The following is a 56,351-nucleotide window of genomic DNA, read 5'->3' as shown; positions in this document are numbered from 1 at the left end:
TCACCGGCTCGACCTTGATCGAGCCGTCGGCCTGCGGCACGCCGGTCGTCATCTTCTGCGCCATGTCGGTCAGCGCATTGCCAATATCGACCTGGCCGACGGCGATGTCGTATTTGCGCCCGTCGAGCGAGGCGGTCTTGGTCAGGCCCGAGATCGCATGCTTCGTCGCGGTATAAGCCGCCGAATTCGGCCGCGGCACCTGCGCCGAGATCGAGCCGTTATTGATGATGCGCCCGCCGCGCGGCTCCTGTGCCTTCATCGCCTTGAAGGCGGCCTGCGTGCACAGGAACGGACCGGTCAGATTGGTGTCGACCACCTTCTGCCAATCCTCCAGCGAAAGGTCCTCCAGCAGCACGCCGCCCGGCGCATTGACGCCGGCATTGTTGAACAGCACGTCGACCCGGCCGAAAGCCGCCTTTGTCCTGGCGAACAGGTTCTCGACCGAGGCCTTGTCGGTGACGTCAGTCGGCACGGCGAGGCCCCTGCCCTTGTCGACGCCGGAGAGCGCGATCGTCTCCTCCAGCGCATCCGCCCGGCGCCCGGCCAGAACGGTGCGGTAGCCATCCTTCAGGAAGGCGATGGCGACGGCCCGCCCCACGCCCGAGCCGGCACCGGTGATGATCGCGACCTTGTCGTGCTGAGCCATGCGTTTCCTCGCGCTTTTGGGAATTCAATCGTTTCGTTCCCAAAGCATAAGCGTAGGCGCGCGACAAGGAAGAACGGCCGGCGCAACCCTTGCCGGCGCCGGCCGAGGAGCGCGCGCCTCAGGCGACGCCGTAGCGCTTGAACCAGGCGAGCGCCCGCGCCCAGCCATCCTCGGCCTGCGCCTTGCGATAGCTCGGCCGGTAATCGGCGTGGAAACCATGCGGCGTGTCCGGGAAGATCACGATCTCCACGGTCTTGCCGGCGGCCTTCGCGGCATCGCGCTGCTTCTCGACATCCGCGACCGGAATGCCCGTATCCGCCCCGCCATACAGGCCGAGGACGGGCGCCTTGAGATCGCCGACGACATCGGCCGCCGTCTTCGGCTGGATGTCGGTGCGGCTGCCGCCGAGCGGCCCGTACCAGGCGACGGCCGCCTTCACCTGCGGGTTATGGGCGGCATAGAGCCAGACGGCCCGCCCGCCCCGGCAGAAGCCGGTGACGCCGAGCCTTGCCGCATCGCCTTTCGAAGCGGCCGCAGCCCATTTCGCCGTGGCGTCGAGGTCGGAGAGCACGGTCGCGTCCGGCGCCTTCGAGATCACGTCCCGCACGATCGCCTGCACATCGGTCATCTTGGAGAGATCGCCGAGCCGGGCATAGAGCTCGGGCGCCACGGCGCAGTAGCCCAGCTTGGCGAAGCGCCGGCAGATGTCCTTGATGTATTCGTGGACGCCGAAGATCTCCTCGATCACGAGGACGATCGGAAACGGCCCCGCCCCTTCCGGCATGGCGCGATAGCCCGGCAGATCGCCATCGGCCGTCGGGATCTTCACCTCTCCGGCGACGAGGCCCTTGCTGTCGGTCGAGATCGTCTGGCCGTGGACGACGGTGGTGGCGAGGGTGAAGCCGCTGATCAACCCGGTCATGACGAAGCCGCGACGGGAGAACGGCTCCCTGACCAGCCCGTCCAGTTGCTCGAGCGTGCTTTCTGCTGCGGTCTGCGCCGGCGCCGTCATGTGCATCTCCCGTTGTTGTGGCGGGAGCCTGCCGCGACGCGGGACGGCTTGCCAAGAGGCGTCAGCACGGCTGCGGTCACAGTGGCGTGAGGAAAGCCGCCCTCACATCCGGAACACGCCGAATCTCGTCTCGGGAATCTCGGCGTTGAGCGTCGCCGAGAAGGCCAGCGCCAGCACCCGGCGCGTCTCCGAGGGCAGGATGATGCCGTCATCCCATAGCCGCGCCGTGGCGAAGTAGGGCGAGCCTTCTTCCTCGTAATTGCTGCGGATCGGCGCCTTGAAAGCCTCTTCCTCGGCCGCCGACCAGATCTTGCCCTCGGCCTCGATATTGTCGCGGCGGACGGTGGCGAGCACGCTCGCGGCCTGCTCGCCGCCCATCACCGAAATCCGCGAATTCGGCCAGGTGAAGAGGAAGCGCGGCGAATAGGCCCGCCCGCACATGCCGTAATTGCCGGCGCCGAAGGAGCCGCCGACCAGCACGGTGACCTTCGGCACGCGCGCCGAGGCCACCGCCGTGACGAGCTTCGCTCCGTCCTTGGCGATGCCGCGCGTCTCAACATCGCGCCCGACCATGAAGCCGGTGATATTCTGCAGGAAGAGCAGCGGGATCCGCCGCTGGCAGCACAGTTCGATGAAATGCGCGCCCTTCAGCGCGCTTTCCGAGAACAGGATGCCGTTATTGGCGATGATTCCGACCGGGATGCCGTGGATACGGGCGAAGCCCGTCACCAGCGTCGTGCCATAGAGCTTCTTGAACTCGTCGAATTCCGAGCCGTCGACGAGGCGCGCGATCACCTCGCGGATGTCGTATTGCTTCTTGAGATCGGTCGGCACCACGGCTTCGAGCTCGGCCGGATCATAGAGGGGCTCGACCGGCTCGGCGATGTCGATGTCCGGCCGCTTCACGCTGTTGAGGTTGCCGGCGATCCGCCGGGCGATGGCGAGCGCATGGGTGTCGTCGCCGGCATAGTGATCGGCGACGCCCGAGAGTCTTGCATGGACATCGGCGCCGCCGAGATCCTCGGCCGAGACGACCTCGCCGGTCGCGGCCTTCACCAGCGGCGGACCGCCCAGGAAAATAGTGCCCTGCTTCCTGACGATGATCGTCTCGTCCGACATCGCCGGCACATAGGCGCCGCCGGCGGTGCAGGAACCCATCACCACCGCGACCTGGGGGATACCTTCGGCCGAAAGCGTCGCCTGATTGTAGAAGATGCGGCCGAAATGCTCGCGATCCGGAAAGACCTCGGTCTGGTGCGGCAGGTTCGCGCCGCCGGAGTCGACGAGATAGATGCAGGGCAAGCGATTCTCGCGCGCGATCTCCTGGGCGCGCAGATGCTTCTTGACCGTTAGCGGATAGTAGGTGCCGCCTTTGATCGTCGCATCGTTGCAGACGATCATGCATTCGCGGCCGGCGACACGCCCGATTCCCGCGATCATGCCGGCGGCATGGACATCGCCCTCATACATGCCGAAGGCGGCGAGCGAACCGATCTCGAGGAAGGGCGAACCCGGATCGGTCAGCCGCAGCACGCGCTCGCGAGGCAGCAGCTTGCCGCGCGCCGTGTGGCGCTCGCGGGACCGCGCATTGCCGCCGAGCGCGGCGGTAGCGCGGCGCTCCTGCAATTCGCCGCGCAGCCCGGCCCAGGCCTCCGCATTGGCCCGCGTCTCGGCGGCATTCAGGTCGACCTTGCTTTCGATGACCGGCACGGGCGCGCTCCCTCGAGACTTCAGCCTTATCGGGAGCGTTATGGCGCGGCGCCGGGCAAACGCCAACCGGCGCGGACGCACGGACGCGACCATGCAAATCCGCGCCGAAGGATGATCTTACTCGCTCGCCTGGTTGATCGACCCGGTCACGCTGGGCGCCGCGACCGCGCCGATGGCTCCGCCCGCCACGGCCCCGATCGGCCCGCCGACAAGCGCGCCCGCCCCCGCTCCCGCGGCCGCGCCGGCGATGCGCTGGTCGGTGGTGTTGCAGCCCGCGAGCAGCGTCGCAAGGCAGCTTGCGAGAAGAATGGCTCGCATAATTCGTCCCCTTTTGCTCGAGGCATCAGGCCGAAAAGCGAAATCCGCCTGTCTCAGCAGCCCGATGCATCACCGAAAGCCGGGCCGCCAACGCGCCCATGCAGGCGCATCGCGGCCAGGCTCTGACCGGGCCGAGCATGGGTTTGCATGGCTAACGAAAGGTAAATCAGGCCGAGACGGTTGGGCCGAAGACCCGCTCGAAGGCTTCGCGCAGCACCGAATCGACCTCAGGCATCGTCACCGGCAAGCCGAGATCGACCAGCGAGGTCACGCCGTGCCGGCTGACGCCGCAAGGCACGATGCCGTCGAAATGGGAGAGATCGGGATCGACATTGAACGAGATGCCGTGGAACGAGACCCAGCGGCGCACGCGGATGCCGATGGCGGCGATCTTGTCCTCGACGCCCTCGCCCCGTTCCGGCCGGCGCACCCAGACGCCGACACGATCCTCGCGCCGTTCGCCACGAATGTTGACATCGTCGAGCGCGCCGATCAGCCAGCCCTCCAGCGCAGCGACGAAGCGACGCAGATCCGGCTGGCGACGCTTCAGGTCGAGCATGACATAGGCCACGCGCTGGCCGGGGCCGTGATAGGTGAACTGCCCGCCCCGCCCCGAGCGGAACACCGGGAATCGCTCCGGCGCGATCAGGTCCTCGTCGCGCGCCGAGGTGCCGGCGGTGTAAAGCGGTGGATGCTCGACCAGCCAGACGCGCTCGCGCGCCTGCCCGTCGGCGATCAGCGCCGCGCGCGCCTCCATCTCGGCGACCGCCTCGTCATAGCCCGTCAGCCCTTCGGCCACGACCCATTCCACCGGCTCGGCGCCCGCTTCCGGCAGGAAGGAAACCGCCAGCGCATCCCGCATATTCACCATGGCTTAACCATGTTTCGTCCAAAGTTTACGGGCCGGTTTCTGCCGGCCGACCATGACCGAGCCTCTTGCGCCCAAAAGCCGCCGGCAGGCAAGTTTCGCTGGTCCAATTCTGAAGTAGGGTTCCGGAGGCAGGACTTGAAGACCGATCTCGATCTCGTTCCTGTCGAGCTTACCGTCGTGCTGGGGCAGACCCAGATGCCGATCTACAAGCTGCTGCGACTCGGCCGCGGCGCGATCATCGAGCTCAACGCCAGCGAGATGGACGAGGTCCAGATTCTCGCCAACAACCACCCCTTCGCCAAGGGAATCGTCGTGGTCAGCGGCGCGCGCATCTCCGTCGAGATCACCCAGATGCTGAAGCGCCCCACCGTCTACACACTCCAGAGCGTCGCCGAGGCGGCCTGATCCCTCTTTTTTCAGGAAAATGCGGCGCGCGTCGCTTTTCCACAGTGATGCTCTTGTGGCGGCGGATTCGATTTGCTAGATCGGCGCCGCTCCCTGGTTGCACCGCCCGCAACTGGAACAGAGCTGCGGTCGTGGCGGAACTGGTAGACGCACTACCTTGAGGTGGTAGCGGGGAGACCCGTGGAGGTTCGAGTCCTCTCGACCGCACCAAATTCGGACGATAAGTCCAGCGAACGGCGACCCCCTCGGGTCGCCGTTCGCGTTTCCGGCCTCATGCTCGATTCGTCCCAGGCTGCACCGTTCCAGGCTGACAGGCGTCAGAACTTTGGTAACGTAAATCGGTCATCAACGTGTCTCGTCTGATCCCCGAGAATACCGCTCCCCGCATGTCACGCATCCGCATCCTGCCTCTTCTGGCTGCCGCCGCCGTTGCGGTCCTTGGCGGCTGCGTGGCGCTCGACACCGCCGGTGACCGGCGCCCGCATGCCGGCGTCGTCGAGGCTCACAGCTACCCGATCCACGGCATCGACGTGTCGCGCTGGCAGGGTGACATCGACTGGTCTGCGGTGCGCGCCTCCGGCATCCGCTTCGTCTACATGAAGGCGACAGAGGGCGGCGACCACATCGACCCGGCCTTCCAGCGCAACTGGGACGGCGCGCGCCGCGCCGGCATCGCCCGCGGCGCCTATCATTTCGTCTATTGGTGCCGCCCGGCCCATGAGCAGGCGCTCTGGTTCAAGCAGCAGATCCCGAACGATCCCGACGCCTTGCCGCCGGTGCTCGACGTCGAATGGAACGGCCATTCCAAGACCTGCCCGCAGAAGGTCAGCCGCGAGCTGGCGCTGGAGAAGATCCAGCTCATGCTCACCGAGCTCGAGCAGCTCACCGGCAAGAAGCCGGTGATCTACACCGACATCACCTTCCACAAGGAGGTGCTGGAAGGCCAGTTCAACGACTACCCCTACTGGATCCGCTCGACGGCGGCGAAACCCGAGACCCGTTACCAGAACCGTCCCTGGGCGATCTGGCAGTTCACCACCACGGCCAAGGTCCCGGGCATTCGCGGCGATGTCGACCGCAACGCCTTCTTTGGCAACGAAGGGCAGTTCATCGGCTGGCTGCAAGGCGAATACGACATCGCCACCCGCCGCTGGGAGAAGCGCAAGCCTGTGCCGCCGCAGCCGAGTCCCGGGCCGGATCATCCCGCGGCGCCAACCCCGATGCCCGTGGCACCCGGCCCGTTCTCTCCCGCTCCCGCCCCGCTTCCGAACGAGGACCCGGAGGACGTGCCGATGGCGCGCATTCCTGGCGGCGTACCGCCGATGGCCTCGGCCTTCCAGCCTCTGGGCGACCAGAGCATTTCGGACTGAGGCTGCTGGACGCCGTCAGAGGCGCACCGTCATTCCGGCTTGACCCGCGATGACGCGCCTTTTCCCCCAAAAACAGCACGCAGCAGCCCTGTCACGCCGCGCGAATCCCGCCGGTTAACCAAAGCTGAAAAACATCCTGCGATTGCCGGGCAATTCTAACCGCCGCTTAACCACGCTCTCCGCATCTGGACCTGTGATGCAGGAGAAACACATGCCGGCGCGCAAGCTGACCCACGGCAGGATCTATCTCGGAGCCTTCGCCTTTCTGACGGCCCTCACCTGTCTGGCCGAGCCCGTCTTCGCGCTCTATCCGAAGAAGGGCGACAGCGCACCGCATCACGGCGTGCGCGATGCCCGCCGCAAGGTCATCCAGGGCATCGACGTCTCGCGCTGGCAGGGCGAGATCGACTGGGAGAAGGTCAAGGGCGCCGGCACGCGCTTCGCCTTCATCAAGGCGACGGAAGGCGGCGACCATCTCGACCCCAATTTCCGCCGCAACTGGGCCGAGGCGAAGAAGCACGGTGTCCCGCGCAGCGCCTATCACTTCGTCTGGTGGTGTCGCCCGGCCGCCGAACAGGTGCGCTGGATCAAGAAGCACATTCCGCGCGACCCCGACGCATTGCCCCCGGTGCTCGACGTCGAATGGCAGAACGGCTCGCAATGCGCCCGCAGGGTCTCGCGCGAGGATGCGCTCGCGAAGATCGAGATCATGCTCAAGGGGCTGCGTGAGCACACCGGCAAGAAGCCGATCATCTACACCGACATCAATTTTCACGAGGACGTGCTCGAAGGCGCGTTCAACGACCATCCCTACTGGCTGCGCTCGACCGCCGCGCCGCTGGCGAAGCGCTATGCCCGCGACCGCTGGGAATTCTGGCAGTTCACCACCACCGGCCGCGTGCCCGGCATCGCCGGCGATGTCGACCGCAACGCCTTCTTCGGCAGCGAGCGCGAATTCGAGGCCTGGCGGCAGGGGCGCTTCGACATCGGCCTGCGCAAATGGCATGGCGGCGAGCCGAAGGTCGCGGCACGCACGCCGCCCCCGACGCCGGCAGGGCTGCGCGCACCCAGGGCGGCTGGCGGCGCCACGCTGAAATTCGCCCCGCCCGGCCGCATTCCCTCGCGCACGGCGGATAGTCGCGACGTCGGCACGACGGGTTCCGTCCGGCGCAACTGAAGCGGCGCCGGCCGTCACGTTCCTGTCATATCGGCGGAGCCCTGTGCCGCGCGCACAAGCGCCACCCGTGATCGAGACGAACGACGATGCCGACCGATCTGCAATCCCAAACCGGCGTCATCTGGGCCTATCGCTTCGATACCGAGGGCCGGCCCAGCCTGATCGCGCGCGACACCCTGCCCGACCTCGCCCCGGATGAAGGCTTCGTCTGGCTGCATCTCGACCTCGTGCATACCCGCGCACAGAGCTGGATCGGCGAGCAGGAGCTGCCGGACGCGGCGCGGGAAACCCTCCTCTCGCAGGAAACGCATCAGCGGCTCGACCATTCGGCCCAGCTTGCCTGGGGCGTCTCGCATGACCTCATCCGCAGCATCGCCGACAAGTCGGACAGCGTCGGCGCGCTGCGCTGGGTCATCGGCGACAGCTTCCTGCTCACCGGCCGGCGCGAGGCACTGCACTCGATCCGGATGACGGCGGAGGCGCTGAATCGCGGCGAGCCGGCGGAGAGCCCGAGCGCGCTTTTCGAGCAGATCATCGAATACATCATCGACGACATCACCGACAGCGTCGTGCGCCTCGTCGACGAAACCGACAGCGTCGAGGACCAGATCCTGCTGGACCGGCTGCATGACGGGCCGCAGCGCGTCGGCGCGATCCGCCGCACCGCCGTGCGGCTGCACCGGCAGCTCAGCGGCCTCCATGTCCTGTTCCGGCGCTTCGCCGAGACGCAATCCGGCCGCAGCGCCCCCGATGCCGTCAAGGCGACCGCAGCGCGCCTGCTGCAACGGGTCGACACGCTGCATCACGACGTCCAGTCGGTGCAAGATCGCGCCCGCCTGCTGCAGGACGAGATCGCCGCCCGCTCGGCAAACCGCACCAACCGGCAGCTCTACGTCTTGTCGATCCTGACCGCGCTCTTCCTGCCGGCGACCTTCATCACCGGCCTGTTCGGCATCAATGTGAAGGGGCTGCCCTGGGTCGAGTCCGAGGCCGGCGCGATCTATGTGTCGCTGGCCTGCATGCTCGCGGCGCTGCTGACGCTCATCCTGCTGCGGCGCCGCGGCGTGATCGGCGACTAAGCCGCGCTGCCGCGCAAAGGCTTCACATGGCGGCTGGTCGCGTATTCACCTCGACAGTGACATGCGACAACGTCGGCAGGTCGGCAAGCAGCGCCTTGTAGGCCGAGGGTGATTTCGGCTGGCCGGTCACGACCGAGACGATGGCGCTGCGATGCCCGGGCCCGACCTGCCAGAGATGTAGGTCGGCGACCTCCGCGCCCTCGGCGGCGAGCCGCTGGCCGATGCGCTTCGCCAGCGCCTCATCCGGCACCGTGTCGAGCAGCACGGCCCCGGAACGACGCAGCAGCCCGACGGACCAATGCGCGATCACGCCGGCGCCGACGATCCCGATCAGCGGATCGAGCCAGACCCAGCCATAATACCGCCCGCCGAGCAGCGCCGCGATCGCCAGGACAGAGGTGAAGGCATCCGCGATGACATGCATGTAGGCCGCGCGCAGATTGGTATCGGCGCCATGGCCGCCATGGGAATGATGGCCGTGGTGGTGATCGTCGTGATCATGGTGGTGGTGCCCGTGGCCGTGATGCCCGGTGTCGCCATGGTGATGGTCGTGCCCGTCCCTGAGCAGCCAGGCGCTTGCCAGATTGACCGCGAGCCCAAGCGCCGCGATCGCGGTCGCCTGGGTGAAATCGATCGCAACCGGCGCGTAGAGCCGCAGTGCCGATTCCCCGGCGACCGCGAGCGCGATGAACATCAGCAGCAGGGCGCTGGCGAAGGCGGCGAGATCGCCGAGCTTGCCCGTCCCGAAGCTGAAGCGGCGATCATGTGCATGCTGCCGCGCGAAGCGATAGGCGAAGGCCGCGATGCCGAGCGCCGCCGCATGGGTCGACATGTGCCAGCCATCGGCCACGAGCGCCATCGAGCCGAAGACCGTGCCGGCGACGATCTCCGCCACCATCATCACGGTCGTCAGGCCGACGACGAACCAGGTCCGCCGCTCGTGGCGCTCATGCTCGCTGCCAAGGAAGACGTGCTGGTGCTGGGCGGGAAAGCTGTTCGCAGCCGGCATCGGTTCGCTCCGGACGGTCAGAGATATTTGGTGAGGGCCTTGAGCTCGTCGAGCGACTTGCGCGCCTCAGGCGTCGCGACCTGAGCGTGGTCGAACAGGTGATGCTCGATATGATCGAAGATCAGCAGTGACTTGACCTTCTCCAGCGCCTTCTCGACGGCTTGGAGCTGCTGCACCACGTCAGGAACCGCCCTGCCCGCCTCGACCATCCCCACGACCGTGCCGAGATGGCCCTGCGCGCGGCGCAGGCGGTTGATGATGTCGGAATCCATGGCGTGGCTCATGTGCTCTATCCTATCCTCTTGGATAGGATATGCAATAGCTCTCGATTGCCTGCGGCAGCGCAACCGCAAAGCGCCACCTCAAGCGGGCAGCGACGATGTCGACAGATCGATGACCGAAGCCGCGAGGCGCTCGTTTCCCTGCAGGTCGCCCCGCTTCTCGGGTGACCGAAAGCGAAAGCCTCGGGCGGAGACAAAGGGCCAGGTCGCCGCCTTGCCTCCGTCAGAGCGCAGGCCGGTCTAGGCTTTGCCCTTGGCAGCCTGCCGCTGTGCCCGCTTTTCCTCGGCCTTCGCGCCCCAGCCGATCGCGAGGCGGATGACCAGGAACTCTAGCACCAAAATCCCAAAAAACGCCGCAGCAATGATCACTTGATCGCTGCTGCGGTATCCCCCGATGCTCGCGACGCCGCCGGGCATGAAGCCCGCGATGACGAGCACAAAAACACCCTGCACCACAAAGGTCGCAAGCGCGCACAGAAGCGCGACGGGCCAGGCCCGGCCAGACGGCGGACGGGCCTGCTCACGCTTGAACCAAATTTGCCCGATCCAGGAAGCCGCGCTCCAGACCATGATCAGGCCAAGGGCGCCCATGCTGCCCGGAGCCGCCTTGAAATAGTCCTCCAGGGCAATGACCACCACATTGAGGATGATCACCCCGGCAACGAGGAAGGCGATATACCGCAGGACGAGAGCCCCATTGGAAATAGGCGAGGCAGTCGATGGTTGGGGCATTGGGAAACTCCGGGCAGGCATGGTCCAGCGTGCCGGCTACGATGACCGGCAGTGCGGGTAAAGCCCGGGCGCTGCATAGGGGGCAGCCTTTTCGGGCGGTTTCGACCGGTGCGAATCCTCGCAGACCGCCCTCTGATCTGCTCAGCCTGACACCGGCATTTCCGATCTGTAAGCTCACCGCAAAGCGGCCCCGTGCAGGCTGCGCAACACCGTCTGACCCGGGAGGTTCCGCCATGCTCGCCAACGCGCCGCGCCCGTTCAATTTCGACCTCGGAGAGACCGCCGATGCGATCCGCGACACGGTCCACGCCTTTGCGCAGGAGAAGATCGCACCGCGCGCCGAGGAGATCGACAGGACCAATCAGTTCCCGCGCGATCTATGGCCGGAAATGGGCGCGCTCGGCCTGCACGGCATGACGGTCGATGAGGAGCATGGCGGCTCAGGCCTTGGCTATCTCGAGCACTGCATCGCGGTCGAGGAAGTCAGCCGCGCCTCGGCCTCGGTCGGCCTCTCCTACGGCGCCCACTCGAATCTCTGCGTCAACCAGATCAGCCGCAACGGCAACGAGGCGCAGAAGCGGAAATATCTGCCGAAGCTGATCTCCGGCGAACATGTCGGCGCGCTCGCCATGTCGGAGCCCGGCTCTGGCTCGGACGTCGTCTCGATGCGCACCCGCGCCGACAGGAAGGGCGACGCTTATGTCCTCAACGGCAACAAGATGTGGATCACCAACGGTCCGATCGCCGAGACGCTGGTCGTCTACGCCAAGACCGATCCGGAAGCCGGCCCGCGCGGCATCACCGCCTTCCTGATCGAGAAGGGCATGAAGGGTTTCTCGACCCACCAGAAGCTCGACAAGCTCGGCATGCGCGGCTCCGACACTTGCGAACTCGTCTTCCAGGATTGCGAGGTGCCCGAAGAAAACGTGCTGGGCCAGGTCGGGCGCGGCGTCAACGTGCTGATGTCCGGCCTCGACTACGAGCGCGTCGTGCTGGCGGCCGGCCCGCTCGGCATCATGCAGGCGGCGCTCGACGTGGTCATGCCCTATGTCCATGAGCGCAAGCAGTTCGGCCAGTCGATCGGCGAGTTCCAGCTTGTCCAGGGCAAGGTCGCCGACATGTATGTCGCGCTGAATTCCTGCCGCGCCTATGTCTATGCCGTGGCCAAGGCCTGCGACCGCGGCGAGACCACCCGCGAGGACGCCGCCGGCGCCATTCTGCTCGCGGCCGAGAAGGCGACGCAGGTCGCGCTCGACGCGATCCAGCTCCTCGGCGGCAATGGCTACATCAACGACTACCCGACCGGCCGCCTGCTGCGCGACGCCAAGCTCTACGAGATCGGCGCCGGGACGAGCGAGATCAGGCGGATGCTGATCGGCCGGGAGCTGTTCAACAAGACGAAGTGAGGCTAGAGGGCTTCATGCCCCTCTACTTCGCCTACGGCCTCAACATGGACCCGGACGGGATGGCGCGGCGCTGCCCGAACGCCCGGCCGCTCGGCCCGGCCCGCTTGCCCCGCCACCGCTTCATCGTCACCCGCGACGGCTATGCCTCGGCGATCCGCGATCCGCGCGAGGAGGTCCATGGCGTGCTGTGGGATTGCTCGCTCAGTGACATCCGCGCGCTCGACAAGTTCGAGGACATCGCCAGCGGTCTCTATGTGAAGATCAATCAGCCGGTGATCGTGCCCGGCGGCGCCAAGCGCGCGCTGATCTATATCGGCCGTTCGGGCGATCCGGGAAAGCCGAAGCCGGGCTACATGGAAGCGGTCATCGCTGGGGCGAAACATTTCGCCCTGCCAGAGACTTACATCGCCGGCTTGAATCGCTTTCTGATCGAAAATCGCCGCGCCGTGCTGCCGCGATTGTAGGAAAAACTCCGCAATTCGCTTTCCCTCGCGCGGCCTCGGCCAGGCGTTGGATGTGGTGCCGACAGACCTAGAACCCTTTGTAGTCGGGCACCCATCCATTCATCCTTTGGCGCGAAACTCCGCCGGTGCGAATGTCGCGAGCTCCTGCAGCAGAAGCGGCCAGCTGCGCAGGCCGAGCGCGATTGAATCGAGATGGAAGAACTCGTTGGGTGCGTGAACATCCTCGTCTGGCAGGTTCAGGCCGAACATCAGCGTGTCCATGCCGAGCAGCTCCTTGAAGATCGCGGTGATCGGGACTGTCGCGCCGAGACGCACATGGACGGGGTCGCGTTGCCAGACCCGTTGCAGCACCCGCGTCGCCGCCTGGACCAGCGGGTGGTGGCCCGCCAGCGTCGAAGCCGGCGAGCCACCGCCGATGCCGGCGAATGCGATGCGCACGCCGGGGCGAGCGACCGAGCGGATATGATCCTGCAGCGCCTGAATGGCCTGTTCGGGATCCTGTCCGGGTGCCAGCCTGATCGTGACCTTGGCGCGCGCTTCATCGGGGATGACCGTCTTGCTGCCGGCGCCGGTATAGCCGCCCCACATGCCGTTGACGTCGATCGCCGGGCGCAGCGTCAAGCGCTCGCGCAGGCTGTAGCCGGGCTCGCCCGCCGCGATCCCGCCGACATCGGCGACGAAAGCGGCCTCGTCGAACGGCAACGCCGCGGCATCGCGGCGGTCCTGCGCACTCGGTGGCGGCAGCGCCTCCATCAAGGCGGGGACGGCGATCGCCCCGTTGGCGTCGTGCAGCGAGGCGATGATCGCGGCGAGTTCGTGCAGCGCGTTGCGCACGGCTCCGCCATAGCGGCCGGAATGCATCTCCTTCTCCGCGCTGCGCACGATGAGTTCGAGCTTGGCCAGGCCACGCGCCCCGACATTGATCGTCGGTTCCGTCGGGCTCGCACGCCCGCCATCGGCCGAGATCATCGCATCGGCCTGCAGCAGCGTCCCGTAGCGGTGCACGATTTCGCGGAGGCTTGGGCTGCCGGTCTCCTCCTCGCCCTCCAGGAAGAGCTTGATGTTGACGGGGCAGCCTCCGTGCACGGCGAGGAAGCCGGCGACGGTCTCGATCGCGATCGTGGTCGAGCCCTTGACGTCGGAAGCGCCGCGCGCATGCAGGCGCCCGCCCTGGATCGTCGGCTCGAAGGGCGGCGTCCGCCACAGGGCGAGCGGATCGGGCGGCTGCACGTCGTAATGGCCGTAGACGATGATGGTCGGCGCGCCCGGCGCCCCGAGCCAGGCGCCATAGACCGCCGGATGTCCGCCGCCATCGAGCAGTTGCACATCCGACAGCCCGATCTCCGCCAACCAGTCGAGCAGAAAGGCGCGGGTGGCGGCCATGCCCTCGGCATAAGCAGGATCGGTGCTGACGCTCGGCAGCCTGAGGAAGGCTGTCAGCCTGTCAAGCACGGCGTCATGGCGCTGCAGGAGGTGGTCGACGACCGGCTCGGCATTCATCGGGACTTCCTCGACATGGGTGCCGACGGCGCAAGGTGCCGCCTGCGTTGGGCTCTATTCCGGCTGGATGCCGGCGGCCTTCACGATCTCGGCCCATTTGGCGATCTCGGTCCCGACGAAGGCCTTGAGCTCGTCTGGCGTGCTGGTCTCAGGCTCGACGCCGGCCGCGAGCAAACGCTCCTTTGTCGCCGGATCGTTGACGGCGGCAGTCAGCGCCTGATTCAATTTGTCGACGGTGGAGCGCGGCGTCCTGGCCGGGACAAAGGCCGCGAACCAGGCCGCGAGGTCGTACCCCTTGACGCCGCCCTCGGCCATGGTCGGCAGATCGGGCGCCAGCACGCTGCGCCTGGCGGTCGAGACGGCGAGGCCGTTGACCGCGCCCGCTTTGATCTGAGGCAAAGTCGTCGAGATGTCGGCGAAAACGATGTTGATCTGCCCGCCGAGCAGATCGGTGATCGCCTGCGGATTGCTGCGATAGGGCACATAGGTGATGTCGAGGCCGGCCAGGGACTTCAGCATCTCGCCGGCGATGCGCGACGAGCTCGACCCGGCACCGAAGGTCAGCTTGCCTGGATTGGCCTTGGCATAGGCGACGAACTCCTGGACGGTTTTGGCCGGCACGGCGGGGTTGGTCGCGAGCGCGAGCGTGATCGTGCCGAGCTTGCCGACGGCCTCGAAGCTGTTGATGGCGTCATAGGGCACATGCTTGAGCAGGCTCTGATTGGCGCCATGCGTGGTGTTGGTGGTGATCAGCACCGTGTGGCCGTCGGGCTCGGCGCGGGCGACGTTCTGCGCGGCGATGACACCGCTCGCCCCGGCCAGATTCTCGATAACCACCGGTTTCCCGAGGTTCTTCGAGACATGCTCGCCGAGGATGCGGGCCACCGCGTCGGTCGCGCTGCCGGCCGCGAAGGGCACGACGAATTTGAGGGATCTCGACGGGAATTCCTGGGCACTCGCGGTGCCGGTGAGGCCGATGGCCAGCGCACCTGCGGCGATCATGCGCAAAATCGATGTTCTCATGGATTTTCCTCCGCTTTTGTCGGTCATGTCGGGGCGGCGTCTTGCTGCGCCGTTCGATTGGGATCAGTCGTCCGGAATTTCGATGTCCAGCAGGGCGGAGCTCAGGGACTTGCCGTGGGTGTCGAGGGCGAGCGAGCGCGTCACCCCACCGCCCAGCGCCTGCCGAAGCACGAAGTTGAGCGCCCCCAGCGACGCGATCTCGTAGCGGCTGACGCTGCCGCGAAGGAGGCCAGCGAAATGCGTCGCCACCCGCTCCGCCGTGACGTGCCGCACCAGGCGCGGATAATCCGCCTCCTCATAGGCGATCAGCGAGATGCTGGAGGTGTCACCCTTGTCGCCGGCGCGAGCATGGGCGATGGCGCGCAGCTTCATTTCAGCTCTCCAACATATGGATCGAGGGCTGGACCCGCTCGCGCGGCAGCAGCGTCGAGAGCACTCCGAGAACCTCGCGGACCTGTTTGGTGACGCCACCGCCGCCCGCCGGCCCGTTGGTGTAGAGGGTCTCCACCTCGCTGCCGACGCGCACCGCTTCATCCATCGTGGACGTGCGCCCGACCACGCGCAGCCGCACCTCGTAGGGCTCCGCCCGCTCGCCGCCGCCGGCCGGCAGTCCGAGGCCGTGGAGCGCATCAATGCCGATCAGATCGAAGCGCAACTCCTGCGCCGTGAGCCCCGTCAACTCCAGCCGCTCGCGCACGATCGCGGCCGCCAGTTCCGCGCGGTCTCGCGCGCCGCTGCCGGCATAGGAAATCTGACCTTCGCCCACGAAGCCTTCTGCGACGCCGAGCGAGACCTTCAACGCTTCGGGCCGCGCGCGGCCGCTCGCTCCGGAGATGCGGACCCGGTCTTGCCCGACCTGTTCGACACGAACCTGCGAGAAGTCCGCGACGACGTCGGGGGTGAAATACGCCGCCGGGTCATGAATCTCGTAGAGAATCTGCTCCTTGCAGGTGGCGGATGTCACGCAGCCGCCCGAGCCCTCGACCTTGGTGATGATGGCCGAGCCGTCCTCGCCGACCTCGGCGAGGGGAAAGCCGAGCCGCGCCAGCCCCGGCACCGTCTTGAAGCCGGGATCCGCGAAATAGCCGCCGGTGACCTGCCCGGCGCATTCCAGCACATGGCCGATCAGCGTCGCCTGGCCGAGCCGCGGCCAATCCTCGAACGACCAGCCGAATTCATGCACCAGCGGCCCGAGGAAAAGCGAAGGATCGGCGGCACGTCCGGTGATCACGAGATCGGCGCCGGCGGCGAGCGCCTGTACGATCGGCTCGGCCCCCAGATAGGCATTGGCCGAGATCAGGCTCGCCCCCAGCGCAGCAGCGGGCCGCCCATCTTCCAATATACGGCCATGACCATCGCCGACCGAAGCCGCGACGTCGTCGCCCGTCACGGCCGCCACCTTGTAGCCGCGCAAGCCGAGGTCGCGCGCGGTCGCACGGACAAGCTCGGCCGCCGCCAGCGGGTTGGCCGCCCCCATATTGGTGATGATGGCAGTGCCGGCGCGGCGACAGGCCGGAAGCACCGCGCGCATGCGTGCCGCCAGCAGCGGATCGTAGCCGAGCCCTGGATCACGCCGCCGTGCCTGCTGCGCCAGCGCGATGGTGCGCTCCGCCAGACATTCAAAGACGAGGTAGTCGAGCCGGCCGCGCTCCGCGAGTTCGACCGCAGGCTCGATCCTGTCGCCCGAATAGCCCGCGCCGGCCCCTATTCTTACCTGTCGCATGCATCCTCCAGTTGCCAGAGAATGCCGCCGTAAATTCATAGCACAATTGAAATTATTCTATCTCAGTAATAGCGTTTCAGTATGAATTTCGATGTTCGGCAGCTACGGGCGTTCATTGCGGTGGCGGAGCATGGCAGCTTCACCCGCGCCGCGGCGGCGCTCAATCTCTCTCAGCCCGCCCTGACCGTTCAGGTCCGGGCGCTGGAGGAAGCGCTCGGCCTGCGGCTCTTCGACCGGAACACGCGCAATGTCGCGCTGACGCGCCTGGGCCGCGAGCTCTTGCCGGAACTGCAGCGCGTCCTGCGCGAACTCGAGGCGCTGCTCGACAAAACCCGGCAGCTCGCGCGCATGGCCGGAGGGATGGTTCGCATCGCGGTCCTGCCCTCCTTCGCCTCGAGCCTGCTGCCAGATGTGATCGCACGCTTCCGCGCGCAGCATCCCGAGATCGGCTTTGCGCTGCGTGACGTCGTCGCCAGCGGCGTCACGGCGCTGACGCTTGCCGAGGAGGTCGATCTCGGCATCACCGGCGGACCGTTCGAGGATGCGGAGCTGGAGCTGATGCTGAGCAGCGTCGATCGGATGCATGCCGTATTCCCATCGGGTCACACACTGGACGACGGCACCTCGCCTTCACTTGCAGCGGTGGCACGCCACCCGCTCGTCCTGATGTCGCGGGCGACCAGTGTGCGGGCGGTGGTCGATGCCGCCGTCGCGGCTGAGGGGCTGGTGGCGGAGGTTGCCGCGGAGGCGACCTACATGTCCACGGCCGTCGGCATGGTCCGTGCTGGAATGGGGATCGCGATCCTGCCCGAGACCGCAATGGAGATCAAAGCGCTGCCGATGCTTCGTTCGGCGCCGATCGACGATCCGCGGCTGGCGCGCAGCATCTCGGTGATCAAGCGCAGAGGCCGGACATTGCCACCGGCAAGTGCGGCCTTCCTGGACCATCTTGGCGTTGCGTTCGATGCGCTGCGGCAAAACGCAATGTGAGCCGGGTTTGCCTCTTGCCTTGGGTGCGGTGCCCGGCACCCGCTATCGCGGGGTCCGCGCCGCGATCCATCGCGCTAGCGATCGAACAGGCCTTCGAAGACAAGGCGAACATCCTTGGACGGATCGGTCCGGAGTTCGGCGCCGTCGACGTCGAAAACCAGCGTCGCCCGCTGTCCCAAGTCGTATGGCGGCCAGGCGGCGACGCCGCCGGCATGGATGAAAGCCGTGACCATTTCGTGCATGCCACCATCGCCGGGCCCCGCCGCAGTGCCGTAAGGTCCCGGCTGATTCCAGATGAGGCTGAGATCGGCGACATGGGGTGCCTGGCCGGCGAAGGGCCCGGCCGCGAGCGGCCTGTCGTTGCGATAGACCCAGGTCGGCCGCCCGGCCGCATGATGCGCATCGGCCAGCCGGATCGATGGCAATTCGTATTCTTCCGCCGTCAGCAGCTTCAGGTGCCGCGCGCTTGCTGGCATGCCGGGCCACATCCGCAAGGCACGCCTCTCGGCTTCCGCCATGATCTCGGGCCCCAGATGCGCCAGCAGCCGGCCATCCCAGTCCTCCGCCGAATGACCGTCTCCATGCGTCGCTTCGCCCAGGAAGGGCGCGGCCTCGTCGCGCGCCGTCCCGATCAGAAGCGGCACGGGGTGGCGGGGCAAGAGCCGCCGCGGCGACCGGGGCAGGAATGTCCCGTCGGCTACGGGGCGAAAGGGCTGGCGCCGGGTCTCGTTTCTGCTCAATCGCTCTTGCAGGGCAATGAGGCCGGCGGCCGGAATGTCCTGGAGGTCGCGGAGGCAACCGCCGGCGAGGGCCAGCACCCTGTCGGCCACGGCATCCGCCGTCTCCCGGCTATGGACCGTGTCGCCGCCGCCGGAGCTCGAAAACGCCGCATGGAACAGGCCGGCCGCCGAGGGCGCAGCCAGAAGGGCCGCGACGTTCTTGGCCCCGGCCGACTCGCCTCCGACCGTGACGCGGCCGGGATCCCCGCCAAAGGCGCCGATGGCCTGCCGGATCCAGACGAGCGCCGCGACGATGTCCCGCAAGGCATTGTTGCCGCTGCCGCGGAATTCCTCGCCGAAGATCCGCCCACCTTCGAGAAAGCCGAGCAGGCCGAGCCGATGGCCGATCGTGACGCACGTGATGCCGGCTCGGGCAAAGACCGCTCCGTCATAGACGGGCCGGCTCGTCCCCCCGACAGACTGGCCGCCGCCATGCAGCCAGACCAGCACCGGATGCGGCCCCGCCTCGGCCGGCGACCAGATGTTGAGATAGAGACAATCCTCGCTCGTCGGCACGGCGGGCATGGCGTCGGGATCGCCGGGATAGAAGCCCGGATCGGCTGGCTGCGGCGCTGCCGGCGCGAAGGTCAGTGCCTCGCGCAGGCCGGTCCAGGGCGCAAGCGGCTGCGGCGGACGGAAGCGCAAGGAACCGATCGGCGCGGCGGCATAGGGCACACCCTTGAATGACCGGATCCCGCCGGAGAGCAGGCCGCGCAGCCGGCCGAAGGGCGTATCGACGATGAGAGCTTCGCCGGAGAGCGCGCTTGCGGATGGATCGAGTGACATGGGTTGGGATGTGTCGCGGTGCGGCTGCGGCCGTGGGTTATGCCGGGCCTTCACCGGAGTGCCCGCTGCCGGCGATGCGAGGCAGCAGGCACTCCGGGAATTGCGGCAGGGCCGATCGTCGGAGGGCTATTTGCGGGCGATGTTCCAGTAGACCGGCGCCGGCGGGGTCAGGAGCCCGGTCAGATCAGTGCGATAGGCACGGATCTGATATTGGACGCCAATCGGGACATAGGGAACGGTCTGAGCCGCGCGCAGCTGGATCTTCTCCGCCAGCGCCTTGCGCTGCGCGCCGTCCGAAAGGTCGGAAAAAGCGGCACGCATCTGTTCGATATCGGCATCGCAGGGCCAGCCGAACCAGGCCTTCTCGCAGTTCGAGCGAAGGCCGAGATGGCTGACCGGCTCCATCATGTCGAGCCCGCCCGGCCCCGAGATGAAGATCGACCAGCCGCCCTTGCCGACCGGCTCCTTGCTGGCCCGGCGGGCGACGACCGTCGCCCAATCCATCGCCTGCACATCGGTCTTGAAGCCGATGCTCTTCAGCAAGGCTTCGGCCACCATGGTGAAAGCGTGGATATTGGCATTCTCGGTGGCGTCGAGCAGCACCACCGGAGTGCCGTCATAGCCGGCTTCCTTCAGGAGGGCCTTGGCCTTGTCGAGATTGACCGCTGGAAAGCCGGCCTCGGTGAAATAGGGAGACGAGCAGACGTAGAAGGAGCGGCAGGGCTTGCCGAGGCTCGGATCGTCGATCACCGCGGAGAGGAACTCCGCACCGTCGACGGCATGGAGCAGGGCCTGCCGCAGCTTCGGATTGTCGAATGGCGGCTGGGTCGAGTTGATACGGATCTGCTGGGCGACGCCGATATCGTCCTGGCGCTCGAGAGCGATGTCCTTCGACGCCTTGGCGAGCGGAATGAGATCGCCGGGAATCTCCTCGCTGATATCGAGTTCACCCTTGATCAGGGCGTTGATCGCGGTCTGCTGGTCCGGGATGATCTGCCATTCGACACGATCGACCTTGACCACCTTGCCGCCGGAGAGGCCGGCCGGCGCCTCCGGGCGGGGCTTGTATCCCGCGTTCCTGGTGAACACCAGCCGGGCGCCGGCCAGCCATTCGTCCTTCTTGAAAACGAATGGGCCGGAGCCGGTGTGATCTGTCACCGCCTGATTGGGTGGCGTCGCCGAAGCGACGCGGGCCGGCATGATGAACGGCACGGGCGCGCCTGGCTTGCCGAGGGCATCCAGCACCATCCCCCAGGGCGAGGTCAGCGTCAGGCGGACGGTCTTCGCATCGACCGCCTGCCAGCTCGCACCACGCTGGTTGAGCTGCTGCCCCATGCTGTCATTGACGCTCCAGCGCTTCAGCGAGGCGATCACGTCGTCAGCCGTCACGGGCTGGCCGTCGCTGAAGGCGAGGCCATCGCGCAGGACGAAGGTCCACACCTTGCCATCGGCCGAGATGTCCCAGCTTTCGACCATTTGCGGCTTGATCGCCAGCTTGTCGTCCACCGCGAACAGCGTGTCGTAGACCATGTAGCCGAAATTGCGGGCCATGGAATCCGAGCCGAGGAGCGGATCCAGCAGCTTCACGTCCCCGGACGGTTTGACCTTGAGAACGCTCTCGGCGATGGCCGGCCCCGTCAAGACGAGCATGGCACCGGCGAAAAGCGCGGCCGTCACTGTTTTCAGACTCATGTCCTCCCCCTTATCGTTTGATGAAGTTATGCGCGGCCCTGTTCTCGGCCGCTTCCGCGGGTCGCATCGCGCCCCGTTGCAGATAGGCGTGGGTGGCGAGCGCCAGCCCGGCGGCCGGCTCCCGCCCCAATTCCGCATTCGCGAAGGTGAGGTTCACGGCTGCGGCTCCGCCGAACAGGCTGGCCTCGATGCCGCCGAGCACGCTGGCATGCATCTTTTCGCCCAGCTCCGCCGGCCAGCCGGCCACCACCACCCGTCGGATCGGCGTCAGGTTGAGCGCATTGCCGATGGCGTGTCCGAGGCGCGCCAAACGCGCCGCGAGGTCGGCCTGCGCGCGCGCCGACAGTTTGAGCCGGCCGGCCTGCCATTCATCCATCGCCAGCAGGTCTTGCTCACGCAGACCGATGGCCGGCGCGACGGCGGCCGTGGACACATAGGCCTCGAGACAGCCGGAATGGCCGCAGCGGCAGCGGGGCCCGCGGGGATCGAGCACCATATGGCCGATCTCGCAGGCAGCCACCTCCCCGCTCGAAGCGAAGTCATCGACCAGGGCGGCGGCCACGCCATGGCCGACGAAGGTGTAGAAATAGGGGCCGCCGGCAAGATCGACACCGAGCTTCAGGCGGTGGGCGACGGCGCGGGTCACGATCGAATTCGCCGCGAGCAGCGGCACCGAAGGCAGTGCGGCCTGGATCTCCCTCAGGAGCTCGGCGGGGTCGAGCGCGATGATCGGATTTGCGCGCAGATCCTCATGATAGCCCGGGATCGACACCGCGAGCTGGCAAAGCCTGATGCCCGCCCGGTGCAGATGATCGGTGAGCTGATGAAGAGCACGGCGGTAGGTCGACCTCACCGTTTCCGGCTCTGCGCCGTCCGGCAAATCCAGCCATTCGGAAAAGCGGATCTCGCCGGTCAGCGACCCGACGCCAATATGGACACGGCTGCCGGAGAACTCGATCGTGCCGACATAGAGATCGTTACTTAATGTAAGAAAGGAGCTTGGACCGCCCTGGTAAGGCGCGGTGCGCTTCGACTCGTCGATCAGCCGCTCGGATTTCAGCTCGGCGACGATGCGCGAGATGCTCGCATCGGTCAGCCCGACATGATCGGCCAATGCGGGGCGAAACGAGCCGCCAGAGCACCAGAGATAGCGCAGGACAGCCGATCGCGTTTCTCGCCGGCTTCGCGGCTCCCGCATGCATCCTCCCGAGTTTATTTTTACTTTATGTAACGATGCTGCTGTGCGCTGGCGATCTTGTCAATATCGCCATACCGGCTCTCGGAATGGAAACGCCATGCAGGTGGTGGCAGGCGTGGGGCAGACAGGCCGACGCCCTGCTCGGCTCGGGGCCGGACGTCAGGCGAGACAAAAGGCAACCCTGCTTCCGGGCGACGAGCGAGAGGCCACTGGCGGCTGGGCCCTCCCCGCAAACGTTGCGCAATCCCGATGCCGCATGTGGACGAACGCGCCCTACTGCGCGCAGCGCGTCTGCAAGGAGCCGCCTACGTATCTCGGATGGGTCAGCCGTAACGAGGAGAGCCGCCCGCGGCTCAGATATCGAGAAGCCCGGCCAGGCTTTTCGCCGCTTGCTCGATGTCGGCTTGGAGGGATCGTCTGGCCGCCGCAGCATCTTTGCCCAGCAACGCCGCATGGATCGCCTTGTGGTCGCGATTGGCGCTCGTCCAGTTGTCGGTCTCTTTGAGCAGGTTGATGTAGGGCCCGATCTGCAGCCAGAGCGACTCGATGATGGCCATCAGGGCCGGCGAGGCGGCGGCCTTGTAGATGGTGAAGTGGAAGTCCCGATTGGCCGGCACATAGCGGGCGCGGTCCTTCTCGGCCTTCGCGGCGTCCATGATCGCAATCAGCTCTTCGAGATGGCGCAATTGCGCCGGCGTGATCGCCGCAGCGGCCCACTCCGTGGCCATGCCCTCGATCTCGCAGCGGACGCGCCTGAGGTCGTCGAGTCGTTCGGCGCTGAGCGGCGGGATGCCGACGGAGCGGCCAGCCACCACGGTCAGGGCCTTTTCGGCGACGAGCCGGTGCAGCGCCTCCCGCACCGGCATGGCGCTGACGCCAAAGGCCTCGGACAGGCTGCTCACCGTCACCGTACGGCCCGGCTCGATGTCGCCGTTCAGGATCATCTCCCGGATCCGGCCATAGACATGCTCCTGGATCGTCGCGCGGGAGATGGGTGAGTAAGGCAGCTCCTGAGGGCGCACGAGGCTCATCGTCTTGAAATCCAAGGTGTTCGTCGGGGCGACCATAGCGGTCGCGGGCTCGACATCAAATCCGCATTGCATTGATATATGATTTGTGATCTTTGATCAAAAGAAACGAGGCACCGGTCAAGGCGCCCTGACGATTGAACGCCACCGCGTCGGGGAGGACGCTCATGATGAAAAAGAAGCACTTGATGGCTGCTGCCGCCGCGCTGGCCTTGTCCGCAGCCGGAGTCTCCGCCGCGCAGGCCCAGGCCAAGCACAAGATTTTCCTGTCGATGAGCTATATCGGCAATGATTGGCAGGGTGAGGCCGCCAACATGATCAAGGCCATGGCCGCGTCCAAGACGATGGCCGACAAGGTCGACCTGCAGGTCCAGGTCGCCGGCCCCAACGCCCAGCGCCAGATCCAGCAGATCAACGCCATGGTCCAGGCCGGGGCCAAGGCGATCATCGTCTTCCCGATCTCGCCGACGGCGCTCAACGCCGCGGTGAAGAACGCCTGCGAGAAGGGCGTGACCGTCATTGCCTATGACGGCGAGATCACCGAGCCCTGCGCCTACAATGTCGCGATCGATCAGGAAGAGGCCGGGCGCGTCACCGCCGAATGGCTGGTCAAGAAGCTGAACGGCAAGGGCAACATCGTCTCGATCACCGGCGTGCCCGGCACTTCGGTCGACACGCTGCGCACCAAGGCGGCAAAAGAGGTCTTCGCCAAGCATCCCGACATCAAGATCGTCAACGAGGCGGTCGGCATGTGGAGCCAGGCGGTCGCGCGCACGGAGCTGTCGAAGATCCTGGCCACCCGCAAATGGGACCAGATCGACGGTCTCTGGATGCAGGTCGGCTGCTACACCGCCAATACGATGCAGATCGAGGCCGGCATCCCTGAGGACAAGCTGAAGCCCTGTGCAGGCGAAGGCTCCAATGGCGGGCGTGTGCAGATGCTGCCCACCGGCACCGAGGTCGAAGGCGCCAACGGCACCTACAAGCCGATGGCCGCGCCGCGCATCTCCTACGCCTCGCCGCCCTATTCCGGCGCGCTGGCGCTGAAGCTCGCCGTGGCCAAGCTGGAAGGCAAGGACGTGCCGAAGAAGACCGTCCTGCCGCTACCGGTCGTCACCAACGAGACGATCAAGCTCTGCCAGGAAGGCACCTGGGACGAGATGAAGGCGGGCTGCAACGCCTTCAAGCCCTCGATCGTGACCAATCCCGGCTGGTTCGCCTCGATCTTCTCGAGCGAGACGCCCGAGATCGGTCTCAACGCCGCCCTCGTCGGCCAGCCCGAGAACTGATCGCAGGATCGCCGCGCCCGGGTCGGGCGCGGCATGACGGTCCTGCTCGTTCAGCATCGGACTTTTCCGAAGAGTGGGTCCCACTTTTCGGTCCGGTGCTCCAGCGCCCGGCGGCGCCACGTCGCCCGGCATCCCGCTACCGCCAACGCAGGAAGGACGGCCGCCCGTGCTTCAGCGCGAGATTTCCCCTGACGGCGCCCCTGTCGCGATCGCCGCCCGCGACATCCGCAAGGTTTATGGCGCGACTATCGCCGTCAACGATGTCGGCTTCGACATCATGGCCGGCGACACCCATGCGCTGCTCGGCGAGAACGGCGCCGGCAAGTCGACGCTGGTCAAGCTGCTCTCCGGGCTGGTGCGACCCACCACGGGCGGGTTCGACATCTTCGGCGAGCGCGCGGATTTGCATTCGCCGGCCGCCTCGCACCGCTGCGGCATCCGCACCGCCTTCCAGGAACTCAGCCTCGTCCGCGATCTCAGCGTACTCGACAACATGCTGCTGCCGACCCCGCCGCGCGGGCCGCTCGGCCTGATCCGGCGGGCGGAGGCGCGCCGCACGGTCGAGGAACATCTTGATGCTCTCGGCCTCGGCGCCATCGACCCACGCTCGGAGATCCGCGACCTCGATCTCAACGAGCGGCAGAAGATCGAGATCGCGCGCGCGCTGTTCCGCAAGCCCCGCATCCTGCTGCTCGACGAGCCGACCTCGACATTGTCGGGCAGCGATATCGACTGGCTCGGCACGATCATCGCCAGGGGCAAGGCTCAAGGCGTCACCACCGTCTTCATCTCGCACCGCATGCGTGAGGTCCGCGCCTTCTGCGACCGCGTCACCGTCCTGCGCGGCGGCAAGCATATCGCGACGCGCCCGCTATCCGATGTCGGGGACGAGGAGCTGATCGGCCTCATCGCCGGCGGCAGCGGCGGCCATTCCTTTCCACCGCGCCCGCCGCGCAGCAGGCTTTCCGAGGAACCCGTGCTGGCGGCCACCGAGCTTTCGGTCGGCAACCGCCTCGACGGATTGTCATTCGGGCTGCGACGCGGCGAGATCCTCGGCGTCGCCGGCCTCCAGGGCATGGGCCAGCTGGAATTGTTCTCGGCCCTCTTCGGCACGGCCGAGAGCCGCGGCGAAATCCGCATCGACGGCCGTCCGGTCAGCCTGACCTCGCCGCGCGATGCTCTCGATGCGCGGATCGGGATCGGCCTCGTGCCGGAGGACCGCAAGACGGAGGCGCTCTTCCTCAAGCTCGACGGCCGGCGCAATGTCTCCTTGCCGGCAATCGAGCGCTACAGCCGCTTCGGCTTCGTCGACCGAAAGCGCGAGGAAACGGCGGTTGCTCGCGTCATGGCTCGCCTCAACGTACAGATGCGCGCGCTCTGGACGCCGGTGAAGGCCTTCTCCGGCGGCAACCAGCAGAAGATCGCCGTGGCGAAATGGCTCTTCGCCGAAAGCCGCATCCTGCTGCTGTTCGACCCGACGCGCGGCATCGATGTCGGCACCAAGAACGAGATCTATGCGCTGATGCGAGAATTCGCGGCCGCTGGCGGCTCGATCCTGTTCCACTCGACCGAGACGGCCGAACTCGACCATCTCTGCGACCGCGTGATCGCGCTCTACCGGGGCAAGGCAGCGGCGCGGCTGGAAGGCGACGCGATCACGGAGGATGCGATCCTGCGCGCCATGCTCGGGAGCGAAGCCGGCGCACTTGCCGCGCAACAGGTTTCGACGCTGGAGGCCCTCTCGTGAGCGCGATCGCTGCCACGGCGCCGCAGGCCGCAAGCACCTCCCTCGTCCGCGGCTGGCCCGACCGCCTGCGCGGACCGCTGATCGCGATCGGCGTCTTCCTGCTCTGCCTCGGACTCGTGCGCTGGCTCAGCGGCGGCACGCTCGGCTATTACGAGCTCGGCACGCTGGCTGCCGGCGGCGCGACGCTCGCCATCGCAGCGAGCGGCCAAACCATCGTGGTGCTGACCGGCGGCTTCGACCTGTCGGCCGCTGCCGTCATCTCGCTCGTCAACGTCACGCTCGCCGGGCAGATGCAGGACAGCCCCGGCTCGATGCTGCTGTGGACGCTCGCCGGCATCGGTGTCGGCGCGGCGACCGGCGCCTTCAACGGCCTGTTCATCGCGGGCTTGAGGCTCCAGCCCATCGTGGTGACGCTCGCCACCATGTTCATCCTGCAAGGCGTCACCCTCCTCGTGATGGACAAGCCCGGCGGGCAGATTCCCGGCAGCTTCGCGCAGGCCCTGACCGGCGACGCCATCCCCGGCGTGCTGCCGATGCCGGTGCTGCTGCTGGCGGCTCTCATCGGCCTGTGGCTTGCCTTGAAGAACACGCTCTTCGGCAAGGCCCTGCCGGCCCTGGGCTCCGACCGGGAGGCCGCCCGCGCCGCAGGGCTCAGCGTCCGGTTGCACGAGTTCTTCGCCTATGTGCTGGCGGGTGGGCTCTATGGTCTGGCGGGCGTCTTCATCACCGCCCAGACGGGATCGGGCGATCCGCTCGTCGGCAACCCGATGCTGCTTCAGATGTTCGCGGCCGTGGTGCTGGGCGGCACCGTGCTGGGCGGTGGGCGCGGCGGCATCGTCGGCACGATCTTCGGCGCCTATGTGCTGATGCTCGTCGTCAACATCCTGCTCGTGCTCGACGTGCCCGCCTTCTACTCCTCGGTGGTCGAGGGCTTGATCCTCGTGCTGGCAGTCCTCGCCTCCTCCCTGGCGCGCGATTCCGTGCTGGCCCGCACGCTGCGCCAGGGTTTTGCCCGCGGTGCCGCCCGCCGGGCCGGGCGCCTGCCGCGCCAGCTCGATCTGCCCCCTGCCCGCATCGCCCTGCCGATGCACGATCCGGCGATCGAGCACCCAGCCTGGTGGCGCCGCCATGCCGAAGCGCTGCGCAACGCGGTGCCGGCCTATCTGTGCTTTGTCGCGGTCCTCGTGGTGACGCAGTTCGTGCTCGGCAACACGATTGTCTCCTGGCCCTATTACGACTCGCTGATCGTGCTCGGCTGCTTTCTCGCCGTCCTCGCGCTCGGACAGGGCGCGGTGATCCTGACCGGCGGGCTCGACCTGTCGCTGCCCTGGACCATCGGCCTCTCCGGCATTCTCTGCGCTGGCCTGCTGTCAGGCTCGGATGCCGCGCTGGTCTATGCCGTGCCCGCCGTGCTCGCGCTCGGCGCGCTGATCGGCCTCGTCAACGGGCTCGGCATCGTCGCGCTCGGCCTCTCGCCGATCGTGATGACGCTGGCAATGAACGGCATCCTGCAAGGAGCGGCGCTGGTCTATTCCGGCGGGACACCAAACGGCTTCGCCTCGCCCGCCTTGCGCTGGTTCATGACCGCGAAAATCTTCGGCGTGACGCCGGTCGTGCCGCTCGTGGTGCTTTTCGCCGCCGGCGCCTCGATCCTGCTCGGACGCACCGTCTTCGGCCGGCGGATCTACGCCATCGGCAATGGCGAGCGCCCGGCGGAGCTTTCCGGCGTTCCGGTCAAGGCGACGCTGGTCAAGGTCTACATGCTCTCGGGCGCCTGCGCCGCGCTGGTCGGCATCATGCTCGCGGGTTTCTCCGGTCAGGCGAGCCTGGGCATGGGCGACGACTACCTGCTGCCCTCGATCGCGGTCGTCGTGGTCGGCGGCGCGCTCATCACCGGCGGGCGCGGTTCCTATCTCGGCATGCTCGGCGGCGTGCTGCTGCTGACCGCGCTCCAGACCCTGCTCGCCGGAACCACCCTGCCCTATGCTACGCGCGCCATCCTCTATGGCGTCGTGGTGCTCGGCGCCGTCGTGGCGCTGCGCGAACGCGCGCATTGAGGAGACGCAAGACGATGCCAGCACTCGCCCTGAAGCCCGGCCTTCGCGTCGTCGTCACGGCCGGCGCCTCCGGCATCGGCCGTGCCATCGCCGATCTGCTGATCGAGAACGGCGCACGCGTCCATATCTGCGACATCGATGAGAGGCATCTCGCCGATTTCCGCGCCGCCCATCCCGGCCACGGCGCGACGACCTGCAATGTCGCGGATGACGACGACGTGGCGCGGCTGTTCGACGAGGCTCAGGCCACGCTCGGCGGGCTCGACGCGCTGATCAACAATGCCGGCATCGCCGGGCCGACCGGCGGCGTCGACGAGATCGACCCGCGCGAGTGGCGGCGCACCATCGACATCTGCCTGACCGGCCAGTTTCTCTGCACGCGGCTTGCCGTGCCGATGCTGAAGGCGGCGGGTGGCGGCGCCATCGTCAACATGTCGTCCTCCGCCGGGCGCTTCGGCTACGCCTTCCGCACCCCCTACTCCGCCGCGAAATGGGGCATCATCGGCCTGACGCAGTCGCTCGCGAAGGAACTGGGCCCGGCCAATATCCGCGTCAACGCCATCCTGCCCGGCATCATCAAGGGGCCGCGCATGGACGGCGTCATCCAGGCCCGCGCCGAGCAGGTCGGCGTATCGTTCGCGGAGATGCGCGAGCAGTATCTCCAGCGCATCTCGCTGCGCCGCATGACCGACGCCGAGGATGTGGCGGCGATGACGCTCTTCCTGCTGACGCCGGCCGGCAACAACCTCTCCGGCCAGTCTTTCCCCGTTGACGGCAATCTGGAGTCGCTATGAGAACGACCATCGTCGGCTCCGGCCTGATCGGCCGCTCCTGGGCGGTCAGCTTCGCCCGCGCCGGGCATGACGTCCGGCTCTGGGATCGCGATCCGAAGGCGCCGCGTGCCGCGCTCGAATTCGCGGCGTCCGTGCTGCCCGAGCTCGCGGCCAACGGCCTGCTCGACGGCCAGGAGCCGGCCGAGGTGCTGGCGCGACTGCAACCCGTGGACGCCCTCGACGAGGCGCTCGCCGGCACCGACCATGTGCAGGAAAGCACGGCGGAGATCGTCGAGAGCAAGCGTGCGGTCTTCACCGATCTCGACCGGCTGGCGCCGCCGCAGGCCGTGATCGCCAGCTCGACTTCGGCGATCCTGCCCTCGCGCTTCATGGACCATGTCGCAGGCCGCGGCCGCTGCCTCGTCTGCCACCCGATCAACCCGCCCTATCTCGTGCCGGCGGTCGAAATCTGCCCCTCGCCCTGGACGGCACCGGAAACGGTCGAGAAGGCTGCCGCCTTCATGCGCGGCTGCGGACAGCAGCCGCTGGTGATGAAGCGCGAGATCGACGGCTTCATCATGAACCGGATGCAGGGCGCGCTGCTCGACGAGGCGTTCCGGCTCGTCGCCGACGGCATCGCCGATGTCGAGGATGTCGATATCGGCATCCGCGAGGGGCTCGCACTGCGCTGGTCCTTCATCGGCCCGTTCGAGACGATCGACCTGAATGCGCCCGGCGGCGTGCGTGACTACGCCCAGCGCTACCAGCACATCTATAGCGGCATCGCCGCCGAGCTCGCCGGCCGCCGCGCCGACTGGAGCGGGCCGCTGATGGACGAGGTCGAAGGCCAGCGCGCTGCGCGCCTCTCCCGCGACGACCTCGCCCAGCGCCAGATCTGGCGGGACCGGCGCCTGATGGCGCTCGCCGCCCATAAGCGCGCCGCCGCGCGCGACATCGGAGAATAGGAGTCCATCATGGCGAAAGCCCGCAAGGTCATCATCTCCTGCGCCGTCACCGGCGCGATCCATACGCCCTCGATGTCGCCCTACCTGCCGGTGACGCCGGAGGAGATCGCGGACGCGGCGATCGGCGCGGCTGAAGCCGGCGCCGCGATCGTCCATCTTCACGCCCGCGATCCGCAGACCGGCGCGCCGGACCAGACTCCGGAGGCCTTCGCCCGCTTCCTGCCGATCATCCGCCAGCGCAGCGATTGCGTCGTCAACATCACCACCGGCGGCGCCCCGACCATGACGATCGAGGAGCGCGTGAAGCCGGCCGCGACCTTCAAGCCGGAGCTGGCTTCGCTCAATCTCGGCTCGATGAATTTCGGCCTCTTTGGCATGCTCGACCGCTTCAAGGACCTGAAGCACGACTGGGAGCGGACCTATCTCGCCAACAAGGAGATCATTTTCCGCAACACCTTCGGGCAGATCGAGCACATCCTGACGACCTGCGCCGACAGCGGCACGCGCTTCGAGTTCGAGTGCTACGACACCGCCCATCTCTACAATCTCAAATACTTCCTCGACCGCGGGCTGGTGCAGGGGCCGCTCTTCATCCAGACGGTGTTCGGGCTGCAGGGCGGCATCGGCAACCACCCCGACGACATCGCGCATATGAAGCGCACAGCCGACCGGCTCTTCGGAGACCAGTATCGCTGGTCCGTGCTCGGGGCGGGTCGCAATCAGATGAATGTCGCCGCCATCGCCGCGGCCCAGGGCGGGCATGTTCGCGTCGGGCTGGAGGACAGCCTCTGGCTCGGGCCGGGGCGCCTCGCCGAGACGAATGCCGATCAGGTTCGCCGCGTGCGGCTGATCCTGGAAGGGCTGGGGCTGGAGATCGCCACGCCCGGCGAGGCCCGCGAAATGCTGTCGCTCAAGGGCGGCGACAAGGTCGCGTTCTGAACCATCACGGAGCAGGAGACGAACATGCGCATCGAGGTGCTGGTCGACGTCAAGACGACGCTCGGCGAAGGCCCGCTCTGGGACGTGGAGCAGGAGCGGCTCTACTGGATCGATTCCTTCGACGGCCGGGTCTTCCGCGCGACCGTGGACGGACGCGAGGTCCGGGCCTGGGACGTGCCGCAGAAAATCGGCTCGATGGCGCTGCGCAAGGATGGGCAAGGCGCGGTCGTCTCGCTGCAGCGCGGCTTCCATGCTCTGGATTTCAAATCCGGCGAGGTCACGCTCATCCATGATCCGGAGCCTGACCAGCCCGCCAACCGCCTGAACGACGGCAAGGTCGACAAGCGCGGCCGCTTCGTCGCCGGTTCGATGGACACGCAGGAGGAAGGCGCCAACGGCGCGCTCTACAGCCTCTCGACCGACTTCAAGGTGACGAAGCTCGACACCGGCATCGTCTGCTCGAACGGTCCGTGCTGGAGCCCGGACGGCAAGACCTTCTATTTCCAGGATACCTGGTCCGGCGAGATCTGGGCCTATGACTACGACCTCGACAGCGGCGCCGCCACCAACCGGCGGGTCTTCGCCAAGGTGGATACCTCGAAAGGTGGCGCGGCGGATGGCTCGACCGTCGATGCCGAGGGCTATCTCTGGAACGCGCTGGTCTATGACGGGCGGCTGGTGCGCTACGCGCCGGACGGCAGCGTCGACCGCATCATCGACATGCCGGTCAAGAAGGTGACGAGCGTGATGTTCGGCGGCCCGAAGCTCGACATCCTCTTCGTGACCTCGATGGCCAAGCCCCCGCTGCCGCGCTTCCCTGGCGACGGCGTGCTGCGCGGCAGCCTCTTCGCGATCCACGATCTCGGCATTCGCGGCCTGCCGGAGATGCGGTTCGGGGCATGAAGAATCCCGACATTCGGCCGGGATCAGGCAGTTAGCCTGGGGTTGCGCAGCCGCTCGAACGGCAGCTCCCGCCCATAGAGGGAGCATGGCCGCGAGCGGACGCATCGAAGTTCAACGGCAGGGCGAGTTCGTCGTCAACGCGCCCCTTCCCTTGGCTTGTCCACTTCTGGTGTGGCTGGAGCAGCCATGCCATCCTGCGCGCAGCGGCGGAGGACATGGCAATGGAGTTGAAGTGGCTGGAAGACATCCTGAGCCTGTCGACGACGCTGAGCTTCTCGCGCTCCGCCGTTGAGCGGAACATCACGCAATCCGCCCTGAGCCGCCGGGTCAAACAGCTGGAGGAATCGCTCGGCCTGCCGCTGTTCGACCGCAGCAGTTATCCGATCCGCCTCACCGAAGCCGGCCGGACCTTCCTCCCGCGTGCCCAGGACATCCTCAGGCAGGTACAGGACGCGCGTCGGGAGGTCCGCCAGCAGCACGAAGACGAGTCGGAGACGCTGACCTTCGCCACGCTCAACACCCTGTCCCTGACCTATTTCCCCAGCCTGATGCGCCGCATCGAAGACAAGCTCGGTCCGCTGAAGACGCGATTCTGCGATCAACGCTCATCCTTCGACGGCAATGTCGCACTGCTCAATCATGGCGAATGCGATTTCCTGCTGACCTATGCGCATCCGGCCGTGCCGCCCGAACTGGACGCCGAACACTTCGTCTACCGCCACCTCGGCGCCGAACGAGCGATCCCCGTCTCGATCCCCGACAGCGCCGGCGAGCCGCTCCACGCCTTCCGCTGCGGCGGTGTGCCGGTGCGCCTGCTGAGCTATGGCAACGCCTCCTTCTTCGCGCGCCGGCTTGCCTTGCTCTTCGCCGAGCGGCCGACACCGCTGGTCACCGTCTACGAGAATCCGATGTCGGTTGGCCTCAAGGCCATGGTCCTCGCCGGACATGGCGTCGCCTGGGTGCCCGAGAGCCTTGTCGTCGAGGAATTGCGCAGCGGCCAGCTCGTGCCGGCGGCCGACCCCTCATGGTACATCTCGGCCGAAATCCGGCTCTATCGGGCAAAGCAGCGGAGCCGCCTTCCCGTCGAACAGTTCTGGGCCGCCATCGCAGATGACGGCCAGCCAGCACGCCCGGACGATCCGCCCCGCCCTGCCGTCGGTCGACGCGGCTATGCGCGCCCGGCTTCCGCGGGTTCCGACAGCAAGCTGTCGAGATCGGCCATGGCGTCGATATCGGCGAGCCGGGCGTAAAGCGCGGCGGCGCCCGGCATCCCGGAGCAACAATCCCGGAACTTCGCTTCCCGGTCGGCATCGTCGAACGGATCGGCGATCGAGCCCTTGGCCTCCAGCCGATCGGCCTTGAGCACGCGCCCGTCCTTGAGGCTGATGGTGACGCGATGCGGCTGGCGCCCCGCTACCTCCTCGCTCTTGTCGTAGGACCGCATCACCGTCAGCGGCAACAGCCGCCGGACCTCCGGGCGCGCGACCGCTTCCGGCGTGAAATCGGCCAGCGACAGCCGGTCCTGCAAGAGCGCGAGCGCGACGCAGTAATGCATCGAGAAGCGGCCCTGCATCTCGTCCTGCGGATCGGGATAGGCGAGATTGCGCGCATTGGCGATGCCGACCAGCGTGTCCACCGCCTCGACATCCGCGGCGGAGAAGCCATTTTTTGCCTTGAGGTCGAGGATCGCATCGACCGCAAGGTGCGTCGAGCCGCAGCAGGGATGGCGCTTCGGGGTCAGTCCGTCGCTTTCGATGACATGCGGCGCTGCCAGCACCATCCGCTCCCAGCCGACGGCGCTGTCGTCGCCGAACAATTCGGCAAAGCCCATCGGGCATTCCAGGATGTCGAGGCGCCCGGTCATCCCCGCTGCCGCGAGTGCAGCCGCATCGACGGCATTGCGCGCCGCGAGCCCGGCATGCAGCGGCTTGGCCGGCGTGCCGAACTGGCCCTTCGGGCCGGCTGCCATGCTGGCGGCAACGCTCATCGCGCGGGCGATGCCCACCCCGTCGAGCCCCATCAGCCAGGCCGTGCCCGCCGCCGTCCCGATCGCGCCGACCGTCGAGGTCGCGTGCCAGCCGATGGTGTAATGCGCCGGGTTGATGCCGCGCCCGACGGCGGCCTGCGCCTCCAGCCCGACGAGATAGGCGTCGACGAAGGCCCGCCCACTCGCCCCGCGCCCCTGCGCCACCGCGAGCAGCGCCGGCACCAGCACCGCCGAGGCATGGGTGATACCCGGCCTGAAATTATCGTCATAATCGAGCGCATGCGCCGCCGTGCCGTTGACCAGCGCGGCGATCGCCTCCGTCGCCCTGCCCCCACCCGCAACCGCCGCAGCGTCCCGCGGGCCGATCCCGGAAGCGAAGGCCTGACGCACGGCCTGTGTCGCCTGATCGCCAACCCCTGCCAGCATGCAGCCCACGGTATCGGTGATGGCGTGATGCGCTCGTAGTCGGGCCAGTGGCGAGAAGGCTGGCGCGGAGCGGCTCCACTCCGCGATACGTTCGATGGCGCTCGGCATGATTACTCCCGGTCGGTCTTGCGATGGCAAACGCTGCTCAACCCTGCCGACGCGCTTCGAGGATCAGGCGCAGCAGGCGGCCGAAGGCGAAGCGGCTCACCTCCGTGCCCTTGATGTCGGTGTCGACGCGGTGGGTGATCACGAGGTCGAGCGAGGGAATGACGAGACAGGTCTGCCCGCCTACGCCCTGCGCGCTGTAGCTGCCGGCCGGCAGCACGACTCCGGGGAAGCCCGTGCCGGAGCGCTCGGTCCACCACATATAGCCATAGCCGCCGCGCGGCCCGGCATCGGAGAGCGGCAGCACGCTGGTCGCGACCCAGTTGGCCGGCACGACCTGCTCATCTTGCCAGCGGCCCTGCCGCAGGAACATCAGGCCGAAACGGGCGAGGTCGCGCGTCGACATCCGGAACGGATAGGCGGGATGAACCGAGCAATCGTCAGGCTCCAGCCAGCCGTCGCGCCGCTCGCTGTCGAGGCGGAAATCCTCCATGCCGAGCGGGCGGCCGATCCGCGCCAGGAAATCGTCATGGATGCCGGCGCCGGTCAGCGCCGTGAAGATCGTGCCGAGCGCGTTGAAATCCCAGTTGTTGTACAGCCAGAAGGCACCCGGCGGCTGCGAATGGCGGGCCGGCTTGATCGACTTCATCCAGGGCGATTCATAGCCGGCGGGGTGGAAGATGCCTGAGCGCGCCGTCAGCAGATCATAGATCGTCGCCGCCTTCTCGCGCTCGCTGAGGCCTTCCTTGTCGTCGATGCCGAGATCGGCGAGCGTGCGCGACAGGTCGATCCGGCCTTCTTCCTCATGGATGCCGATCAGGGCGCTGAGGAAGCTCTTGCGGACGGAATGGCACTGGTAGCGATGGGCGAGATCGCCGCGGCTCGCCACCACGCGCCCGCCCTGCACGATCATCAGCGTCGCCGTCGAGATGGTATCGGCGAAGCGCCAGGCCCGGTCGAGCCCCTCGCGCGACCAGCCTGCCGCCTCCGGCGAGACGCTCTCCCAGCCCTTCGCCGGCCAATGCTCCGCACCCAGGGCTTCGCCCCTCATCACTGTCTCGTCCATCATCTGATCCTCCGCAGCCCGGCCGCTCACGCGATCGGGCGATAACCGACGCTCGCCTCGAGGAACTCGCGCGTATAGGGCTCATGCGCCCGGCCCGCCCTGACGTCGGCGGCGCTCATCTCCTCGAGAATGCGGCCCTCGCTCATCATCGCGACGCGCTCGCAGAGATGCGTCACCACCGCGAGATCGTGGCTGACCATCAGATAGGTCAGGTCGCGGTCACGGCGGAGCTGCTTGAGCAGGTTGAGGATTTCCGCCTGCACGGAGACGTCCAGCGCCGAGGTCGGCTCGTCCAGCAGCAGCAGCTCAGGCTCGATGATGAGCGCGCGGGCGATCGCGACGCGCTGGCGCTGCCCACCCGAGAGCTCGTGCGGGAAGCGATAGCGGAAGGACGGCCCGAGGCCGACGGCGGTCAGGATTTCGTCGATGCGCTCCTGCGGCCGGTCGAAGCCGTGGATCTTCAGCGGCTCGGCCAGCACGTTCTGCACCATCTTGCGTGGATGCAGCGAGGAATAGGGGTCCTGGAACACCATCTGCACGCGCCGGAAGAAAGCCTTGTCGCGCTTATGCGGCACCTCGCGATCCTGGAAGCTGATCGTGCCGCCATACTCGCTGTTGAGCCCGGCAAGCGCGCGCAGCACGGTCGACTTGCCGCAGCCGGATTCGCCGATCAGCCCGAAGGCTTCGCCATGGCCGAGCGTGAAGGAGACGTCGTCCACCGCCTTCAGCATCGAGCTGCCACGGCCGAAGACGACCGAGAGATGGCTGACCGTCAGCGCGGCCGGGCGGCTCACCGCCGAAGCGGGATCGACAGCGCTCATGCCCGGCTCCCGCTCTGCAAGGTCGGCCCATCCAGCCAGGCCGGGTCGCGGCTCGGCACCTGCAGCATGTCGGCCTGCCGGTCGAGCCGCGGCAGGCTGTCGAGCAGCGCACGGGTATAGGGATGGCGGGCATTGCGGAGCTCCCGCGCCGGGATGTCCTCCATGATCCGGCCGGCATACATCACCAGCACGCGGTCGCAGAAATCCGCCACCAGATTGAGGTCGTGGCTGATGAAGATCAGCCCGGCGCCGCGCCGCGTCACCAGCTCGTCGAGGATGCTCAGCACCTGCCGCCGGATGGTGACGTCGAGCGCCGAGGTCGGCTCGTCCGCGATGATCAGGTCAGGCTCCGGGATCAGCATCATCGCGATCATGATGCGCTGGCCCATGCCGCCCGAGACCTCGTGCGGGAAGAGCTTGAAGACGCGCGCGGGGTCGCGGATCTTCACCGCCTCCAGCATGGCGAGCGCCCGCGCCTCAGCCTCCTTGCCGCCGACCTTGTGGTGCAAGCGGTAGGCCTCGGTGATCTGCTCGCCGACCCGCATCAGCGGATTGAGTGAGAATTTCGGGTCCTGCAGGATCATCGAGATGCGGTTGCCGCGGATGGTCCGCATCTGGCGCTCGCTGGCGGCGATGAGGTCGATCCCGTCGAAGGAGAGCTTCCTGGCGGAGATGGTCGCCGCCTTCGGCGTCAGCTTCAGGATCGTGCGCCCCGTCAGCGACTTGCCGGAGCCGGATTCGCCGACGATGCCGACCTTCTCGCGGCCGACACTGAAGGAGATGCCGCGCACCGCCTGCACCGAGCGATGCGCGCCCTTGAAGGTGACGGAGAGGTCCTCGACCTCGAGCAGCGGCTTATCCATGACGCGGGTCCAGGATGTCGCGCAGGCCGTCGCCGAACAGGTTGAAGGCCAGGCTGGTGACGAGGATGGCGAGGCCGGGAATGCCGGCGATCCAGCCATTGGTCAGGATGAACTCGCGGCCCGAGGCCAGCATCGCGCCCCATTCCGGGCTCGGCGGCTGCGCGCCCAGGCCGAGGAAGCCGAGGCCGGCCGCCGTCAGGATGATCGACGCCATGCTCAGGGTGATGCGCACCACGACGGAGGGGATGCACATCGGCACGACATGGCCGAGGATGATCCGCAGCGGCGACGCGCCCTGCAGGCGGACCGCCGCGATGTAGTCGGACTTGCGGATCGACAGCGTTTCGGCCCGCGCCAGCCGCGCGATCGGCGGCCAGGCGGCGAGCGCGATCGCAATGATCGCATGGTCGATGCCGGGCCCGAGCGCCGCGACGAAGGCGAGCGCCAGCACCAGGCTCGGGAAGGCCAGGAAGATGTCGACGATGCGCATCAGCACGGTATCGACCCAGCCGCCGAGATAGCCGGAGGTCGTGCCGACGATCAGCCCGAGCGGCGCGGCGATCACAGCCGTCAGCAGGGCGATGTAGAGCGTGATCCGGGCGCCGAAGACCAACCGGCTGAAGATGTCGCGGCCGAGCTCGTCGGTGCCGAACCAATGCGCAGCCGAAGGCCGTTGCAGGCGCTTGGTCAGGTCCTGCGCGTAGATGTCGTGGGTCGCGACGAGGGGCGCGAACAGCGCCACCAGCACGATCAGAACGATGACGGCGAGGCCGAACATGGCGGCAGGATTGGCCCTGAGCCGCCACCATTTCAGCGACAATTGCTGCATCCGCGCCTGGAAGGGCGAGGACGGAACGGGCGCCGCGAGCCAGGCCTTGAGGCCCCGCCCGCCGGCCTGGTCGATGGATTGTGGTGTCATGGCCATGCCTCAGCGGGTCCGCGGGTCGAAGACCCGGTAGAGCAGGTCGCACAACAGGTTGAGCGTGACGAAGATGACGCCGACCAGCAGCGTGCAGCCGACGACGGCGTTCATGTCGCCGGCGAGCAGCGCATTGGTCAGGTAGCGGCCGAAGCCCGGCCAGGCGAAGACCGTCTCGGTCAAGACCGCGCCTTCGAGCAGGAAGGCGTAGGACAGCGCCACCACCGTCACCACCTGCACGGCGATGTTGCGGAAGGCATGGCCCCAGACGGTGCGCGCCCAGGACAGGCCCTTCACCCGCGCCGTCACCACATATTCCTGGCTGAGCTGCTCCATCATGAAGCTGCGGGTCATCCGGCTGATATAGGCGAGCGAGCTGAAGGCCAGGATCGAGGCCGGCAGGATGATGTGCGACACCGCATTGCCGAACATCTCCCAGTTGCCGGCGAGAAGACTGTCGATCAGCAGGAAGCCGGTGACGGGCTCGAGGTCGAACTCGTAGGTGAAGTCGATGCGACCGGGGCCGCCGACCCAGCCCAGCGTCGCGTAGAACAGCACCAGCCCCATCAGGCCGAGCCAGAAATTCGGCGCGGAATAGCCGATCAGGCCGACGACCCGGACGATCTGGTCGACAAGGGAACCGCGATACATCGCCGAGAGCACACCGAGCGGGATGCCCAGGCTGGTTCCGATGACGATCGCGACGCTGGCGAGCTCGATCGTCGCCGGGAAGACGCGGGCGATATCGGCCATCACCGGCTTGCCGGTGGTCAGCGCCATCCCGAAATCGAGATGCAGCACACCCCAGATATAGCGGCCGAATTGGACATAGAGCGGCTGGTCGAGACCGAGCTGCTTGTACATCGCCTGATAGGCTTCCTGGGTCACGTTGTCGCCGAGCACGGCGACGACGGGATCGAGTGGCAGCAGACGGCCGATGAAGAAGGTCAGCGCTGCCAGCCCGAGCAAGGTGACGGCGAAGGATGCGAGGATCCGGCCCGATACCTTGAGCCAGGACGGAAGAATCCGCCCTGGTTCGGTGCCCGGGCCGGACGCCGCTATGGCGGTCCGGGACATCGCGGCGGCCTTACTTGGTCGCCAGCTCGTAATAGGTCCGGAAGCCGTTCCAGGTCCACGACTTCAGGTCCTTGCGCACGCCGGCGACGTTGTTCATCTGGAACATGAAGGCCATCGGGCCCTTGGCCATGACGTCCTTCTGGAGCGCCGCATAAAGCGCGTCGCGCCTGGCCGGATCGGGCTCGAGCAGCGCCTCGTCGACCTTCTTGTTGAGCTCGAGATCCTGATAGGCCGAGCGCCAGCTCGGATACTGGGTCTGCTTCGCTTCGAGCCGGTTGTCGGGGTTGAAGACGAGGCGCGAGGCGTTGCCATGCGCATCCGGCACGTTGGTCTGCCAGGCCAGCATCGCCGACTGGTATTCGCGCCCGCGCACCTTGCTGAAGAGCTGGGCATTGGCCATGCGTTCGAGCGAGAGCTTGACGCCGACCTTGGCCGCATTCTGCTGCACACTCTGGGCGATCGGGTTCGAATGCGGCAGCGTGCCGAAGATCATCGTCGCCTCGAAGCCGTTGGGATAGCCCGCCTCCGCCAGGAGCTGCTTGGCCTTGTCGAGGTCGAGCTTGAAGGGCTGGCCTTCCTTCGCGTCGAGCGCACCGACGGCGCCGAGCTGGGCGAAGCTGGCGCGCGGCACGCCGAGATGGGTCATCACCGTCTTGCCGAGGCCGTCATAGTCGATCAGGTAGCGCATCGCGAGGCGCACCTTCTCCTTGGAGAACGGGCCGTCGGCGACGTTGAAGCCCCAATAGAAGAGCTGTGGCCGCAGGACCTTGTTGATCGTGATGTCCTTGGAGGACTCGAGATCCCGCAGGTCCTCCGGGGTCAGGTCGCGCGCCACATCGACATCGCCCTGGCTCAGCAGCAGGCGCTGGGTGCCGGGCTCCGCGACATGGCGGATCAGCACGCGCTTGAGTGCAGGCGCCTTGCCCCAATAGCCATCATTGGCTTCGAGCACGATCGACTCGCCGGCATTCCAGCGCGTCAGCTTGTAGGGGCCGACGCAGGCCGTGCGCGTCGCCAGATATTTGTTGCCGAGATCGCCGCCCTGTTCGTTCGCCATCAGGGTCTTCTTGTCCATCACCATGGACACCCGGTTGGCCGCGATCGACTGCAGCACGAGCGTCGTCGGATAGGGCTTGTCGAGCTTGAAGACGAGCGTGTCGTTCGGGCCCGCGACGATGGTCTGCTCGACATTGTCCCTGGTGAAGCCGAACTCGGTCAGCGTCGCCGCGTTGCCGAAATTGAGCTTGACGACGCGGTGCAGCGACCAGGCGACATCCTCGGCCGTGACGGGATTGCCGGAGGGGAATTTCGCGCCCTTCTGCAGATGGAAGGTGATCTCCTTGCGGTCCGGCGAGACGTCCCAGCGCTCGGCGAAGCTCGGCACGACCTTGCGCTCGTCGGCCGGGTCGAAATCGGCCAGCGTATCGCAGGTGTTCTGCAGGATCTCGTTGGTGACGACCTCACCGACCTGGGCGGGGTCGAATGTGCTGATCGCGTCGACGTTCCACGCCATCACCAGCGCGTTCTTCGGCGTCGCAGCAACGGCCACTCCCGCGCCGGCGCAAAGGGCGGCGACTGCCGCGGCGGAAAGCAGCTTGCGTCCGGCGAGGCGTCGCTTGATTACGATCTCGTCGTTTCGGTTGGTCATGATCTCGATCCCGCTCTTTGATTATTGTTTGATTGGAAACGCATATGTCGTCCGGGAGCAGCCTTGCGGTTGCTCCCGAGGTCGCGCCGACTCAGGCGGCGGCAGCAGGCCGCGGCTTGATCGGCGGCTTCACATCGGCCGGGATCGGGCAGACATAGGGCGTCCGCGTCACCCGCTCCTGATGGTCCTTCTTGGCGCGCGCCAGCAGCGTCTCGTCGCTGATCACGTCGACCGCGGTCGCCGCCATGATCTTGGCGGCATGGACCATGCCCTTGTGCGCCGCCGGCGCCTTGCCCTGCGCCGTGATCTGCCAGGAATGGCCGGGCGTGCCGATGGCATGGGTCGCAACCCGCGCCTGGATGGTCGGCACCTTCCAGCTGACATCGGCGACATCGGTCGAGCCGATCATCGGCACGCCGCGCGTGCCTTGCGGCACGACGAAATCGCACAGCGGCGTGTTCTCGCGCGGCGCGATCCCGGTCTTGCGATAATCGTTGAGGATGTCGGCCGGGCCGAGCGTCGCCTGGATCTTGGCCGCATAGGCCTTGTCCGCCGCGTCGAAGGGCACGGGGCCGAGCCGGTCGATGTTCTTGAACATCGCGTCTTCCAGCGGCGTATTGCCGAGCATGTTGGAGACCGCGCTCATGATCGAGATCGAGACTGCGGTCTCGGTCATCAGCGCCGCGCCCTCGGCGATCTTCTTCACGCGCTCGTTGAGTTCCAGCATGCCGGCGAGATCACGCGCGCGGATGGCGTAGCGCACCTTGGCCGAGGCCTGCACGACGTTGGGCGCAATGCCGCCAGCATCGAGATAGGCATAGTGGATGCGGGCATCGGACGGCATATGCTCGCGCATGTAGTTGACGCCGACATTCATGAGTTCCACCGCATCGAGCGCCGAGCGGCCGAGATGGGGCGCAGCCGCAGCATGCGAGGCGCGGCCGGTGAACTGGAAATCCATCCGGGTGTTGGCGAGCGACAAGGCATCGTCGACCTTGGTCATCGAGGCCGGGTGCCAGGATATCGCGACATCGACATCGTCGAAGGCGCCGGCCCGCACCATGAAGGCTTTGGCCGCACCGCCCTCTTCCGCCGGGCAGCCGAAATAGCGCACGCGCCCCGGCCGACCGGTCCTGGCAAGCCAGTCCTTCACCGCGGTCGCCGCCAGCAATGCGGCCGAGCCCAGCATGTTGTGGCCGCAGCCATGGCCGTGGCCTCCGGCCTCGACCGGCTTCGGCTCGGCGATATTGGCCTCCTGGCTCAAGCCCGGCAGCGCGTCGTATTCCCCGAGGATAGCGATGACCGGGCCGCCCTCGCCCGCCTCGGCCATCACGGCAGTCGGAATGCCCGCGACGTTCTCGGTGATGCGGAAGCCCTGCTCCTTGAGCATCGCGATATGCTCGCCGACCGAGCGATACTCGGTATAGGCGATCTCGGGCATGCCCCAGACGCGGTCGCTCAGTGCCTCGAAAGGCTGCCGCTTGGCATCGACCAGCTCCCAGATGATCTCGGAATTCTGCATGGCTGGTATCCTTTCTACAGATGCTCTCGCAGGAAACGGGCCACCCCGCCGAAGACGGTGCGCCGGTTCTCGATCCGGGCGAAGCCATGGCCCTCATGCGGGATGCGCAGATACTCGACCGGCCGGCCGAGGCCGCGCAGCACCGAATAGACCATCTCGCTCTCGCCCGGCGGCACGCGGGGGTCGTCGAGCCCCTGCGCGATGAAGAGCGGCACGCGGATGCGGTCGAGCTTGTGGGTCGGCGAGAAGCGGATCAGGTTCTCGCTATCCGCGACCGGATCGCCATATTCGACAGCGCGCAGATAGCGCCGCCACGGCCCGGTCGTCTCCAGCAGCGTCAGGAAATTGGCGATCCCGTAGAACTCGATGCCGACCTTCCACAAATCCGGCTGCTCGGTCAGCGCCGCCAGCACCATGAAGCCGCCATAGGAGCGGCCATAGACGGCGACGCGGTCATCGTTCACGTCGGATTGCTCGCGCAGCCAGAGCCGGACCGCCTTGAGGTCGGCGACGCTATCCATGCGCAGATGCTTGTCGTCGAGATGATGGTAGCTGCGGCCATAGCCGGTCGAGCCGCGCACGTTCGGCGCGACCACCATGATGCCCTGGCTCAGGAAGAACTGCAGGTCGGCCCGGAAGATCGGGGTCCACTGCGCCTCCGGCCCGCCATGGACCACGACGACGGCAGGATAGCCCCCTTCCGGCGCCTTGCCGCGCGGCCGGTAGACGAAGAACGGTACTTCGAGCCCGTCGAAGCTTTTCGTAGTAGCGACCGTCGGCTCGACGAAACCGGCCGGATCGATCCCCGCCTTCGAGGCATCCGTCAGGCGCTTGACCTGCTTGGTCGCACTATCGAAGCGCCAGATATCCGGCGACGAGGCCGATCCGTCGAGGGGAAAAACTAGCCCCGAGCCATCAGGCAGCCAGGCGACGGAGCCGATCGAACCGGCAGGAAATCCCTCGACCTCGAACTCGGCCCCATCAGCGATCTCGCGCACGAAGATCCGGTTCCAGCCGCGATCATTCGCGATATAGGCCAGACGGTTCTGATCCGGCGCCAGCGCCACGGCCTCGATATCCTGCCCGTCGCGCTCGACGATCCAGTTCAGCGCGCCATCGGCCGCCGAACGGAAGGCGACGCTAAGAAATTCCCGACCCTGATCGGTGATCGTGAAGAAGCCGCTGCCGTCCTTCTTCATCCGGCTGGCAGCATAGCGGGCGCGGCCCTCATGCGGCAGCAGCGCCTCGCGCGCCCCGCTTTCGAGATCGAGCCGATAGAGGTCCTGGTCGTTCATCGCATGGGTGGCGTCGGCCACCAGAAGCGAGCGCCCATCCGGGAAGAAGGCGACGGCCTCGCGATAGCCGCTGCCCTCGAAGACACGCCGCGCCGCCCGCGTCGCCATGTCCATCACATAGATGTCCATATGCTCGCGGTCGCGCGCGTTCGAGGCGAAGGCGATGCGCTGCCCGTCCGGCGCCCAGCAACCCCAGACATGCACCACGGTCGGATCGTCGGTCAGCGACTGCGGCACGCCGGAGGCATCCGGTATGAGCCAGAGCTGGTGGCGCTCGTCGCCGCCGCAATCCATCGTGAAGAGCAGGTCGCGGCTCTTCGGGTTGAAGGCGATCGAACCGACCGGCTCCGGCATGTCGGTCAGGCGCCAGGGCGCCCCGCCGGCCAGCGGCCGGAGCCAGATCTGGTGCGTGCCGCTCTCGTCGCTGAGATAGGCGAGAAGCTCGCCATCCGGAGCGATAGCCGGGCTCTTGGCGCTGCGGATTTCGAGATAGGGCTCGATGCCCGGGCGGATCTGGCTGGCGGCTTCGGACATGGTGCTTCCTTCAGGCCGCGAGGGCCGGCATTGAATCGCGTAGGCGATCGGTCGCATCACGCAAAGCCAGCGACAGGGCCGGGGCGCTCGGCGTCGCCGCGTGATTGGCCTCGGTCACGATGGTGAAGCGGGCCTCGGGCCAGGCCGTCTTGAGGCGCCAGGCCGTACACATCGGCGTCACGATGTCGTAGCGCCCCTGCACGATCTCCGCCGGCAGGTGGCGGATGCGCGAGACGTCGCGCAGCAATTGCCCGGGTTCGAGGAAGGCGCCGTTGACGCAGTAATGCGTGAAGATGCGGGCGAGCGCGAGCGCCGCATCCGGCTCGGTCAGCGCCGCGACATGCTCGGCATCGGGTAGGAAGGTCTGCGTCTTCCCCGAGAATGTCCTGAGGCTGATCGCAGCCGCGATCTGCTGCTCGTGGTCAGGTCCGGTCAGCCGGCGATAATAGGCGCCGAGCAGGTCGTCGCGCTCCGCTTCCGGCACGAAAGTGGCGAAGGTCTCCCAATGGTCCGGGAAGATCGTGCGCGAGCCGTGGAACCACCAGTCGATCTCGGAGCGCTCGGCCATGAAGATGCCGTGCAGGCGGAAGCCGAGGCACCGCTCCGGGTGGGCCTGTCCATAGGCGAGACCGAGGCAACTGCCCCAGGATCCGCCCGTGACGAGCCAGCGCTCGATGCCGAGATGCTCCCGGATTCGTTCGAGATCGGCGATCAGCGCCTGCGTGGTATTGCCCGCGAGTTCCGCCGAAGGGCTGGAGCGCCCTGCCCCGCGCTGGTCGAAGGTCACGAGGTGGAAGGCCGCCGGATCGAAGGTCCGGCGCTGGGCCGGTTTGGTGCCCGCGCCGGGGCCGCCATGCAGGAAGACGACGGGAATTCCCTCGGGATTGCCGCTCAGTTCGACCTGCAACGCGTGGCCGTCACCGACCGGGAGACGTAGCGAGCGGTAAGGCTCGACCACGGGATAGAGAGCGCTCTCGTCGTCAGGCACATCGGGCTCCGCTGCACGGGAGCGCCGCGACGCTCCCCATGCGACCGGAGGATGGCACGCCCGAACCATCGCTGGCCAATGCATTTGGAATGAGTTGTTATGACGATCTGGAATAGTTTTACGTGAACCGACGGTGGCAAATGCTTCTTTGCTTGAAGGTTCGTGTCACGATCTCAAAGGCTTAACCGCCTGATCCCGTGCCGATCATCCTCGAACCATGTTGCGGCTTCGCCATTCGGCCAACGGCGCGCTCGGGTGAGGTGCGGACACCTGCCGAGGGTCGTGTAGAATTTGCGCAGCGGAGAACCGGAAGCGGGAGCGACTTGTGCGCGTCAGAGTGCTTGTCACTGGCGGTAATGGGCGACTGGCACGCGCGTTGGCGCGAACGGGCGGCTCAAACGTTCGCACGCTTTCGAGCGCGGAACTCGACATCACCAATGCCGCTTCCATCCGGTCCACACTTGATCGATTGCGCCCGGATGTTGTGATCAATGCTGCAGCGCTCAGCAGCGTCGAGGCCTCCGATACCGCCCCGGAGCGCGCGCGTTCCGTCAATGCCACCGCGCCGGGGTATATCGCCCAGGCCTGCGCCCGGCTGGGAACGCCTTTGATCCATATCTCGACCGACTATGTGTTCGGGGCTGAAACCCTCCGACCGTGGCGCGAGTCGGATCCGGTCTCGCCCCTCAACAGCTATGGCCGCCTGAAAGCGGAAGGCGAGCGCAATGTCCTGGCCGTCGGCAGCAGGGTTTGTATCGCGCGCGTCGCGTGGCTCTTCGGAGACGGCAAAGACTTCATCGCGAACCTGCTTCGGGCCGATGCCGACACGGTGAAAGTGGCGCATGACCAGACAGGTTCCCCGACTCCGATCCGCCAGCTTGCCAAGAGACTATTGGCGCTGGCTGAGCGCATGAACGCGGGCGAAGCCATTCCGCAGATGCTCCATCTGGCCGGATCGCCGCCAGTGTCGCGCGCCGATTGGGTCGCCTCGGCGTTCGAATCTCTTCAGCGGGCGGGAAGGAAGACGCCAAAACTGCTGCGGGTGCCCATGGCAGAATTCGGTGGCGGCGCCCCCCGTCCACATTACAGCGCCCTCGATTGCAGCCTTGCCGCAGAACTCTTTGGCGAAGAGCTCGACTGGCGCATTTCGACGGCGCAGCCCGAGACCTTCACCGAGCAGATCATGCCGGCTTAGAACCGCCAACAGACCATCGGCAGGCGCTCACATGGCCGATCTCCGCGAAGAGGTGAGGCCGGCGTCATGCGGCCCGCGCATGGCTGATGCTGTAAACGGGGCTCTTATTCGAATTTGTCGCAGTATAGGTTGGCTGGGCGGCTCGCTACGAAAGCTGAGCCCGCAAGAGAACGGTTGGTAGGCGATGCTCTCCACCAAAACCACGCGGCCCAACCGCCGGCAGTTCCTCTCCTCGACGGCGATCGCCCTGTTTCTCGGCTCGACCGGGCGAGGCCTTGGCGAGACAATCGCCGGCAGCCCGCCCTGGAAGCCCTTTGACGCCAGCCCGCCGCAGACGCTGGGCTCCGGCACCTGGTATTTCCTGACGCCCGACGAGGTCCGCACCGTGGGCGCGATCACCGAGCGCCTGATCCCGGCCGACGAATTGAGCGTCAGCGGCAAGGATGCCGGCTGCGTCGAGTTCATCGACCGGCAGCTCGCCGGCAGCTATGGCTCCTCCGAGCGGCTCTACATGAAGGGGCCGTTCCAACCCGGCACGCCCGAACAGGGCGACCAGTTCCCGCTCGACCCGCGTCAGCGCTACCGGCTGGGGCTCGCGGGCCTTCAGGCGCATTGCCGCGAAACCTATCAGAAGGCCTTCGCCGATCTGCCGCCCGAGCAGCGCGACCAGGTCCTGACCCAGCTTCAGACCGGCGCGATCACGCTGAAGGATGTCGATGGCAAGGCCTTCTTCGCGCTCCTCCTGCAGAACACCATGGAAGGCTTTTTCGCCGACCCGATCTATGGCGGCAACAGGGAGATGGTGTCGTGGCGGATGCTCGGCTTTCCCGGGGCGCGCTACGATTACCGCGACTACATCGACAAGCATAACCAGAAGCTCGATTTGCCCCCGCTCAGCATCGCCGGGCGGTCCGAATGGCGCGTGAAGGATTGAGCCATGGCCACGAAACTGCCCGCGACGGATGTGGTGGTGGTCGGCCTCGGCTGGGCGGGATCGATCATCGCCAATGAACTGACGGACCAGGGGCTCTCGGTCGTCGCCTTCGAGCGCGGCCCCTGGCGCGAGACGGCGCGCGACTTCAACATCGCCTCCGCCCCGGATGAGCTGCGCTACAGCCAGCGCCAGGAGCTGATGCTCCAGACCGCGCAGAACACCGTCACCGCGCGCAACAACCCGTCCCAGACGGCGCTGCCGATGCGCAGCTGGGGCTCGTTCCATCCCGGCAACGGCACGGGCGGCGCCGGCAACCACTGGGCCGGCATCACCTTCCGTTTCCAGCCGGAGGAGTTCCGGCTCAAATCCCATCTCACCGAGAAATATGGCGCAGGCGCCATCCCGGCCGAGCTCACCTTGCAGGACTGGGGCACGGATTGGAGCGAGATGGAGCCGTTCTACACGGCGTTCGACCGGCTTGCCGGGCTCTCCGGCCGGGCCGGCAACCTCAAGGGCCAGATCCGCGAGGGCGGCAACCCGTTCGAGGGGCCTCGCTCGGAAGAATACCCGACCGGCCCGATGCGCCAGCCCTACGGGCCGACCCTGTTCGCGCAGGCCGCCAAGGAGCTCGGCTACAAGCCCTTCCCGGTTCCCTCGGCGCTGATCTCCGAGGCCTATACGAACCCGCTCGGTGTCACGATGGGGCCCTGCACCTTCTGCGGCTTCTGCACCAATTACGGCTGCGCCAACTACTCCAAGGCGAGCGCGATCACGACCGTCCTGCCCGTGCTGGTGCGAAAATCCAATTTCCGGGCACAGACCAATTCCGAGGTGCTGAGGGTCACGCTCGACGCCACCGGCAAGCGCGCCACCGGCGTCGTCTATATCGACACCTCCGGCAAGGAATGGGAGCAGCCGGCCGACCTCGTCATCGTCACCGCCTTCACCTTCGAGAATGTGCGGCTGATGCTGCTCTCGGGCGTGGGCACGCCCTATGACCCCGAGACCCAGACGGGCACGACAGGGCGCAACTACGCCTATCAGACCGCCAACAACGTCCAGCTCTTCTTCGACGACAAGAACTTCAACCCCTTCATCGGCGCCGGCGCGCTCGGCATGGGGATCGACGATTTCAACAACGACAATTTCGACCATTCCGGCCTGGGCTTCTTCGGCGGCGGCAGCATCCGCGTCACGCCGATCGGCGCGGCCCCGATCGGCTACCGGCCGACACCGCCCGGCACACCGCTCTGGGGTTCGGAGTGGAAGCGCCAGACCGTCAAGAACTACCTCAGCTCCATGTCGATCGGCTGCGAGGCGTCGAGCTATGCGACGCGCACCAACTATCTCTCGCTCGACCCGACCTATACCGACCGGCTCGGGCGGCCGCTGCTGCGCATCACCTTCGATTTCACGCAGAACGACCTGAAGATGTCGCAATACTGCACCGACAAGGTCGCCGGCATCGCCAAGGCGATGAACCCGCGCCAGTTCGTGCCCCATCCGATGACCGGGCACTGGAACACCGGCCCCTACCAATCCTCGCATGTGGTCGGCGGCTTCGTCATGGGCGCGGATCCCAAGACGAGCGCGGTCAACAAATACCTGCAGAGCTGGGATGTGCCCAATCTCTTCGTGGTCGGCGCCTCGGCCTTCCCGCAGAACCCCGGCTACAACCCGACGGGAACCGTCGGCGCCCTCGCCTTCAAGGCGGCCGACGCCATCCGCCGGCTCTATCTCAAGAACCCCGGCCCGTTGGTGAGCGCATGAGGATGCTCCTTTCCAAACGGCTCGGCAGGGCCGCCTTCGCCGCCTTCATGACCGCCGCCATTCCGGTCGGCGCGCAGGTCACCGGTGACGCCGCCTTCTCGCAGGTCGAGAAAGGGCGCTACCTCGCAGTCCTGGGAGACTGCGCGGCTTGCCATACCGCACCGGGCTTGCCGCCTTTCGCCGGCGGGGTGGTGCTGCAGACGCCCTTCGGCAATCTCGTCGCCCCCAACATCACGCCCGATCCCGGGACCGGGGTCGGGAGCATGTCGCTCCAGGACTTCCAGAGCGTGATGTCGAAGGGCATCGGCAAGGGCGGCTATCATCTTTATGGCGCGATGCCCTTCACCGCCTACACCAAGGTGACCGCGCAGGATAACGCGGCGATCTGGGCCTATCTGCAGACGCTGGAGCCGGTGAAGAACAAGATCGAGCCGAACCAGTTGCCGTTTCCGTTCAACATCCGCGCCAGCCTGATCGGCTGGAACCTGCTCAACTTCACCCAAGGCGAGTTCAAGCCCGATCCGGCGAAATCGCCCGACTGGAACCGGGGCGCCTATATCGTCGAGGGGCTGGGCCATTGCGGCACCTGCCATACGCCCAAGAACCTGATCGGCGGCGACAAGAACAGCCAGTTCCTCGAAGGCGCGACGCTGCAGGGCTGGTTCGCGCCCAACATCACCGCCGACCCGCATAAGGGCATCGGCGCCTGGAGCGAGGACGAAATCGTCCAGTATCTGAAGACGGGCGCCAACCGCTTCGACATCGCGTCGGGCCCCATGGCCGAGCTGGTCGAGAAATCGTCGCAGCACTGGACGGACGCGGATCTGAAGGCCGTGGCGGTCTATCTCAAGGCTGGCCGCAATGGCGAGGCGAAGGCGCCTTCACCGCTGCCCGCCGGCGACAAGCTGATGACAGCCGGGCAGGCAATCTTCGCAGACCGCTGCATGGGCTGCCATCTGTCGAACGGAGCCGGCGTGCCGAAGCTCTTTCCGCGTCTGGCAGAGGCGCCGCTCGTCAATGCGGGCGATCCGACCTCGCTCATACGCGTCGTGCTCGCGGGAAGCCGGGCCGGCGCCACAGAGGCCGTTCCGACAGGTCCCGCGATGCCCTCCTTCGCCTGGAATCTCGGCGACCAGGAGATTGCGGCGGTTCTCACCTATGTCCGAAACAGCTGGGGCAATGCTGCAGCGCCCGTCGAGGCGAAGGATGTCGCAACGTTGCGGAAGACTCTGGCACCCTAGCCCGATCGAAGCTCGGCACCCGCCTGCAGCTCCCCGCACAGCATCGCGCGAGACCCCAGATAAGCCCGTCGGCAAAACGAAAGGGCCGCTCGCGCGGCCCTTTCGGTCTCGGAGCAGGCTGACGGCTTACGCCGCCAGCCCCTTGGCCAGTTCGCTGACCTGCTTCTCGAACAGCGCGCGATAGGCGCCGTCCTCGCGGGTCAGCAGGGCCTCGTGCGGCCCCTCCTCGACCACCTGGCCGCGATCGAAGACCAGGATGCGGTCCATCGCCCTGACCGTCGAAAGACGGTGCGCGATCACGATCGTGGTGCGGCCCTCCATCAGGCGCTCGATCGCCTGCTGGATCAGCGCCTCCGATTCCGAATCGAGGCTCGAGGTCGCCTCGTCCAGGATCAGGATCGGCGCATCGGCCAGGAAGGCGCGGGCCAGCGCGACGCGCTGGCGCTCGCCGCCCGAGAGCTTGATGCCACGCTCGCCGACCAGCGTGGCGTAGCCCTTGGGCAGGCGCATGATGAAGTCATGCGCGTTGGCGAGCTTCGCCGCCTGCTCGATCTGGGCCTGCGAGGCGCCGGGCCGGCCATAGGCGATGTTCTCGGCCAATGAGCGATGGAACAGCACCGGCTCCTGCTGAACGATCGCGATCTGCCGGCGCAGGCTCTCCTGCGTGACGCTCGCGATGTCCTGCCCGTCGATCGCGATGCGGCCCGCCGTGACATCGTAGAGCCGCTGCACCAGCTTGACGAAGGTCGTCTTGCCGGAGCCCGAGCGGCCGACGAGGCCGACCTTCTCGCCGCCACGGATGGTCAGCGAGAAGTCGCGATAGAGCGGGTGGTGATGGCCGCCATAGTGGAAGGTCACGTCCTCGAAGGCGATCTCGCCCGCCGTCACCCCCATCGCCACCGCCCCCTTCCGGTCCGGCACGCCATAGGGAAGGTCGTGCATCCAGACCAGCTCCTCCATGTCGTTGACCGAGCGCTGCAGGTTGTGGATGTGCTGGCCGACATCGCGCAGATAGCCGTGCACCACCGCATAGGCCGTGAGAACGAAGGCGACATCGCCCGTGCTCGCCTGCCCGTTCAGCCACAGCCAGATCACGAGGCCGATCACCGCCGCCCGCAGGAAGAGCAACACGACGAGCTGGCCGGTGCCGGCCCAGGTGCCACGCAGCCAGGCGCGCCGCGTCCTCAGGCTCCACTTCGCCACGACGGTCGCGAGCCGCAGATCCTCACGCGTCTCCGCGCCATAGGCCTTCACCACCGGGTTGCAGGTGATGGCATCGGCCAGGGAGCCGCCGAGACGGGTGTCCCAGGCGTTGCCGAGCCGCGCCGCCGGCGCGACGAAGCGTAGCGACAGCACCAGCGTCAGCCCGATATAGGCGAGCGCCCCCGCCGCCACGACGAGCCCCATCACCGGCCAATGCCAGGCCAGCAGCGCCGTCATGCCGAGCAGAATGACGAGCGAGGGCAGCAACGCGATCAGAATCGTGTCGGTCATCAGGTCGAGCGCCCACATGCCACGCGTGATCTTGCGCACCGTCGAGCCGGCGAAGTTGTTCGCATGCCAGTCGGTGGAGAAGCGCTGCAGCCGCGCGAACGCTTCCTGCGCCACGTTGCTCATCGTGCGCAGGGTCATGACCGTGATCCCGGTGAAGGCGAAATGCCGCCCGAGCACCGTGATCGCGGCGAGCACCATCATCGCGCCCAGCGCCCATAGCGCCGCATCCGCGCTGCCGACGCCGCTGGCGACCGCATCGACGAGCCGACCGGCATAGACCGGCGTGAACAGCTCCGCGAGCGTGGACACGATGGTGACGCCCGCAACCCAAGCGACCTGGCCGGGCAGGCGTGCCCAATGACTGAAAGTGAAGCCGAGAACGGCCCGGAACGGCTCCCGCCGCCCGGTTTGAGTATCGAGAGACATAGCGTCATTCGGCGCCAGGACGGCAGCCGACTCCGAATCAAGGTGGAGACGACGACGGGACGCCAGTCTCCAGAAAAAGGGAAAAGGTTTGAAAAAGGCTCTGGGAGGCCGCGGCAGGCGGGCCTCGTGCGAGACCGACCTAGTGCCGGTTTGGTCGCTCGGGAGCGACGATGATCATGAATTTCATTCAGTCCTCCCTTGTTCGTGTTGGAGCCGGAGAATCAAAATGCCTGATCCGCGGGCAGAACGCAAGCCACCCTCCCATGCGCCGGTCGCACAGGTCGCCCTCCCCCATTTCAAATCGGGATAGACCGCTACCAGAACAGCGCCAGCACTCGCAGCGCGATCACCAGCACGAAGGCGGCGATGATCGTGGCCAGCACCTGCTGGCGCTTGGCGCGATTCGGAAACTGCCGGGCGAGCAGTCGCCCGAGCGGCTTGCGGAAGATGAAGGCGGCAACCAGCAGGACGATGACGATATGGGACAAGGCGTCGGTCTCAAGCCCTGGCCGCTGGGGCGGCTTCGACCGCTGCGCCGGCCTTCTTCCAGGCCCCGAAACCGCCATCGATATGCGCGACCGGCTTCAGCCCCATCTCCTGCGCCGTCCTCGCCGCGAGCGCCGAGCGCCAGCCGCCGGCGCAGAAGAAGACGAAGCGCTTGTCCTCCTGGAACACCGGCTTGGCATAGGGGCTTTCCGGATCGATCCAGAATTCCAGCATGCCGCGCGGGCAGTGGAAGGCTCCGGGCATACGCCCTTCCCGCTCGAGCTCGCGCGGATCGCGCAGGTCGACGAAGACGACATCGTCCCGGCCGTGCAGCGCCCGCGCCTCTTCGACGGAGAGCGTCTCGACCGCCTGCCCGGCCTCGGCGAGCAGCGCCTTGTAGCCCTTCGTGATCACCTGCGGCATGGCCTCGTCTCTTGGGGTCTGCGGGCGCGGCGTGACGACAGCCCGCGTAGCGTCAATGACATCGCCCTCTCTTGCTGCCACCGGCGCCGCGAAGCAAGCTGCTTGCCTCGGCAGCAAGAGAAATGGCAGAGCGGCGCCATGTTCGGTTTCACCCCCTTCGACCTGTTTGCGCTGGCCTTCTACGCCGCGTCCTGGATCGGCTACCATTATGCCGTCGAGCTCGGCCCGCATGCGCCCAAGAGCCTGAACATGCGCATGAACCAGCGCCGCGCCCGCTGGGTGCGCGAGGCGATGATGCGCGACAACCGGATCGTCGACACCCAGGTCATGAACGGCCTGCAGAACGGCACGGCCTTCTTCGCCTCGACCTCGCTGATCGCGATCGGCGGCACGCTCGCCTTGCTGCAATCGACCGACCGTGTGGTCGCGATCTTCGGCGACCTGCCCTTCGTCCCGATGACCCAGCGTGCGGCCTGGGAGCTGAAGGTGATCGGGCTCGCCATCATCTTCGGCTACGCCTTCTTCAAGTTCGCCTGGGCCTATCGGCTGTTCAACTATTGCGTGATCCTTGTCGGCGCGCTGCCCTCCGCGCGCAATCACGACGAGAAGGAGGCCCGCAACGCCGTGCACGAGACGATCGAGATGAACGTCGCGGCCGGGCGTCATTTCAATCGCGGCCAACGCGCCTTCTTCTTCGCGCTGGCCTATCTCGGCTGGTTCCTCGGGCCGATCACCTTCCTCATCTTCACCGGCTCCGTACTGGTGGCAATGTACCGGCGCCAATACGCTTCCGACGCCGCCCGCGTCTTCCGCTACCCCGAGGATCCTTGATGGCCGACCAGGCGACGCTCGAAACGACGATCCTCGATCTGCTGGCGCGGCAGGAGCCCGGCCGCACGCTCGCGCCGATGGATGTCGCCCGCGCGATCGGCGGCGACCATCCCGATGGCTGGGGCCCGCTGATGCAGCCTCTGCGCCGCGCCGCGGTGAAGCTGATGAAGGAAGGCCGGCTCGTCATCACGCGTAAGGGCCGCCCGGTCGACCCCGACGATTTCCGCGGCGTCTACCGGCTTTCCTTGCCCGACACGCCCTGACGATTCAGGGGCCGGGAAACAGCGTGTCCGTATAACCGGCGAGACGATAGGCGACGAGGCCAACCCATTCCTTGAAGCCATTATCGGCGATCTCGAGCGCGCGCGGCGCGCGGCTATAGGGCTGGGTGAAATCATCCGGCTTGCCGCGCGACCAGTAGTCGACCGGGAAGGCCTCGACCGCGAAGCCTGCCTTGCGGAAGACGCCCATTGCGCGCGGCATGTGCCAGGCCGAGGTCACCAGCAGCCAGCGCTCGCCGGGCTTGGGATCGACGAGGCGGCGCGTGAAGACCGCGTTTTCGAGGGTGTTGCGCGACTTGTCCTCCAGGATGAGCCGGCCCGGTTCCAGTCCGAGCCCCTCCATCAAACGCTTGGCGCCATCGGCCTCGGTCACCGTCGCCTCCGAGATCAGATTGGCGGCGCCGCCCGCGAAGACGATCTTGGCCTGCGGGTGCAGGCGCGCCAGCTCCACCGCCTTCGTCATCCGCGAGGCCGAGGCATTGAGCACGACGTCGCCGCGCGCCAACCCGATCGCCCCGCCGAGCACGACGATGCCGGTCACCGGCCCCTTCGCCGCGTCCTGCTGCGGAAACCGGTCCTCCAGCGGGCGGATGACCGCACGCGGCAGCGGGCTGAACGCCATCAGCCCGAGCATGATCACCGCAAACAGCCCGAGCCAGCGCGCGGGCCGCGCGAAGCGGGTGAAAGCGAGGAGCGCCGCAAGTCCGGCCAGCAGGATGACGAAATTGACCGGCGAGAACAGGAACCAGACAATCTTGGAAAGGACGAAGAACATCGCTGGCCCGGATCGAGAGGAAGATCGCGCACCCGCTATAGCCGCCGAATGCTGACAGCTTTCTAAAGCCGCTCTCTTCAGCGAATGATCTGCGGGGGACTCTGCGGGCGCCGCGACGGCGTCCGAGGCAGCGACTTCGCCACCTCGATCGCGCGCTCGGCCACCTCACGCAATTCGCAGCCGGCCTGCCGGCCGGGCTGGAGGCCGTCGCGCTGGCCAGCGCCGTAGAGCGCGCATTTCTGCGCGACATAGCTTTCCCAGGTCAGTTGCAGCGCCGCGAGCCGGCTGCGTTGGCCGGCATCGAGCGGACGCGAAGCCATCTGCAAAGCGAGGCCCAGCCGCTCGCGCCAGGCCACCTCCTCGCGACGAGCGCATCCGGCCTCCGCCCCACGTGGGTCGCTGCTGGCGGCACGGACGCAAGGCACCGCGACAGCGCCGATGCAGGCTGCCGGCGATGCGCCATTGTCCCGCAGGCATGCGGCGAGCTGGGTCCGATCCGCCGGAGCGGCCGGTGCCGGCGTCGAATCCTGCGCCAGCGCCGGCACGGAGAGGGAAGTCAGGATGCAAAGCGCGGCGAAGGAACGGATCATCCCCGCATCATGCCAGCCGCCGCCTTGCGATCAAGCCGCCAGGCGCGTCCTCACGCAATCGGCAACGGCAACGCGGCCTTGGCCGCCGGTCGCGCGAAAATCGTCTCGTACCAGCGCCGCACTGCCGGCCGCTCCACGCGCTCGACCGGCATGTTGAGCCAGCGATGTGCGCCACAGCCGACAGTGATGTCCGCCACACCGATGCGCTCCCCTGCCAGGAAGGGCCGCTCCGCCAACTGGTCCTCGATGATCGCCATCAGCGCCTCGGCCCGCTTCATGCCCTCGGTAATCACCTTGGGCTCGGTATAGCCCGGCACCTTGCGCACCACGCCCCAAAGCACCGGCGCCAGCGCCGGCTGCAACTCGGAGAGCATCCAGTCCATCCAGCGTTCGGCTTCGGCCCGCCGCGCCGGCTCCTCCTCCCACAAGGTGGAGGCGCCATAGCGTGCCGCCAGATAGCGCACGATGCTGTTCGACTCCCACAGACGAAAGGCGCCATCCTCCAGCACGGGAATCTGCCTGTTCGGGTTCATCGCGCGAAATTCCGGCGTATCGAGCCCTCCGAACGGACCGCCGACATCGACGCGCTCGAAAGCCTGCCCGACCTCCCCGGCCGCCCAGACGACCTTCTGGACATTGATCGAGCTCAAACGCCCCCAGATCTTCAGCATGACCGGCCCTCTCAGGCGAATTCCATGATCACGGCATCGACAGCGAGCGAGTCGCCCTCCTTCGCCAGGATCTTGGCGATGGTGGCGTCCTTTTCGGCGCGCAGCACGTTC

General features: G+C 67.0%; 53 protein-coding genes, 1 tRNA gene and 1 pseudogene (1 of these 55 running past the window's edge). 22 read left to right on the top strand and 33 right to left on the bottom strand.

Features of this window, described 5'->3' with window-relative positions; genetic code table 11:
* The 5 genes from GGC47_RS23220 to lipB all read right to left on the bottom strand — a co-directional run.
* Positions 1–646, bottom strand: partial view of an SDR family oxidoreductase gene (locus GGC47_RS23220; protein WP_038365528.1) — the 5' portion only. Its footprint begins 116 nt before the window's first position; only the first 646 of its 762 coding nucleotides appear in the window; it begins with the start codon at positions 644–646; its stop codon lies beyond the left edge, outside the window.
* Between the two features lie 118 nt (positions 647–764).
* On the bottom strand, positions 765–1,664 hold the full coding sequence (locus GGC47_RS23215; protein ID WP_210245683.1) for a dienelactone hydrolase family protein: 900 nt from the start codon (positions 1,662–1,664) through the stop codon (positions 765–767).
* A gap of 96 nt (positions 1,665–1,760) precedes the next feature.
* The gene (locus tag GGC47_RS23210; protein ID WP_142022638.1) at positions 1,761–3,368 is read right to left on the bottom strand and encodes a carboxyl transferase domain-containing protein; all 1,608 of its coding nucleotides are present in this window, start codon (positions 3,366–3,368) and stop codon (positions 1,761–1,763) included.
* A 117-nt stretch (positions 3,369–3,485) separates the two neighbouring features.
* Entirely contained in the window at positions 3,486–3,686 is a 201-nt protein-coding gene (locus GGC47_RS23205) for a hypothetical protein (protein ID WP_142022637.1), read from the bottom strand.
* Positions 3,687–3,852: 166 nt separating this feature from the next.
* The gene (gene lipB / locus GGC47_RS23200) at positions 3,853–4,557 is read right to left on the bottom strand and encodes a lipoyl(octanoyl) transferase LipB (RefSeq protein WP_142022636.1); all 705 of its coding nucleotides are present in this window, start codon (positions 4,555–4,557) and stop codon (positions 3,853–3,855) included.
* 135 nt (positions 4,558–4,692) lie between these two features.
* On the opposite strand from lipB, the gene GGC47_RS23195 reads away from it, so the two are divergent.
* The 5 genes from GGC47_RS23195 to GGC47_RS23175 all read left to right on the top strand — a co-directional run bounded on the left by GGC47_RS23195 (position 4,693) and on the right by GGC47_RS23175 (position 8,588).
* Positions 4,693–4,962: a FliM/FliN family flagellar motor switch protein gene (locus GGC47_RS23195; protein ID WP_248311217.1), complete on the top strand. Its 270-nt coding sequence runs from the start codon at positions 4,693–4,695 to the stop codon at positions 4,960–4,962.
* Between the two features lie 125 nt (positions 4,963–5,087).
* Positions 5,088–5,172 (top strand) — tRNA-Leu (locus GGC47_RS23190).
* Between the two features lie 176 nt (positions 5,173–5,348).
* Positions 5,349–6,332: a glycoside hydrolase family 25 protein gene (locus GGC47_RS23185; protein ID WP_112763174.1), complete on the top strand. Its 984-nt coding sequence runs from the start codon at positions 5,349–5,351 to the stop codon at positions 6,330–6,332.
* 211 nt (positions 6,333–6,543) lie between these two features.
* Positions 6,544–7,509, top strand: a complete 966-nt coding sequence (locus tag GGC47_RS23180; protein ID WP_112763173.1) for a glycoside hydrolase family 25 protein — start codon at positions 6,544–6,546, stop codon at positions 7,507–7,509.
* 86 nt (positions 7,510–7,595) lie between these two features.
* Positions 7,596–8,588, top strand: a complete 993-nt coding sequence (locus tag GGC47_RS23175) for a CorA family divalent cation transporter (RefSeq protein WP_142022634.1) — start codon at positions 7,596–7,598, stop codon at positions 8,586–8,588.
* A 22-nt stretch (positions 8,589–8,610) separates the two neighbouring features.
* On the opposite strand, the gene dmeF is transcribed toward GGC47_RS23175, so the two are convergent.
* From dmeF to GGC47_RS23160, 3 genes are all read right to left on the bottom strand, one after another.
* The gene (gene dmeF, locus GGC47_RS23170; RefSeq protein ID WP_142022633.1) at positions 8,611–9,597 is read right to left on the bottom strand and encodes a CDF family Co(II)/Ni(II) efflux transporter DmeF; all 987 of its coding nucleotides are present in this window, start codon (positions 9,595–9,597) and stop codon (positions 8,611–8,613) included.
* A gap of 17 nt (positions 9,598–9,614) precedes the next feature.
* Entirely contained in the window at positions 9,615–9,881 is a 267-nt protein-coding gene (locus GGC47_RS23165; protein ID WP_142022632.1) for a metal-sensing transcriptional repressor, read from the bottom strand.
* A gap of 237 nt (positions 9,882–10,118) precedes the next feature.
* A complete protein-coding gene (locus tag GGC47_RS23160; protein WP_370955800.1) occupies positions 10,119–10,610 on the bottom strand; it encodes an ABZJ_00895 family protein in 492 nt (163 codons plus the stop codon).
* Between the two features lie 233 nt (positions 10,611–10,843).
* Here GGC47_RS23160 and GGC47_RS23155 point away from each other — a divergent pair, with 233 nt between their 5' ends.
* Positions 10,844–12,016 carry an isovaleryl-CoA dehydrogenase gene (locus GGC47_RS23155; RefSeq protein ID WP_142022630.1) on the top strand — a complete coding sequence of 391 codons (1,173 nt, stop codon included), beginning with the start codon at positions 10,844–10,846 and terminating at the stop codon, positions 12,014–12,016.
* A gap of 14 nt (positions 12,017–12,030) precedes the next feature.
* Positions 12,031–12,480 carry a gamma-glutamylcyclotransferase family protein gene (locus GGC47_RS23150; RefSeq protein WP_142022629.1) on the top strand — a complete coding sequence of 150 codons (450 nt, stop codon included), beginning with the start codon at positions 12,031–12,033 and terminating at the stop codon, positions 12,478–12,480.
* 99 nt (positions 12,481–12,579) lie between these two features.
* Here the strand turns inward: GGC47_RS23150 and GGC47_RS23145 are convergent, their stop codons facing one another.
* The 4 genes from GGC47_RS23145 to GGC47_RS23130 all read right to left on the bottom strand — a co-directional run bounded on the left by GGC47_RS23145 (position 12,580) and on the right by GGC47_RS23130 (position 16,726).
* Positions 12,580–13,980, bottom strand: a complete 1,401-nt coding sequence (locus GGC47_RS23145) for a M20/M25/M40 family metallo-hydrolase (RefSeq protein WP_142022628.1) — start codon at positions 13,978–13,980, stop codon at positions 12,580–12,582.
* A gap of 54 nt (positions 13,981–14,034) precedes the next feature.
* Positions 14,035–15,003, bottom strand: a complete 969-nt coding sequence (locus GGC47_RS23140) for a Bug family tripartite tricarboxylate transporter substrate binding protein (RefSeq protein WP_142022627.1) — start codon at positions 15,001–15,003, stop codon at positions 14,035–14,037.
* A gap of 63 nt (positions 15,004–15,066) precedes the next feature.
* Positions 15,067–15,375, bottom strand: a complete 309-nt coding sequence (locus GGC47_RS23135; RefSeq protein ID WP_112763165.1) for an AtuA-related protein — start codon at positions 15,373–15,375, stop codon at positions 15,067–15,069.
* A gap of 1 nt (position 15,376) precedes the next feature.
* On the bottom strand, positions 15,377–16,726 hold the full coding sequence (locus GGC47_RS23130) for an acyclic terpene utilization AtuA family protein (protein WP_142022626.1): 1,350 nt from the start codon (positions 16,724–16,726) through the stop codon (positions 15,377–15,379).
* Positions 16,727–16,807: 81 nt separating this feature from the next.
* Here GGC47_RS23130 and GGC47_RS23125 point away from each other — a divergent pair, with 81 nt between their 5' ends.
* On the top strand, positions 16,808–17,716 hold the full coding sequence (locus tag GGC47_RS23125) for a LysR family transcriptional regulator (protein ID WP_142022625.1): 909 nt from the start codon (positions 16,808–16,810) through the stop codon (positions 17,714–17,716).
* A gap of 74 nt (positions 17,717–17,790) precedes the next feature.
* Here GGC47_RS23125 and GGC47_RS23120 read toward each other — a convergent pair whose 3' ends face one another.
* The 4 genes from GGC47_RS23120 to GGC47_RS23105 all read right to left on the bottom strand — a co-directional run bounded on the left by GGC47_RS23120 (position 17,791) and on the right by GGC47_RS23105 (position 23,202).
* Positions 17,791–19,281: a carboxylesterase/lipase family protein gene (locus tag GGC47_RS23120; protein WP_142022624.1), complete on the bottom strand. Its 1,491-nt coding sequence runs from the start codon at positions 19,279–19,281 to the stop codon at positions 17,791–17,793.
* A gap of 126 nt (positions 19,282–19,407) precedes the next feature.
* Positions 19,408–20,973, bottom strand: a complete 1,566-nt coding sequence (locus tag GGC47_RS23115) for an ABC transporter substrate-binding protein (protein WP_142022623.1) — start codon at positions 20,971–20,973, stop codon at positions 19,408–19,410.
* A gap of 10 nt (positions 20,974–20,983) precedes the next feature.
* Positions 20,984–22,171: an ROK family transcriptional regulator gene (locus GGC47_RS23110; RefSeq protein ID WP_142022622.1), complete on the bottom strand. Its 1,188-nt coding sequence runs from the start codon at positions 22,169–22,171 to the stop codon at positions 20,984–20,986.
* 353 nt (positions 22,172–22,524) lie between these two features.
* Positions 22,525–23,202, bottom strand: a complete 678-nt coding sequence (locus GGC47_RS23105; RefSeq protein WP_112763253.1) for a GntR family transcriptional regulator — start codon at positions 23,200–23,202, stop codon at positions 22,525–22,527.
* A gap of 185 nt (positions 23,203–23,387) precedes the next feature.
* On the opposite strand from GGC47_RS23105, the gene GGC47_RS23100 reads away from it, so the two are divergent.
* The 8 genes from GGC47_RS23100 (at position 23,388) to GGC47_RS23065 (ending at position 33,122) form a co-directional block, all read left to right on the top strand.
* Entirely contained in the window at positions 23,388–24,488 is a 1,101-nt protein-coding gene (locus GGC47_RS23100; RefSeq protein WP_248311216.1) for a sugar ABC transporter substrate-binding protein, read from the top strand.
* Between the two features lie 166 nt (positions 24,489–24,654).
* Positions 24,655–26,235, top strand: coding sequence for a sugar ABC transporter ATP-binding protein (locus GGC47_RS23095; protein WP_429069075.1), 1,581 nt, complete (start codon positions 24,655–24,657; stop codon positions 26,233–26,235).
* On the top strand, positions 26,232–28,292 hold the full coding sequence (locus GGC47_RS23090) for an ABC transporter permease (RefSeq protein ID WP_142022621.1): 2,061 nt from the start codon (positions 26,232–26,234) through the stop codon (positions 28,290–28,292). Before GGC47_RS23095 ends, GGC47_RS23090 begins: the two co-directional genes overlap by 4 nt.
* A 14-nt stretch (positions 28,293–28,306) precedes the next feature.
* Complete coding sequence (locus GGC47_RS23085; RefSeq protein WP_142022620.1) at positions 28,307–29,086, top strand: SDR family oxidoreductase; 780 nt, start codon at positions 28,307–28,309, stop codon at positions 29,084–29,086.
* The gene (locus GGC47_RS23080) at positions 29,083–30,030 is read left to right on the top strand and encodes a 3-hydroxyacyl-CoA dehydrogenase (protein WP_142022619.1); all 948 of its coding nucleotides are present in this window, start codon (positions 29,083–29,085) and stop codon (positions 30,028–30,030) included. Before GGC47_RS23085 ends, GGC47_RS23080 begins: the two co-directional genes overlap by 4 nt.
* A 9-nt stretch (positions 30,031–30,039) precedes the next feature.
* The gene (kce, locus tag GGC47_RS23075; protein ID WP_142022618.1) at positions 30,040–30,969 is read left to right on the top strand and encodes a 3,5-dioxohexanoate:acetyl-CoA acetone transferase; all 930 of its coding nucleotides are present in this window, start codon (positions 30,040–30,042) and stop codon (positions 30,967–30,969) included.
* A 24-nt stretch (positions 30,970–30,993) separates the two neighbouring features.
* Entirely contained in the window at positions 30,994–31,872 is an 879-nt protein-coding gene (locus GGC47_RS23070; protein WP_142022617.1) for an SMP-30/gluconolactonase/LRE family protein, read from the top strand.
* Between the two features lie 215 nt (positions 31,873–32,087).
* Positions 32,088–33,122, top strand: coding sequence for a LysR family transcriptional regulator (locus GGC47_RS23065; RefSeq protein ID WP_429069070.1), 1,035 nt, complete (start codon positions 32,088–32,090; stop codon positions 33,120–33,122).
* Here GGC47_RS23065 and GGC47_RS23060 read toward each other — a convergent pair.
* The 11 genes and pseudogenes from GGC47_RS23060 to pip all read right to left on the bottom strand — a co-directional run bounded on the left by GGC47_RS23060 (position 33,041) and on the right by pip (position 45,123).
* Complete coding sequence (locus GGC47_RS23060; RefSeq protein ID WP_142022616.1) at positions 33,041–34,393, bottom strand: MmgE/PrpD family protein; 1,353 nt, start codon at positions 34,391–34,393, stop codon at positions 33,041–33,043. The genes GGC47_RS23065 and GGC47_RS23060 overlap by 82 nt on opposite strands.
* A gap of 37 nt (positions 34,394–34,430) precedes the next feature.
* A complete protein-coding gene (locus GGC47_RS23055) occupies positions 34,431–35,459 on the bottom strand; it encodes a serine hydrolase domain-containing protein (protein WP_429069067.1) in 1,029 nt (342 codons plus the stop codon).
* A gap of 23 nt (positions 35,460–35,482) precedes the next feature.
* A complete protein-coding gene (locus GGC47_RS23050; protein WP_142022615.1) occupies positions 35,483–36,277 on the bottom strand; it encodes an ABC transporter ATP-binding protein in 795 nt (264 codons plus the stop codon).
* Complete coding sequence (locus tag GGC47_RS23045) at positions 36,274–36,441, bottom strand: ABC transporter ATP-binding protein (RefSeq protein WP_429069189.1); 168 nt, start codon at positions 36,439–36,441, stop codon at positions 36,274–36,276. Before GGC47_RS23045 ends, GGC47_RS23050 begins: the two co-directional genes overlap by 4 nt.
* Positions 36,442–36,603: 162 nt before the next feature.
* Positions 36,604–37,062, bottom strand: a pseudogene (locus tag GGC47_RS23040) (ATP-binding cassette domain-containing protein); the annotation flags it as partial.
* Between the two features lie 70 nt (positions 37,063–37,132).
* On the bottom strand, positions 37,133–38,059 hold the full coding sequence (locus GGC47_RS23035; RefSeq protein WP_142022613.1) for an ABC transporter permease: 927 nt from the start codon (positions 38,057–38,059) through the stop codon (positions 37,133–37,135).
* Between the two features lie 9 nt (positions 38,060–38,068).
* The gene (locus GGC47_RS23030; protein ID WP_142022612.1) at positions 38,069–39,136 is read right to left on the bottom strand and encodes an ABC transporter permease; all 1,068 of its coding nucleotides are present in this window, start codon (positions 39,134–39,136) and stop codon (positions 38,069–38,071) included.
* A 10-nt stretch (positions 39,137–39,146) separates the two neighbouring features.
* Positions 39,147–40,784 (bottom strand): ABC transporter substrate-binding protein, encoded by a 1,638-nt coding sequence (locus tag GGC47_RS23025; protein WP_142022611.1) that lies wholly within the window; start codon positions 40,782–40,784, stop codon positions 39,147–39,149.
* A 91-nt stretch (positions 40,785–40,875) separates the two neighbouring features.
* A complete protein-coding gene (locus tag GGC47_RS23020) occupies positions 40,876–42,306 on the bottom strand; it encodes a M20 family metallopeptidase (RefSeq protein ID WP_142022610.1) in 1,431 nt (476 codons plus the stop codon).
* Between the two features lie 14 nt (positions 42,307–42,320).
* The gene (locus GGC47_RS23015; protein ID WP_142022609.1) at positions 42,321–44,135 is read right to left on the bottom strand and encodes a S9 family peptidase; all 1,815 of its coding nucleotides are present in this window, start codon (positions 44,133–44,135) and stop codon (positions 42,321–42,323) included.
* Positions 44,136–44,145: 10 nt separating this feature from the next.
* On the bottom strand, positions 44,146–45,123 hold the full coding sequence (gene pip / locus GGC47_RS23010; protein ID WP_429069060.1) for a prolyl aminopeptidase: 978 nt from the start codon (positions 45,121–45,123) through the stop codon (positions 44,146–44,148).
* A 325-nt stretch (positions 45,124–45,448) separates the two neighbouring features.
* On the opposite strand from pip, the gene GGC47_RS23005 reads away from it, so the two are divergent.
* The 4 genes from GGC47_RS23005 (at position 45,449) to GGC47_RS22990 (ending at position 50,263) form a co-directional block, all read left to right on the top strand.
* Entirely contained in the window at positions 45,449–46,318 is an 870-nt protein-coding gene (locus GGC47_RS23005) for an SDR family oxidoreductase (protein WP_185748000.1), read from the top strand.
* Positions 46,319–46,502: 184 nt separating this feature from the next.
* Positions 46,503–47,252, top strand: a complete 750-nt coding sequence (locus GGC47_RS23000; protein ID WP_142022606.1) for a gluconate 2-dehydrogenase subunit 3 family protein — start codon at positions 46,503–46,505, stop codon at positions 47,250–47,252.
* A 3-nt stretch (positions 47,253–47,255) separates the two neighbouring features.
* Positions 47,256–49,022: a GMC family oxidoreductase gene (locus tag GGC47_RS22995; protein WP_429069056.1), complete on the top strand. Its 1,767-nt coding sequence runs from the start codon at positions 47,256–47,258 to the stop codon at positions 49,020–49,022.
* A 2-nt stretch (positions 49,023–49,024) separates the two neighbouring features.
* A complete protein-coding gene (locus tag GGC47_RS22990; protein ID WP_370955776.1) occupies positions 49,025–50,263 on the top strand; it encodes a c-type cytochrome in 1,239 nt (412 codons plus the stop codon).
* Positions 50,264–50,389: 126 nt separating this feature from the next.
* Here the strand turns inward: GGC47_RS22990 and GGC47_RS22985 are convergent, their stop codons facing one another.
* The 3 genes from GGC47_RS22985 to GGC47_RS22975 all read right to left on the bottom strand — a co-directional run bounded on the left by GGC47_RS22985 (position 50,390) and on the right by GGC47_RS22975 (position 53,092).
* On the bottom strand, positions 50,390–52,183 hold the full coding sequence (locus tag GGC47_RS22985) for an ABC transporter ATP-binding protein (RefSeq protein ID WP_142022603.1): 1,794 nt from the start codon (positions 52,181–52,183) through the stop codon (positions 50,390–50,392).
* A gap of 314 nt (positions 52,184–52,497) precedes the next feature.
* Positions 52,498–52,671, bottom strand: coding sequence for a hypothetical protein (locus GGC47_RS22980; protein ID WP_156116002.1), 174 nt, complete (start codon positions 52,669–52,671; stop codon positions 52,498–52,500).
* A gap of 10 nt (positions 52,672–52,681) precedes the next feature.
* On the bottom strand, positions 52,682–53,092 hold the full coding sequence (locus tag GGC47_RS22975) for a rhodanese-like domain-containing protein (RefSeq protein WP_112763141.1): 411 nt from the start codon (positions 53,090–53,092) through the stop codon (positions 52,682–52,684).
* Positions 53,093–53,230: 138 nt separating this feature from the next.
* Here GGC47_RS22975 and GGC47_RS22970 point away from each other — a divergent pair, with 138 nt between their 5' ends.
* Complete coding sequence (locus tag GGC47_RS22970; RefSeq protein WP_038365468.1) at positions 53,231–53,923, top strand: DUF599 domain-containing protein; 693 nt, start codon at positions 53,231–53,233, stop codon at positions 53,921–53,923.
* Positions 53,923–54,186 carry a DUF3253 domain-containing protein gene (locus tag GGC47_RS22965; RefSeq protein WP_038365466.1) on the top strand — a complete coding sequence of 88 codons (264 nt, stop codon included), beginning with the start codon at positions 53,923–53,925 and terminating at the stop codon, positions 54,184–54,186. Before GGC47_RS22970 ends, GGC47_RS22965 begins: the two co-directional genes overlap by 1 nt.
* Positions 54,187–54,190: 4 nt before the next feature.
* Here the strand turns inward: GGC47_RS22965 and GGC47_RS22960 are convergent, their stop codons facing one another.
* From GGC47_RS22960 to GGC47_RS22950, 3 genes are all read right to left on the bottom strand, one after another.
* Complete coding sequence (locus GGC47_RS22960) at positions 54,191–54,979, bottom strand: YdcF family protein (RefSeq protein WP_038365464.1); 789 nt, start codon at positions 54,977–54,979, stop codon at positions 54,191–54,193.
* Between the two features lie 77 nt (positions 54,980–55,056).
* A complete protein-coding gene (locus GGC47_RS22955) occupies positions 55,057–55,569 on the bottom strand; it encodes a lysozyme inhibitor LprI family protein (RefSeq protein WP_142022602.1) in 513 nt (170 codons plus the stop codon).
* A gap of 50 nt (positions 55,570–55,619) precedes the next feature.
* Positions 55,620–56,240 carry a glutathione S-transferase family protein gene (locus tag GGC47_RS22950; protein ID WP_142022601.1) on the bottom strand — a complete coding sequence of 207 codons (621 nt, stop codon included), beginning with the start codon at positions 56,238–56,240 and terminating at the stop codon, positions 55,620–55,622.
* Positions 56,241–56,351: the final 111 nt, after the last annotated feature.

Source organism: Allobosea sp. OAE752 (assembly GCF_050433265.1).
Classification (GTDB): domain Bacteria; phylum Pseudomonadota; class Alphaproteobacteria; order Rhizobiales; family Beijerinckiaceae; genus Allobosea; species Allobosea spartocytisi.
Note: the sequence above shows the minus strand (reverse complement) of the source record. Positions and strands in the feature narration are given on the sequence as shown.

Coding starts and splice junctions, on each gene's coding strand:
- GGC47_RS23180 (WP_112763173.1), top strand. CDS start 6,544: ATGCCGGCGCGCAAGCTGACCCACGGCAGGATCTATCTCGGAGCCTTC.
- GGC47_RS23045 (WP_429069189.1), bottom strand. CDS start 36,441: ATGGAGGACATCCCGGCGCGGGAGCTCCGCAATGCCCGCCATCCCTAT.
- GGC47_RS23130 (WP_142022626.1), bottom strand. CDS start 16,726: ATGCGACAGGTAAGAATAGGGGCCGGCGCGGGCTATTCGGGCGACAGG.
- GGC47_RS23150 (WP_142022629.1), top strand. CDS start 12,031: ATGCCCCTCTACTTCGCCTACGGCCTCAACATGGACCCGGACGGGATG.
- GGC47_RS23215 (WP_210245683.1), bottom strand. CDS start 1,664: ATGCACATGACGGCGCCGGCGCAGACCGCAGCAGAAAGCACGCTCGAG.
- GGC47_RS23055 (WP_429069067.1), bottom strand. CDS start 35,459: ATGATGGACGAGACAGTGATGAGGGGCGAAGCCCTGGGTGCGGAGCAT.
- GGC47_RS23030 (WP_142022612.1), bottom strand. CDS start 39,136: ATGTCCCGGACCGCCATAGCGGCGTCCGGCCCGGGCACCGAACCAGGG.
- GGC47_RS23070 (WP_142022617.1), top strand. CDS start 30,994: ATGCGCATCGAGGTGCTGGTCGACGTCAAGACGACGCTCGGCGAAGGC.
- GGC47_RS23135 (WP_112763165.1), bottom strand. CDS start 15,375: ATGAAGCTGCGCGCCATCGCCCATGCTCGCGCCGGCGACAAGGGTGAC.
- GGC47_RS23175 (WP_142022634.1), top strand. CDS start 7,596: ATGCCGACCGATCTGCAATCCCAAACCGGCGTCATCTGGGCCTATCGC.
- GGC47_RS23145 (WP_142022628.1), bottom strand. CDS start 13,980: ATGAATGCCGAGCCGGTCGTCGACCACCTCCTGCAGCGCCATGACGCC.
- GGC47_RS23085 (WP_142022620.1), top strand. CDS start 28,307: ATGCCAGCACTCGCCCTGAAGCCCGGCCTTCGCGTCGTCGTCACGGCC.
- GGC47_RS22950 (WP_142022601.1), bottom strand. CDS start 56,240: ATGCTGAAGATCTGGGGGCGTTTGAGCTCGATCAATGTCCAGAAGGTC.
- dmeF (WP_142022633.1), bottom strand. CDS start 9,597: ATGCCGGCTGCGAACAGCTTTCCCGCCCAGCACCAGCACGTCTTCCTT.
- GGC47_RS23000 (WP_142022606.1), top strand. CDS start 46,503: ATGCTCTCCACCAAAACCACGCGGCCCAACCGCCGGCAGTTCCTCTCC.
- GGC47_RS22975 (WP_112763141.1), bottom strand. CDS start 53,092: ATGCCGCAGGTGATCACGAAGGGCTACAAGGCGCTGCTCGCCGAGGCC.
- GGC47_RS23060 (WP_142022616.1), bottom strand. CDS start 34,393: ATGCCGAGCGCCATCGAACGTATCGCGGAGTGGAGCCGCTCCGCGCCA.
- GGC47_RS22990 (WP_370955776.1), top strand. CDS start 49,025: ATGCTCCTTTCCAAACGGCTCGGCAGGGCCGCCTTCGCCGCCTTCATG.
- GGC47_RS22965 (WP_038365466.1), top strand. CDS start 53,923: ATGGCCGACCAGGCGACGCTCGAAACGACGATCCTCGATCTGCTGGCG.
- GGC47_RS23115 (WP_142022623.1), bottom strand. CDS start 20,973: ATGAGTCTGAAAACAGTGACGGCCGCGCTTTTCGCCGGTGCCATGCTC.
- GGC47_RS23050 (WP_142022615.1), bottom strand. CDS start 36,277: ATGAGCGCTGTCGATCCCGCTTCGGCGGTGAGCCGCCCGGCCGCGCTG.
- GGC47_RS23120 (WP_142022624.1), bottom strand. CDS start 19,281: ATGTCACTCGATCCATCCGCAAGCGCGCTCTCCGGCGAAGCTCTCATC.
- GGC47_RS23155 (WP_142022630.1), top strand. CDS start 10,844: ATGCTCGCCAACGCGCCGCGCCCGTTCAATTTCGACCTCGGAGAGACC.
- GGC47_RS23035 (WP_142022613.1), bottom strand. CDS start 38,059: ATGACACCACAATCCATCGACCAGGCCGGCGGGCGGGGCCTCAAGGCC.
- GGC47_RS23160 (WP_370955800.1), bottom strand. CDS start 10,610: ATGCCCCAACCATCGACTGCCTCGCCTATTTCCAATGGGGCTCTCGTC.
- GGC47_RS22955 (WP_142022602.1), bottom strand. CDS start 55,569: ATGATCCGTTCCTTCGCCGCGCTTTGCATCCTGACTTCCCTCTCCGTG.
- GGC47_RS23100 (WP_248311216.1), top strand. CDS start 23,388: ATGGCTGCTGCCGCCGCGCTGGCCTTGTCCGCAGCCGGAGTCTCCGCC.
- GGC47_RS23020 (WP_142022610.1), bottom strand. CDS start 42,306: ATGCAGAATTCCGAGATCATCTGGGAGCTGGTCGATGCCAAGCGGCAG.
- GGC47_RS23205 (WP_142022637.1), bottom strand. CDS start 3,686: ATGCGAGCCATTCTTCTCGCAAGCTGCCTTGCGACGCTGCTCGCGGGC.
- GGC47_RS23105 (WP_112763253.1), bottom strand. CDS start 23,202: ATGAGCCTCGTGCGCCCTCAGGAGCTGCCTTACTCACCCATCTCCCGC.
- kce (WP_142022618.1), top strand. CDS start 30,040: ATGGCGAAAGCCCGCAAGGTCATCATCTCCTGCGCCGTCACCGGCGCG.
- GGC47_RS23065 (WP_429069070.1), top strand. CDS start 32,088: ATGGCAATGGAGTTGAAGTGGCTGGAAGACATCCTGAGCCTGTCGACG.
- lipB (WP_142022636.1), bottom strand. CDS start 4,557: ATGGTGAATATGCGGGATGCGCTGGCGGTTTCCTTCCTGCCGGAAGCG.
- GGC47_RS23185 (WP_112763174.1), top strand. CDS start 5,349: ATGTCACGCATCCGCATCCTGCCTCTTCTGGCTGCCGCCGCCGTTGCG.
- GGC47_RS22970 (WP_038365468.1), top strand. CDS start 53,231: ATGTTCGGTTTCACCCCCTTCGACCTGTTTGCGCTGGCCTTCTACGCC.
- GGC47_RS23125 (WP_142022625.1), top strand. CDS start 16,808: ATGAATTTCGATGTTCGGCAGCTACGGGCGTTCATTGCGGTGGCGGAG.
- GGC47_RS23165 (WP_142022632.1), bottom strand. CDS start 9,881: ATGAGCCACGCCATGGATTCCGACATCATCAACCGCCTGCGCCGCGCG.
- GGC47_RS22985 (WP_142022603.1), bottom strand. CDS start 52,183: ATGTCTCTCGATACTCAAACCGGGCGGCGGGAGCCGTTCCGGGCCGTT.
- GGC47_RS23015 (WP_142022609.1), bottom strand. CDS start 44,135: ATGTCCGAAGCCGCCAGCCAGATCCGCCCGGGCATCGAGCCCTATCTC.
- GGC47_RS23140 (WP_142022627.1), bottom strand. CDS start 15,003: ATGAGAACATCGATTTTGCGCATGATCGCCGCAGGTGCGCTGGCCATC.
- GGC47_RS23080 (WP_142022619.1), top strand. CDS start 29,083: ATGAGAACGACCATCGTCGGCTCCGGCCTGATCGGCCGCTCCTGGGCG.
- GGC47_RS22995 (WP_429069056.1), top strand. CDS start 47,256: ATGGCCACGAAACTGCCCGCGACGGATGTGGTGGTGGTCGGCCTCGGC.
- GGC47_RS23110 (WP_142022622.1), bottom strand. CDS start 22,171: ATGCGGGAGCCGCGAAGCCGGCGAGAAACGCGATCGGCTGTCCTGCGC.
- GGC47_RS23025 (WP_142022611.1), bottom strand. CDS start 40,784: ATGACCAACCGAAACGACGAGATCGTAATCAAGCGACGCCTCGCCGGA.
- GGC47_RS22960 (WP_038365464.1), bottom strand. CDS start 54,979: ATGTTCTTCGTCCTTTCCAAGATTGTCTGGTTCCTGTTCTCGCCGGTC.